This window comes from Priestia sp. ST2 (assembly GCF_055810735.1).
In genome coordinates this window covers 1-57,671 of sequence record NZ_JBVVNT010000001.1, presented here as the reverse complement: position 1 = coordinate 57,671, position 57,671 = coordinate 1, and the positions used below count along the sequence as shown (strand labels likewise).

General features: G+C 38.7%; 58 protein-coding genes, 3 tRNA genes, 2 riboswitches and 1 other annotated feature (1 of these 64 running past the window's edge). Of the genes, 19 read left to right on the top strand and 42 right to left on the bottom strand.

What is annotated here, in order from left to right; translation table 11 throughout:
- Both AC0KUU_RS00305 and AC0KUU_RS00300 read right to left on the bottom strand, forming a co-directional pair.
- Positions 1-475: the 5' portion of a pseudouridine synthase gene (locus tag AC0KUU_RS00305; RefSeq protein ID WP_097824699.1), read on the bottom strand. 242 nt of this gene lie to the left of the window's left edge; 475 of the gene's 717 nt are visible here — the first part of the coding sequence; its start codon is at positions 473-475; the stop codon falls past the left edge of the window.
- A gap of 51 nt (positions 476-526) precedes the next feature.
- A complete protein-coding gene (locus tag AC0KUU_RS00300; protein WP_043975924.1) occupies positions 527-2,170 on the bottom strand; it encodes a putative polysaccharide biosynthesis protein in 1,644 nt (547 codons plus the stop codon).
- Between the two features lie 211 nt (positions 2,171-2,381).
- Between AC0KUU_RS00300 and AC0KUU_RS00295 the strand changes: the two genes are divergently transcribed.
- A complete protein-coding gene (locus AC0KUU_RS00295) occupies positions 2,382-3,653 on the top strand; it encodes a BaiN/RdsA family NAD(P)/FAD-dependent oxidoreductase (protein ID WP_043975922.1) in 1,272 nt (423 codons plus the stop codon).
- A 4-nt stretch (positions 3,654-3,657) separates the two neighbouring features.
- On the opposite strand, the gene AC0KUU_RS00290 is transcribed toward AC0KUU_RS00295, so the two are convergent.
- The 9 genes from AC0KUU_RS00290 to AC0KUU_RS00250 form a co-directional block, all read right to left on the bottom strand.
- Positions 3,658-3,837, bottom strand: a complete 180-nt coding sequence (locus AC0KUU_RS00290) for a sporulation protein Cse60 (protein ID WP_013059521.1) — start codon at positions 3,835-3,837, stop codon at positions 3,658-3,660.
- Positions 3,838-4,047: 210 nt separating this feature from the next.
- Positions 4,048-4,227 carry a hypothetical protein gene (locus tag AC0KUU_RS00285; RefSeq protein WP_080781547.1) on the bottom strand — a complete coding sequence of 60 codons (180 nt, stop codon included), beginning with the start codon at positions 4,225-4,227 and terminating at the stop codon, positions 4,048-4,050.
- A 102-nt stretch (positions 4,228-4,329) separates the two neighbouring features.
- Positions 4,330-4,641, bottom strand: coding sequence for a rhodanese-like domain-containing protein (locus tag AC0KUU_RS00280; RefSeq protein WP_013085250.1), 312 nt, complete (start codon positions 4,639-4,641; stop codon positions 4,330-4,332).
- 238 nt (positions 4,642-4,879) lie between these two features.
- Positions 4,880-7,294, bottom strand: a complete 2,415-nt coding sequence (gene leuS / locus AC0KUU_RS00275; protein WP_322552462.1) for a leucine--tRNA ligase — start codon at positions 7,292-7,294, stop codon at positions 4,880-4,882.
- 64 nt (positions 7,295-7,358) lie between these two features.
- Positions 7,359-7,577: a binding site (T-box leader), on the bottom strand.
- Positions 7,578-7,820: 243 nt separating this feature from the next.
- On the bottom strand, positions 7,821-8,012 hold the full coding sequence (locus AC0KUU_RS00270; protein ID WP_034276835.1) for a hypothetical protein: 192 nt from the start codon (positions 8,010-8,012) through the stop codon (positions 7,821-7,823).
- A 64-nt stretch (positions 8,013-8,076) separates the two neighbouring features.
- Positions 8,077-9,399 (bottom strand): GntP family permease, encoded by a 1,323-nt coding sequence (locus tag AC0KUU_RS00265; RefSeq protein ID WP_050688647.1) that lies wholly within the window; start codon positions 9,397-9,399, stop codon positions 8,077-8,079.
- A gap of 156 nt (positions 9,400-9,555) precedes the next feature.
- The gene (locus AC0KUU_RS00260) at positions 9,556-10,743 is read right to left on the bottom strand and encodes an MDR family MFS transporter (protein WP_029319939.1); all 1,188 of its coding nucleotides are present in this window, start codon (positions 10,741-10,743) and stop codon (positions 9,556-9,558) included.
- A gap of 158 nt (positions 10,744-10,901) precedes the next feature.
- The gene (locus AC0KUU_RS00255; RefSeq protein ID WP_013059527.1) at positions 10,902-11,057 is read right to left on the bottom strand and encodes a hypothetical protein; all 156 of its coding nucleotides are present in this window, start codon (positions 11,055-11,057) and stop codon (positions 10,902-10,904) included.
- Between the two features lie 12 nt (positions 11,058-11,069).
- A complete protein-coding gene (locus tag AC0KUU_RS00250; RefSeq protein WP_013059528.1) occupies positions 11,070-11,333 on the bottom strand; it encodes a YtzC family protein in 264 nt (87 codons plus the stop codon).
- A 169-nt stretch (positions 11,334-11,502) separates the two neighbouring features.
- Here AC0KUU_RS00250 and mnmL point away from each other — a divergent pair, with 169 nt between their 5' ends.
- Both mnmL and mnmM read left to right on the top strand, forming a co-directional pair.
- Positions 11,503-12,465 carry a tRNA modification radical SAM protein MnmL/YtqA gene (mnmL, locus tag AC0KUU_RS00245; RefSeq protein WP_322552463.1) on the top strand — a complete coding sequence of 321 codons (963 nt, stop codon included), beginning with the start codon at positions 11,503-11,505 and terminating at the stop codon, positions 12,463-12,465.
- Complete coding sequence (mnmM, locus tag AC0KUU_RS00240; protein ID WP_043975906.1) at positions 12,462-13,031, top strand: tRNA 5-(aminomethyl)-2-thiouridylate-methyltransferase MnmM; 570 nt, start codon at positions 12,462-12,464, stop codon at positions 13,029-13,031. Before mnmL ends, mnmM begins: the two co-directional genes overlap by 4 nt.
- A gap of 12 nt (positions 13,032-13,043) precedes the next feature.
- Here the strand turns inward: mnmM and AC0KUU_RS00235 are convergent, their stop codons facing one another.
- Both AC0KUU_RS00235 and AC0KUU_RS00230 read right to left on the bottom strand, forming a co-directional pair.
- Positions 13,044-14,102, bottom strand: coding sequence for a tetraprenyl-beta-curcumene synthase family protein (locus AC0KUU_RS00235; RefSeq protein ID WP_013059531.1), 1,059 nt, complete (start codon positions 14,100-14,102; stop codon positions 13,044-13,046).
- Between the two features lie 31 nt (positions 14,103-14,133).
- A complete protein-coding gene (locus tag AC0KUU_RS00230) occupies positions 14,134-14,910 on the bottom strand; it encodes an alpha/beta fold hydrolase (protein WP_013059532.1) in 777 nt (258 codons plus the stop codon).
- A 107-nt stretch (positions 14,911-15,017) separates the two neighbouring features.
- On the opposite strand from AC0KUU_RS00230, the gene AC0KUU_RS00225 reads away from it, so the two are divergent.
- The 3 genes from AC0KUU_RS00225 (at position 15,018) to AC0KUU_RS00215 (ending at position 17,425) form a co-directional block, all read left to right on the top strand.
- The gene (locus AC0KUU_RS00225; RefSeq protein ID WP_014457969.1) at positions 15,018-15,545 is read left to right on the top strand and encodes a gamma carbonic anhydrase; all 528 of its coding nucleotides are present in this window, start codon (positions 15,018-15,020) and stop codon (positions 15,543-15,545) included.
- 191 nt (positions 15,546-15,736) lie between these two features.
- Positions 15,737-16,261, top strand: a complete 525-nt coding sequence (locus AC0KUU_RS00220) for a phosphatase PAP2 family protein (RefSeq protein ID WP_043975902.1) — start codon at positions 15,737-15,739, stop codon at positions 16,259-16,261.
- A gap of 18 nt (positions 16,262-16,279) precedes the next feature.
- Positions 16,280-17,425, top strand: coding sequence for a glycosyltransferase family 4 protein (locus AC0KUU_RS00215; RefSeq protein ID WP_318330901.1), 1,146 nt, complete (start codon positions 16,280-16,282; stop codon positions 17,423-17,425).
- Positions 17,426-17,457: 32 nt separating this feature from the next.
- On the opposite strand, the gene metK is transcribed toward AC0KUU_RS00215, so the two are convergent.
- The gene (metK, locus tag AC0KUU_RS00210) at positions 17,458-18,660 is read right to left on the bottom strand and encodes a methionine adenosyltransferase (protein WP_013059536.1); all 1,203 of its coding nucleotides are present in this window, start codon (positions 18,658-18,660) and stop codon (positions 17,458-17,460) included.
- 132 nt (positions 18,661-18,792) lie between these two features.
- Positions 18,793-18,910, bottom strand: a riboswitch (SAM riboswitch).
- Between the two features lie 374 nt (positions 18,911-19,284).
- Between metK and pckA the strand changes: the two genes are divergently transcribed.
- Entirely contained in the window at positions 19,285-20,874 is a 1,590-nt protein-coding gene (gene pckA / locus AC0KUU_RS00205; protein WP_043975897.1) for a phosphoenolpyruvate carboxykinase (ATP), read from the top strand.
- 33 nt (positions 20,875-20,907) lie between these two features.
- Here the strand turns inward: pckA and AC0KUU_RS00200 are convergent, their stop codons facing one another.
- Together AC0KUU_RS00200 and AC0KUU_RS00195 are read right to left on the bottom strand one after the other, a co-directional pair.
- Positions 20,908-21,150: a DUF2584 domain-containing protein gene (locus AC0KUU_RS00200; RefSeq protein WP_043975895.1), complete on the bottom strand. Its 243-nt coding sequence runs from the start codon at positions 21,148-21,150 to the stop codon at positions 20,908-20,910.
- Positions 21,151-21,204: 54 nt separating this feature from the next.
- A complete protein-coding gene (locus AC0KUU_RS00195; protein ID WP_043975893.1) occupies positions 21,205-21,987 on the bottom strand; it encodes an alpha/beta hydrolase family protein in 783 nt (260 codons plus the stop codon).
- Between the two features lie 172 nt (positions 21,988-22,159).
- Here AC0KUU_RS00195 and AC0KUU_RS00190 point away from each other — a divergent pair, with 172 nt between their 5' ends.
- Genes AC0KUU_RS00190 through AC0KUU_RS00180 form a run of 3 tightly spaced genes read left to right on the top strand, consistent with a single transcriptional unit; the run spans position 22,160 to position 24,723 of the window.
- Complete coding sequence (locus tag AC0KUU_RS00190) at positions 22,160-23,158, top strand: ABC transporter substrate-binding protein (protein WP_043975892.1); 999 nt, start codon at positions 22,160-22,162, stop codon at positions 23,156-23,158.
- 1 nt (position 23,159) lies between these two features.
- Positions 23,160-23,930 (top strand): ABC transporter ATP-binding protein, encoded by a 771-nt coding sequence (locus AC0KUU_RS00185; protein WP_075419758.1) that lies wholly within the window; start codon positions 23,160-23,162, stop codon positions 23,928-23,930.
- Positions 23,917-24,723, top strand: a complete 807-nt coding sequence (locus AC0KUU_RS00180; protein WP_322552464.1) for an ABC transporter permease — start codon at positions 23,917-23,919, stop codon at positions 24,721-24,723. The genes AC0KUU_RS00185 and AC0KUU_RS00180 overlap by 14 nt, the downstream gene beginning before the upstream one ends.
- A 46-nt stretch (positions 24,724-24,769) precedes the next feature.
- Here the strand turns inward: AC0KUU_RS00180 and ytkD are convergent, their stop codons facing one another.
- The 5 genes from ytkD to AC0KUU_RS00155 all read right to left on the bottom strand — a co-directional run bounded on the left by ytkD (position 24,770) and on the right by AC0KUU_RS00155 (position 27,325).
- The gene (gene ytkD / locus AC0KUU_RS00175; protein ID WP_322552480.1) at positions 24,770-25,240 is read right to left on the bottom strand and encodes an RNA deprotection pyrophosphohydrolase; all 471 of its coding nucleotides are present in this window, start codon (positions 25,238-25,240) and stop codon (positions 24,770-24,772) included.
- 104 nt (positions 25,241-25,344) lie between these two features.
- On the bottom strand, positions 25,345-25,665 hold the full coding sequence (locus AC0KUU_RS00170; RefSeq protein ID WP_230183008.1) for a hydrolase: 321 nt from the start codon (positions 25,663-25,665) through the stop codon (positions 25,345-25,347).
- Positions 25,666-25,739: 74 nt separating this feature from the next.
- A complete protein-coding gene (locus tag AC0KUU_RS00165) occupies positions 25,740-26,165 on the bottom strand; it encodes a phage holin family protein (protein ID WP_028410466.1) in 426 nt (141 codons plus the stop codon).
- An 82-nt stretch (positions 26,166-26,247) separates the two neighbouring features.
- Positions 26,248-26,688: a Dps family protein gene (locus AC0KUU_RS00160; RefSeq protein WP_013085268.1), complete on the bottom strand. Its 441-nt coding sequence runs from the start codon at positions 26,686-26,688 to the stop codon at positions 26,248-26,250.
- A 163-nt stretch (positions 26,689-26,851) separates the two neighbouring features.
- Positions 26,852-27,325, bottom strand: a complete 474-nt coding sequence (locus AC0KUU_RS00155; protein WP_013059547.1) for an S-ribosylhomocysteine lyase — start codon at positions 27,323-27,325, stop codon at positions 26,852-26,854.
- Between the two features lie 150 nt (positions 27,326-27,475).
- Between AC0KUU_RS00155 and yidD the strand changes: the two genes are divergently transcribed.
- Positions 27,476-27,703: a membrane protein insertion efficiency factor YidD gene (yidD, locus tag AC0KUU_RS00150; protein ID WP_221812662.1), complete on the top strand. Its 228-nt coding sequence runs from the start codon at positions 27,476-27,478 to the stop codon at positions 27,701-27,703.
- Between the two features lie 3 nt (positions 27,704-27,706).
- Here the strand turns inward: yidD and AC0KUU_RS00145 are convergent, their stop codons facing one another.
- Complete coding sequence (locus AC0KUU_RS00145) at positions 27,707-28,279, bottom strand: beta-class carbonic anhydrase (protein ID WP_013085269.1); 573 nt, start codon at positions 28,277-28,279, stop codon at positions 27,707-27,709.
- Between the two features lie 119 nt (positions 28,280-28,398).
- Between AC0KUU_RS00145 and AC0KUU_RS00140 the strand changes: the two genes are divergently transcribed.
- The gene (locus tag AC0KUU_RS00140) at positions 28,399-29,586 is read left to right on the top strand and encodes a GTP-binding protein (RefSeq protein WP_322552465.1); all 1,188 of its coding nucleotides are present in this window, start codon (positions 28,399-28,401) and stop codon (positions 29,584-29,586) included.
- Between the two features lie 83 nt (positions 29,587-29,669).
- Entirely contained in the window at positions 29,670-30,629 is a 960-nt protein-coding gene (locus AC0KUU_RS00135; protein WP_043975882.1) for a metal ABC transporter substrate-binding protein, read from the top strand.
- A 29-nt stretch (positions 30,630-30,658) separates the two neighbouring features.
- On the opposite strand, the gene AC0KUU_RS00130 is transcribed toward AC0KUU_RS00135, so the two are convergent.
- Positions 30,659-30,904 (bottom strand): type B 50S ribosomal protein L31, encoded by a 246-nt coding sequence (locus tag AC0KUU_RS00130; RefSeq protein WP_013059552.1) that lies wholly within the window; start codon positions 30,902-30,904, stop codon positions 30,659-30,661.
- A gap of 152 nt (positions 30,905-31,056) precedes the next feature.
- Here AC0KUU_RS00130 and AC0KUU_RS00125 point away from each other — a divergent pair, with 152 nt between their 5' ends.
- The gene (locus AC0KUU_RS00125; RefSeq protein WP_013059553.1) at positions 31,057-32,391 is read left to right on the top strand and encodes a cytochrome ubiquinol oxidase subunit I; all 1,335 of its coding nucleotides are present in this window, start codon (positions 31,057-31,059) and stop codon (positions 32,389-32,391) included.
- 15 nt (positions 32,392-32,406) lie between these two features.
- Positions 32,407-33,444: a cytochrome d ubiquinol oxidase subunit II gene (locus AC0KUU_RS00120; RefSeq protein ID WP_016765774.1), complete on the top strand. Its 1,038-nt coding sequence runs from the start codon at positions 32,407-32,409 to the stop codon at positions 33,442-33,444.
- Positions 33,445-33,474: 30 nt separating this feature from the next.
- On the opposite strand, the gene AC0KUU_RS00115 is transcribed toward AC0KUU_RS00120, so the two are convergent.
- From AC0KUU_RS00115 to AC0KUU_RS00105, 3 genes are all read right to left on the bottom strand, one after another.
- Positions 33,475-33,933, bottom strand: a complete 459-nt coding sequence (locus AC0KUU_RS00115; protein WP_162215044.1) for a flavodoxin — start codon at positions 33,931-33,933, stop codon at positions 33,475-33,477.
- 15 nt (positions 33,934-33,948) lie between these two features.
- Complete coding sequence (locus AC0KUU_RS00110) at positions 33,949-34,689, bottom strand: hypothetical protein (protein WP_162215045.1); 741 nt, start codon at positions 34,687-34,689, stop codon at positions 33,949-33,951.
- 69 nt (positions 34,690-34,758) lie between these two features.
- Positions 34,759-35,040: a DUF2325 domain-containing protein gene (locus tag AC0KUU_RS00105; RefSeq protein WP_043975879.1), complete on the bottom strand. Its 282-nt coding sequence runs from the start codon at positions 35,038-35,040 to the stop codon at positions 34,759-34,761.
- 207 nt (positions 35,041-35,247) lie between these two features.
- On the opposite strand from AC0KUU_RS00105, the gene AC0KUU_RS00100 reads away from it, so the two are divergent.
- Both AC0KUU_RS00100 and AC0KUU_RS00095 read left to right on the top strand, forming a co-directional pair.
- Positions 35,248-35,406, top strand: a complete 159-nt coding sequence (locus AC0KUU_RS00100; RefSeq protein WP_013059558.1) for a DUF1540 domain-containing protein — start codon at positions 35,248-35,250, stop codon at positions 35,404-35,406.
- Positions 35,407-35,472: 66 nt separating this feature from the next.
- Positions 35,473-35,676 carry a hypothetical protein gene (locus AC0KUU_RS00095; RefSeq protein ID WP_013059559.1) on the top strand — a complete coding sequence of 68 codons (204 nt, stop codon included), beginning with the start codon at positions 35,473-35,475 and terminating at the stop codon, positions 35,674-35,676.
- 29 nt (positions 35,677-35,705) lie between these two features.
- Here AC0KUU_RS00095 and AC0KUU_RS00090 read toward each other — a convergent pair whose 3' ends face one another.
- The 8 genes from AC0KUU_RS00090 to AC0KUU_RS00055 all read right to left on the bottom strand — a co-directional run bounded on the left by AC0KUU_RS00090 (position 35,706) and on the right by AC0KUU_RS00055 (position 47,071).
- The gene (locus tag AC0KUU_RS00090; RefSeq protein ID WP_013059560.1) at positions 35,706-36,749 is read right to left on the bottom strand and encodes a ribonucleotide-diphosphate reductase subunit beta; all 1,044 of its coding nucleotides are present in this window, start codon (positions 36,747-36,749) and stop codon (positions 35,706-35,708) included.
- Positions 36,750-36,765: 16 nt separating this feature from the next.
- The gene (locus AC0KUU_RS00085; protein ID WP_016765778.1) at positions 36,766-39,009 is read right to left on the bottom strand and encodes a ribonucleoside-diphosphate reductase subunit alpha; all 2,244 of its coding nucleotides are present in this window, start codon (positions 39,007-39,009) and stop codon (positions 36,766-36,768) included.
- A 133-nt stretch (positions 39,010-39,142) separates the two neighbouring features.
- Positions 39,143-39,328, bottom strand: a riboswitch (cobalamin riboswitch).
- A 279-nt stretch (positions 39,329-39,607) separates the two neighbouring features.
- Entirely contained in the window at positions 39,608-40,711 is a 1,104-nt protein-coding gene (gene menC / locus AC0KUU_RS00080) for an o-succinylbenzoate synthase (protein WP_322552466.1), read from the bottom strand.
- A gap of 3 nt (positions 40,712-40,714) precedes the next feature.
- Complete coding sequence (locus AC0KUU_RS00075) at positions 40,715-42,178, bottom strand: o-succinylbenzoate--CoA ligase (RefSeq protein WP_322552467.1); 1,464 nt, start codon at positions 42,176-42,178, stop codon at positions 40,715-40,717.
- Between the two features lie 82 nt (positions 42,179-42,260).
- Positions 42,261-43,079, bottom strand: a complete 819-nt coding sequence (gene menB, locus AC0KUU_RS00070) for a 1,4-dihydroxy-2-naphthoyl-CoA synthase (RefSeq protein ID WP_013059564.1) — start codon at positions 43,077-43,079, stop codon at positions 42,261-42,263.
- 16 nt (positions 43,080-43,095) lie between these two features.
- Entirely contained in the window at positions 43,096-43,905 is an 810-nt protein-coding gene (menH, locus tag AC0KUU_RS00065; RefSeq protein WP_322552468.1) for a 2-succinyl-6-hydroxy-2,4-cyclohexadiene-1-carboxylate synthase, read from the bottom strand.
- Positions 43,906-43,908: 3 nt separating this feature from the next.
- The gene (menD, locus tag AC0KUU_RS00060) at positions 43,909-45,663 is read right to left on the bottom strand and encodes a 2-succinyl-5-enolpyruvyl-6-hydroxy-3-cyclohexene-1-carboxylic-acid synthase (RefSeq protein ID WP_322552469.1); all 1,755 of its coding nucleotides are present in this window, start codon (positions 45,661-45,663) and stop codon (positions 43,909-43,911) included.
- Positions 45,650-47,071, bottom strand: a complete 1,422-nt coding sequence (locus AC0KUU_RS00055) for an isochorismate synthase (RefSeq protein ID WP_230182999.1) — start codon at positions 47,069-47,071, stop codon at positions 45,650-45,652. The genes menD and AC0KUU_RS00055 overlap by 14 nt, the downstream gene beginning before the upstream one ends.
- A 352-nt stretch (positions 47,072-47,423) precedes the next feature.
- Here AC0KUU_RS00055 and AC0KUU_RS00050 point away from each other — a divergent pair, with 352 nt between their 5' ends.
- Both AC0KUU_RS00050 and AC0KUU_RS00045 read left to right on the top strand, forming a co-directional pair.
- Complete coding sequence (locus AC0KUU_RS00050) at positions 47,424-48,176, top strand: TraR/DksA C4-type zinc finger protein (protein WP_322552470.1); 753 nt, start codon at positions 47,424-47,426, stop codon at positions 48,174-48,176.
- 94 nt (positions 48,177-48,270) lie between these two features.
- On the top strand, positions 48,271-49,068 hold the full coding sequence (locus AC0KUU_RS00045) for a TIGR00266 family protein (protein WP_322552481.1): 798 nt from the start codon (positions 48,271-48,273) through the stop codon (positions 49,066-49,068).
- Between the two features lie 38 nt (positions 49,069-49,106).
- Here AC0KUU_RS00045 and AC0KUU_RS00040 read toward each other — a convergent pair whose 3' ends face one another.
- From AC0KUU_RS00040 to AC0KUU_RS00005, 8 genes are all read right to left on the bottom strand, one after another.
- Positions 49,107-51,518, bottom strand: a complete 2,412-nt coding sequence (locus AC0KUU_RS00040; protein WP_016765785.1) for a glycogen/starch/alpha-glucan phosphorylase — start codon at positions 51,516-51,518, stop codon at positions 49,107-49,109.
- Between the two features lie 13 nt (positions 51,519-51,531).
- Positions 51,532-52,962, bottom strand: coding sequence for a glycogen synthase GlgA (gene glgA / locus AC0KUU_RS00035; RefSeq protein ID WP_043975855.1), 1,431 nt, complete (start codon positions 52,960-52,962; stop codon positions 51,532-51,534).
- A complete protein-coding gene (locus tag AC0KUU_RS00030) occupies positions 52,959-53,984 on the bottom strand; it encodes a glucose-1-phosphate adenylyltransferase family protein (RefSeq protein WP_025750736.1) in 1,026 nt (341 codons plus the stop codon). Before AC0KUU_RS00030 ends, glgA begins: the two co-directional genes overlap by 4 nt.
- A gap of 22 nt (positions 53,985-54,006) precedes the next feature.
- Entirely contained in the window at positions 54,007-55,158 is a 1,152-nt protein-coding gene (locus AC0KUU_RS00025) for a glucose-1-phosphate adenylyltransferase (RefSeq protein WP_016765788.1), read from the bottom strand.
- Positions 55,109-57,070: a 1,4-alpha-glucan branching protein GlgB gene (glgB, locus tag AC0KUU_RS00020; RefSeq protein WP_043975848.1), complete on the bottom strand. Its 1,962-nt coding sequence runs from the start codon at positions 57,068-57,070 to the stop codon at positions 55,109-55,111. Before glgB ends, AC0KUU_RS00025 begins: the two co-directional genes overlap by 50 nt.
- Before the next feature lie 293 nt (positions 57,071-57,363).
- Positions 57,364-57,435: transfer RNA gene (locus AC0KUU_RS00015), tRNA-Glu, on the bottom strand.
- Between the two features lie 20 nt (positions 57,436-57,455).
- A tRNA-Ser gene (locus AC0KUU_RS00010) sits at positions 57,456-57,546 on the bottom strand.
- Between the two features lie 3 nt (positions 57,547-57,549).
- Positions 57,550-57,624 (bottom strand) — tRNA-Asn (locus AC0KUU_RS00005).
- Positions 57,625-57,671: the final 47 nt, after the last annotated feature.

Sequence of the window (57,671 nt, the reverse complement as noted above, 5' to 3'; positions counted from 1 at the left end):
ATCCATCATCAAGAGTGACACCTTGCCTAAATGCTTCAGCATCTTCTTCAGTCACCGGTGCATTAATTTTTGCAAAATACGTTTTAGGAACGTGCTTTTTAGGAGATAGCAGCTGATGTGCAAGCTGACCGTCATTCGTCAGCAGCAAGAGCCCTTCTGTATCTTTATCTAAACGCCCTACCGGAAATGGGTTATACACAGCATCATCAAGTTCAAGCAAGTCCAAAACTGTTTCATGAAGAGAATCTTCTGTCGCTGATATGACGCCTTGCGGCTTATGAAGCATAAAGTAAACAAATTCTCGGTAAGAAACGGCTTCGCCATGCACAGTTATTTCTTGTTCATCTGGATTAACGTGGACCTTAGCATCTTTAACTGCTGTACCGTCTACCTTAACAGCCCCAGTCTTTAAAAGACCTTTAACTTCTTTTCGGCTTCCGTACCCAATGGTAGAAAGCAATTTATCCAAACGCATGTAATATCCTCCTCTTTTTTGAAAAGAAGATGACTCTAACGAGTCATCTTCTTAGGCACTGCGCTGTTTATTTCGGCGCAGTATCTTTCGTTCAATTGCACCTGTTACCCTCGCTCCCATTACTTTTTCAAGCAGGCTTGTACGATAGGTAATAATAAAGTAAATAAGGCCGCCTACTGCTGCTCCTATAATCGTAATAACAGTGGCAGAGAATCGTCCTGGCGTTGTAAACAGACCAATCACTGCTGCGACAATTTTTACGCTGATTCCCATAATCGCAACAAAAATGAGAATAAGCACAGAGCGTTTTATAAACTCACTGTAGTTATATTTTGCGTGTTTTTGAATAAGCGCAAACATATAAACAAGAGATACGATATAGCCTAATGCAGTCGCTAAAACTGAACCAATCTCGTGGAACATAAGAATAAATGGAACGTTCACGACAATTTTCACAATCAATCCAAATAATAGACTTAAAACAGCATATTTTTGTTTGTTGATTCCTTGTAAAATAGCTCCATTCACCGTAAAAAATGAGAACAATAAAGCTACCGGTGCATAGTAAAGCAAGACATTCCCACCCGCATCCGATGCATCTGTTCCAAAGAAAAACGTATAGGCTGGGCCAGCTAAAGCCATTAACCCTACAGATGCTGGCAGCACAAGAAACATAATCGTTTGATATGTTTGGTCAATTTGCTTTTGCAGTACGTTATAATCTTTATTCACAAAGGAACGTGTAATCGTTGGTACAAGAGTCAAACCGAACGCAGTAGCTAATGAAACGGGAATCATCACAAGCTTTGGAACATAAGACTGAACAATTCCGTTCATTGACTCTGCTATTTCTTTTTGTCCAGCCGCTACCATTGCACGGTTAAATGTGAATTGGTCCACATACTGATAAAGCGGAATAGCCAAGCTGACAAAGACATATGGCAATGAATACGTAAGCAGCTCTTTAAAAATGGATACGGTAGAAATACGCGTAGGCGTTACCGTCTGCTCGTTCACCATTTTATCAAGATAAGGCTTTCGTTTTTTCCAGTACCAAATCAATACAGCCAGTCCAGCAAGAGCTCCTACAAAAGCCCCCATCGTAGCAAATCCAACGGCTAATGCAAGACTCCCGTGGACAACTTTGATGACGATATAGGTAGATGCCAATAAAAAGACAACCCGCACAAGCTGTTCAACTACTTGTGAAACAGCTGTTGGTCCCATAGACTGGTGACCTTGGAAAAATCCTCGCATTAAACTCATCATCGGTACTACAATTAACGCAACACTAACCATTCGCATAACCATTACTACATCTTCTAAGGAGTTATTTAAATCAGAACCTCCCAGTGTAATTCTAGACATAACAGGAGCTAACGAATATAAAAGTAAAAATGCAAGTATTCCTGTGACAAGCATTAATTTCATGCCGGCCCGGTACATTCTTCTACTCGTATAGTAATCACCGAGTGCATTATATTTTGATACAAATTTCGATACGGCCATTGGCATACCGGCTGTAGCAATACTTAAATAAATAGCATATTGGTTATATCCGTAACCAAACAGTGCTCCCCCTACGGTTCCAACAAGGATCGCAAATGGAAATAAATAAATCATTCCCAAGATTCGGGATACATAGGTGCCAAGCGTCAGCACAAAGGTCCCTCTTAACAATTTTGAATCAGACATACGTTTGCCTCCGATACTTAATGTTACATACTGATAATAATGATAGAATTGAAAAGAAGCAAGTGACAGTATACACTAAGAAAGGTCTTATACTCACTCGCACTCGTCAACAAACTAGAAAAACAAAGACTATAGCCCATTTTATCCAATGTTGAGAGATTTGTCAGTGAACAAACTAAAATTTTTTAAGAATAGACAGGTTGGTGAAAGTATGATATATGATGTAGTCGTAATCGGAGGAGGACCTTCTGGTTTGATGGCATCGATTGCAGCTGGTGAGTCAGGTGCAAACGTATTATTAATTGATAAAGGCAATAAACTTGGACGAAAGCTTGCCATTTCTGGAGGCGGACGCTGTAATGTGACAAACCGTCTTCCCATTGATGAACTTATTAAACACATTCCAGGAAACGGACGCTTTTTATACAGTGCGTTTTCTGTTTTTAATAACGAAGATATCATCTCTTATTTTGAAGGCCTTGGAATTAAATTAAAAGAAGAAGATCACGGCCGTATGTTTCCGGTCAGCAATAAAGCGCAATCTGTTGTTGACGCATTAATTAGCGAACTTCACCGTCTTCGCGTGACAATTCGCACAAACACAGCCGTTAAACGCGTACACTATGAGAACAACACCGTGAAAGAAGTTGTGCTTCAAAACGGGGAAGCAATCCAAACGAAAAGCGTTGTGATTGCAGTAGGTGGAAAATCAGTACCTCATACAGGTTCGACAGGAGACGGTTATCAATGGGCAAAAGATGCAGGGCATAAAATTACTGAGCTTTACCCAACAGAAGTTCCTATTACATCTAGCGAACACTTTATTAAAACCAAAACGCTTCAAGGTCTATCGCTTCGCAATGTAGGACTAAGCGTGCTTAATAAAAAAGGCAAGCCTGTCATTACTCATCAAATGGATATGATTTTCACTCACTTTGGCATCTCTGGCCCTGCCGCTCTTCGCTGCAGCCAATATGTTGTTAAAGAGTTAAAGAAACAAAAAAGCAACACTGTTCAAATGTCTCTTGATTTATTTCCTAGCCAAAACGAAGAAGATATTTTTCAACAATTAGTCAAAACAACAAAAGAAGAACCGAAAAAAGCAATTAAAAATGTCTTAAAAGGTTTTGTATCTGAACGTTATCTATTGTTTTTACTCGAGCAGGCAGGCATTGATAGCCAAGCGCTAGCAGGACAGCTTCAGCATGAGAAACTGAGAGAATTTGCAAGACTGTGCAAACGATTTGAATTTGCTGTAAACGGCACGCTTTCTTTAGAAAAAGCATTCGTCACAGGAGGCGGCGTATCTGTTAAAGAAATTCACCCAAAAGAAATGTCTTCGAAATTTATGCAAGGCCTTTACTTCTGCGGGGAAATTCTTGATATCCATGGATACACTGGAGGATACAATATCACTTCTGCTCTTGTAACAGGCCGTTTGGCTGGAAGTAATGCAGGAGAATTTGCAACAAGCCTAGCATAATATGCTAGGCTTTATACATAACCATGGCTGAAAAACAGTACACCTGCTCATCACGATCAACATCCACTGTCACTTGGTATTTAATATCAACGACGTCTTCATCCTCTAATTTCCGTAAAAATCGGTTCACCGCAAATTCTAAATCTTTTTCATGCTCTTTATCAAACATTTTTACTTGTATCACAGCTTCTACCACCTTGTCCTATCAAATTTGTTTCAATCAGAATGGACTGTTTCTCTTGATGATGGTTTTTGTACAGATTTTCAATCTCTTACTACCTCTATTTTTATGAGGGCTTTTATAGATTTAGTCATCATTTGTTTTCCTGCTATCATTTTAGTCGGTTGGCAGAAGTTTCATTCAAAAAAGAGGTTAAGACATAACGAAATGAATTCAATCTAAAGACGAACAAATGGGATACATGAGCTGAACCGCTTGTAACACGGCAGTTGATTTCCTTGCAAGACTTCGCTTTCCGCGGGCGGCCAGTGATCCTCCTCCTCGCTTGCGCTCCTGGGGGGTCTCACCTGTTCCGCTTTTCTCGCAGGAGTCTTCGCCTTGCCTTCCAATCAACTGCTAGAAGAAACGAAACAAAAAAAATGAACCACTAATCAAACATGTTGATCAATGGTTCATTTTTCACTTCAGCTAAGATACTTTTGTCCCAGCCTCTTTTTATTTATTAACCGTTTTTCCTTCCCACTCTAACATACCGCCAACCATATTTGTTACTTTATATCCTTGTTCTTGAAGGTAGTAACATACGTTTTCACTGCGGCGGCCCGAACGGCAAATGAAAATATATTCTTTGTCTTTATCGAAATAATCCACATTACCTGGAATATCATTCATACGAATGTGTTTAGCAGTGGGAATCATTCCTTCTGCTACTTCTTCATCTTCGCGCACATCAACTAAATGAAGTTCTTCTCCATTTTCAACGCGTTTTTGAAGTTCTTCAGGCGTAATTACTTTTACTTCTTCCATCTTCGTCATTCCTCTCTATTCTTTCATTCAGCTTGCTATCGCTATTGTAGCAAATTCAAATACCTTTATGCCACTAAATAAGAAAAGCTTAAGCAGCAGCCTGCCTAAGCTTTTCCAATCGTAGTTAAAGGTTTGACTAAGCGCCTGATGTCAACCCGAAAGGTGGACATCAGGCGCTTAGGTCTAGAACAGAACCCCTGACTAAAGAACTATCAAGGGTTCTGTTCTACATCAATACTTAATTAGCTACGATGTTTACTAATTTACCAGGCACAGCAATCACTTTGCGCACTGTCTTACCTTCAATGAACTCTTGAACATCTTCATTAGCCATTGCAATATCTTGAAGCTCTTCACGAGATGCCTCAGCAGGTACGTTTACTTTCGCACGTACTTTACCGTTAATTTGAACGACAATTTCCACTTCATCATCTACAAGTTTTGCTTCGTCAAACGCAGGCCAAGCCTCATACGAAATTGTATCTTCGTGACCTAGTTTGCTCCATAATTCCTCAGTCGTATGAGGACAAATTGGTGCTAATAGCTTCACAAATCCTTCTACGTATTGCTTTGGCAGCACGTCAACTTTGTATGCATCATTGATGAATACCATAAGCTGAGAGATACCTGTATTAAAACGGAGGCCTTCGTAATCTTCCGTTACTTTTTTCACCGTTTGGTGATACACGCGTTCAAGCGTAGTGTCATTGCTTTCTTGAACCTTGCTGCTTAATTCACCGTTATCGTCAACAAGTAAGCGCCATACACGATCTAAGAAACGGCGTGCACCATCAAGCCCTTTTGTTGACCAGGCGATTGACGCATCTAAAGGCCCCATGAACATTTCATAAAGGCGAAGCGTATCTGCACCGTGGCTTTCTACGATCTCGTCTGGGTTTACAACGTTACCTTTTGACTTACTCATTTTTTCGTTATTTTCTCCAAGAATCATACCTTGGTTAAACAGTTTTTGGAACGGCTCTTTTGTTGGAACTACGCCGATATCATATAAAAACTTATGCCAGAAACGAGCATATAATAAGTGAAGAACAGCGTGTTCAGCTCCACCGATATAAATATCAACCGGCAACCATTCTTTTAATTTATCTGCATCTGCTAACGCTTCACTGTTTGTTGGATCAATGTAGCGTAAGTAATACCAGCAGCTGCCTGCCCATTGAGGCATTGTATTTGTTTCGCGGCGCCCTTTTTTGCCTGTTTCCGGATCTACAACGTTCACCCAGTCATCAATGTTTGCTAACGGAGATTCACCTGTGCCTGACGGTTTGATTTCAGTCGTTTTTGGTAACACAAGCGGAAGTTGATCTTCAGGAACTGCAGTCGTTGTGCCGTCTTCCCAGTGAATAACAGGAATTGGTTCACCCCAGTAGCGCTGACGGCTGAATAACCAGTCACGCAGACGGTATGTTACTTGTTTTTCACCTTTTTCATTTGTTTGAAGCCACTGAATCATATTTGAAATTGCTTCTTCTTTATCTAAACCATTTAAGAAGTCTGAATTAACGTGCTCGCCGTCGCCTGTATAAGCTTCTTTTGAAACGTCTCCGCCCGCTACTACTTCTTTAATCGGCAGTTCAAATTTAACAGCAAATTCATAATCACGCTCATCATGAGCCGGAACAGCCATAATTGCACCTGTGCCATAGCTCATTAGAACATAGTCAGCAATCCAAATTGGCATTCTCTCGCCGTTTACAGGGTTAATTGCATAAGCACCAGTGAATACGCCAGTTTTGTCTTTAGCTAAGTCTGTACGTTCTAAATCGCTTTTGCTTTTAATTTGATCTAAATACGCTTCTACCGCTTCTTTTTGTTCGGCTGTTGTAATTTTTTCTACAAACGGATGTTCAGGTGCTAAAACGGCATACGTTGCCCCAAATAGCGTGTCAGGACGCGTTGTGAACACAGTAAATGTGTCGTCGTATCCATCGATTGTGAAGTGCACGTGAGCTCCTTCAGAGCGGCCAATCCAGTTGCGCTGCATTTCTTTAATACTTTCTGGCCAATCAAGCTCATCTAAATCTTCTAGTAAACGATCTGCATAAGCGGTGATTTTAAGCATCCACTGCTTCATTGGACGACGCTCAACCGGATGTCCCCCACGCTCACTTTTGCCGTCAATAACTTCTTCGTTCGCAAGTACCGTTCCTAGAGCAGGACACCAGTTAACAGCTACTTCATCCACATAAGCTAAGCCGTTTTTATATAGCTGTAAGAAAATCCACTGCGTCCATTTGTAGTAGTTTGGATCAGTTGTATTAATTTCTCGCTCCCAATCGTAAGAGAAACCTAACGATTTGATTTGACGACGGAAATTATTAATGTTAAGTTCAGTGAATTCAGCCGGGTCGTTTCCTGTATCTAATGCATACTGTTCAGCAGGTAGTCCGAATGCATCCCATCCCATCGGATGAAGTACATTGTATCCTTGCATACGCTTCATACGAGATAAAATATCCGTTGCTGTATAACCTTCTGGATGCCCAACGTGTAAACCAGCGCCAGATGGATAAGGGAACATATCTAATGCGTAAAATTTACGCTTTCCTTCATCTTCTGTTGTTCTAAATGTTTTATTTTCTTCCCAAACTTTTTGCCATTTTTGTTCGATCTTTTCATGATTAAAAGCCATACATAATCCTCCTTGTACGCTCCAGCTGTATTTAATTAAACTAAAAAACCCCTCATCCCTCAAACAAAGGGACGAGAGGTTGAATAAACTTCCCGCGGTACCACCCAAATTAGCACAATTATGTACTCACTCATTTTCCTTAACGCGGATAGACGGCAAATGTTACTTTACTTCACATTTACAACTCCAAGGTGAGTTCATGAACGCTCGTTTGCTGACTCGCACCACCCGTCAGCTCTCTTAGCTCGCTTCGTTCACTACTATTCCTTATCATAGTTTTTACATCATACTACCTTGTATTGTAAATAATATGTTCGTAAACTGCAAGTTGTTCAAGGGATTTTGTAAAAGTTTCTGCAATGCAGCACTGCTTTATTGCTAAATCCTCTCTTTCATTCTTATATATGAACAACTTCTCCCAAAAACATACATCGACGGCCAAACAAAAAAGGGATTGAGACATAATTAAATCAATCCAATTTAAAGACGAACAAATAGAATAAATGCGCTAGTATGAATCTCTTGGTTACACCGCTGTTGATTTCCGTGCAAGACTTCTCTTTCCGCTGGCAGCCGATGAGCCTCCTCGTTGCTTACACTCATGCGGGGTCTCACCTATTTCAGAAGTCTTTGTCTTGCCCTCCACTCCGCAGCTAGAAGCACCTAAACAAATGAAATCTACGTTCACCATAAACATGAAAAGATCCGAACGATTCATCGTTCGGATCTTCCTTCAACTAAAATACTTTTATCCCAGCCCCTGCTTTCTTTAGCTGCTATTATTAAATGCCAAATCCAAAAGAAAACAGGATGATCGCAAGTACAAGACCAACAAGCGGCACAATCACCGTCATTGCTGCAACTGATCCATACGCATCTTTATGAGTTTCTCCGCAAATAGAATTAATGGTTGTTACGACATAACCATTATGAGGCAAGGAATCTAGTACTCCAGAGGAAATAGCTACTACGCGATGGAGAGCTTCTGGATTTACACCAGCATCTAGATAGTGAGGTGCTAAAATTGGCAAAGCAATCGCCTGACCTCCTGAAGCCGAACCTGTCATCCCCGCGATAACACTCACGGCAATAGCTCCTCCGATCAACGGACTTCCTGGAATATGCGTCATGGCATCTACAGCCACTCCAAACGCGGGAACAGCCTTAGCAACTCCTCCAAAACCTACGACAGCGGCTGTATTCCCAATAGCAATTAACGCACCCAGCGTTCCTTCTGAAGCTGCATTCCAAAATCCTTTAAAATGCTTTCGGTTCACAATATAAGTGACAATGATCCCGCTTAAAAGTGCGACAATCAGCGCAGATTGCTGAAGTGGCTTATGAAGTGCAAAAGAAATAATGAGCACGACCACAAGCGGAAGCAAACTTAATAAAGGATTAGGAAGAGACTGATTTTCCGTTACTACTGGATCTTTCTCGCGTGATATAAAACGCTCTCCATTTTTAACTGCTTTTGAAATCAAGCGCTTTAACCACCAGTAGCCGAATACAGCCATCACTACTGCTACAACTAAACTAACTTCCCATCCTGCATACGGACTCGTCTTCAAATATTCAATTGGAATCCAGTTTTGGATTTCAGGCGACCCAGCCGAGGTCATCGTAAACGTAACCGAACCAAATGCTAAAGCAGCAGGAATAAACCGCCTCGGCAAATCGGCTTGTTTGAATAAGCTCAAAGCCATTGGATAGACAGAGAATGCTACTACAAACAAACTGACTCCTCCGTATGTCAAGACCGCACAGGCAAGTACAATCGCCAACACTGCTCTTTTCATTCCTAGTTTACTGACAATCCAGCGGGAAACACTATCAGCAGCCCCGCTGTCTTCCATCACTTTTCCAAAGACGGCGCCCAATAGAAACATTAAATACCAAGAAGCAATAAATCCTGTGAAACCAGACATGTAATTTCCAACAAAATTTGCTTCCCCTTCTTTCACCAGCTGTGGAAATAAAGGCATTCCGCTTGTTAACGCAACAACTAAAGCACTGAGCGGACCTGCTATAAATAAATTCATGCCTCTCATCGTTAATACAATGAGCAGCAATAATCCTCCAATTAATCCAATCATACTAAGCATGTTTAGCCCCCCATGAAGTCATATAATTAGAAAACGCTTACATGTTTACAGGTATATACTCCTTCCTTTGCTTGTCACGACCCTTACTATATTATTAAAGGAATACTGAAGACATTCCTACGTTTATTAAGCAGTCAAAAATAAAACCATCTCTATTTATTTAGAGATGGTTAACGAACGCTGACGTTTTTCTTTTAATTTATAATCGTATATCCATGTTGTACACATGCTGAATAGCAATAGCCCAATTAATAAATAGCACAGCGTAGACATATTAAACGCATCGAAAATAACGCCTCCAAAGAGAGGACCAATCATTTTACCTGCAGTAGCCATGCTGTTAACTACACCTTGATAAAATCCTTCTTTTCCAGATGGTGCCAATTGACTTGCAACAGCTGGAATGGCTGGCCAAACGAACATTTCTCCAATTGTCAACACAACCATGGCTGTTAAGAACTGCGGAAATGTTGTAGCATTCACCACGATAACAAAAGAAGCCACAAAAATAACCGTTCCAATTAGGACTTGTACTTTTAATGTTTTTGCTACTTTTTGAATGATGGGTACAATCAAAGGCTGACCGACTACAATTAAAATCCCGTTAATCGTCCAAAGCAAACTGTAGCTAGAAAGAGGTATATTCAGCTCACGCGTATGCGTAGCAATCGTTGTTTGCCACTGAACATACGCCACCCAGCATAAGACATACCCCGTACATAAAATAAGAAGAGCAGTCAGCTTCGTTTTATGCCCAATGCTCCCAGCTTCATTAAGGACATTCGTTTGCCCAACTGTAACCGAAATATGGCGATATGAAAAAATAGCAATAAGCAGAAAAATAACGTATAAAATTGTATTAGCTAAGAAAATATACGTAAATGAATAAGACGCTACAATGCCTCCTACCGCGGCGCCAATAGCTACTCCTGCATTTTGAGCAACGTACATCGCATTAAATGCTTTTCTTCCGCCCTGTGGCCAAACGGACCCTGCCATTGCATACATAGATGGAAACACAATACCAGATCCAAACCCTACAACAACCAAGAGAACAACGTATGTAGGCCAACCATGGAAAAACACGAGTCCCACTAATGCAATAAGAGTAATAATAATTCCTGATAAAATGGATTTATATCCTCCGATTTTGTCAAAAAGCGTTCCTCCAAGCAAATTTCCTACTACGCTTGCAGCAGAATTCAGCATAAGAACCACTCCTGCGACGGACAACGACTTTCCTAAATGTTCATTTATATAAATTGTATTGAGAGGCCATAAAAATGAAGCTCCCGTTACGTTTACAAGCATACCAATAATCAAAAACCAAAGTGATTTAGGCATTGATCTCCCCCCTATCTATTCGAATGCCAACGTACATTCTAGTCTTTTCTTAAAGGGTTCGCAATGCTTTTACATATAGACAATTTATTTAAAATTCGCTGACTATTTAAAAAGGTGATTTCACATGACAATATCATGCAAAACCACCTTTTTATCGCTTACTTTTGCTTCGAACGAACCGGCTGTGCACGCTTGCTGTTTCGTGCTTTTAATTCTTTTACCGGATCAAAATCTTTTCCTAGCTCAATGTCATTGCTGTTGATCCCGTTTTTTGTTTTTTGTTCCGGATTATTTTGATTTGAACGCGTTGCCATAAAATCCTCTCCTTAATGCTGAGTTGTGATCAATTTATTTTGCAGCTGCTGAACTTGCAGGCGCATGCGATATAGCTGCTCTCTCTGCTGTGCATTTGCACTGTGAGAAAACTCTTCAATTTCTTTATAAGCATTTTCTAATTTTTCCTGTGCTTTTGTATACTCAGTGTCGTTATAATGTTCTTGCTTCATGCCTTCCTGCAACTGGCCTTGACCAAAGCGAATAGCATCTTCACACTGTTGCATAAGTTGATCCACTGCTTGACGAGTTGTCATTCTCTATTCCTCCTATTCGTTCATTTCTGTCTTATTTTGCGCAACTTTACTTCTCTTTACGACAAGAAGAACCTGTTAAATATAAGCATCCTTAAATTTGTTTGGCACTTTTTCACGTTTTTGATACAATTTGTTGATGTATATTGCATGTAAAAAGGAGGTTGCTGATTTGAGTCAGACAAACCCATTTCCGTATAAATCTGAAAACAAACGTTATCACACCTGGAATTACCACTTACGTAACCACTTTGGCCATAAGGTATTTAAAGTAGCCTTAGATGGAGGATTTGATTGTCCAAACAGAGACGGCACGGTAGCTCACGGCGGCTGTACGTTTTGCAGTGCTGCCGGCTCAGGGGATTTTGCCGGAAACAGAGCGGATGACCTCGTGACACAATTTAATGAAATCCGTGAAAAAATGCATCATAAGTGGAAAGACGGAAAATACGTTGCTTACTTTCAAGCATTTACTAATACTCATGCTCCTGTCGAGGAGCTTCGTGAAAAATATGAAGCCGTCTTAAAGCTTCCCGGAGTTGTTGGGCTTTCTATCGCCACGCGCCCTGACTGTCTCCCCGACGATGTGGTGGAATACTTGGCTGAATTAAATGAACGAACTTATCTATGGGTAGAACTTGGACTGCAAACTGTTCATGAACGAACTTCACTGCTTATTAACCGGGCACACGATCATCAATGCTATGTAGATGGAGTAGCAAAGCTTCGAAAACACGGTATTCGCGTTTGTTCTCACATCATTAATGGTTTGCCTTTAGAAACACCTGATATGATCATGGAAACCGTACGTGAAGTAGCAAAATTAGACGTTCAAGGAATCAAGATTCATCTGCTTCATTTACTAAAAGGAACTCCTATGGTCAAACAGTATGAAAAGGGCCTTGTTGAATTTCTTTCATTTGAAGAATACGTAAAGCTTGTATGCGATCAGCTCGAAGTAATCCCTCCTGAGATGATTGTTCATCGTATTACAGGCGATGGACCGATAGACCTCATGGTTGGACCGATGTGGAGCGTAAATAAGTGGAGCGTATTAAATGCCATTGATCAAGAGCTTCAACGTCGTCAAAGCTATCAAGGAAAATATTACGAAAAAGAGTTGATGGAAAGATGAAAATAGAACGTATCCTGCCTTTTGCCCGCACATTGCTCACTAATGCTGTGGCCCAAGGAGATGTCGCGATTGATGCCACAGCAGGAAATGGACATGATACATTGTTCTTAGCTAACTTAGTCGGAGACACAGGTCATGTATATGGATTTGATATTCAACCTCAAGCCATTCAAGCAACTCAACAGCGATTGACAGAATACCATGTAGAAAACAGAGTAACACTTATCCAAGAAAGCCACAGCAATATAAACATGCTTCCTCGTTCTATTAAAGGACGAGTCACGGGCGCTGTCTTTAATTTAGGTTATTTACCAGGTGGAGATAAAGACATTGTCACCACTTCTGAAACAACAATCTCTGCAATTGAGCAGTTACTTGATTTGCTAGCACCTGAAGGAGTGATTGTGCTCGTTATTTATCATGGACACGAACAAGGGAAACAAGAAAGAGACGATTTACTAACGCATGTCCAAAATCTTGATCAAAAAGACGTTCACGTTTTACAATATCGTTTCATGAATCAGCAAAACAACCCTCCCTTCATCATTGCTATTGAAAAAAGATAAGCCGCATATGGCTTATCTTTTTAACATTCGGTACAAGCGTCCGTTGATATAGAAAAAGTAGCTGAGGGCTCCCCCCGCTTTTATTAACCTACGTGCATTCACATGAACATGTTTTTGTGCCCGCACTTTTTGATCCGACAAATAAACGCCCAAGAGTCCTTTATAGATAAAGCAGTGAAAGTGATAATCCGGCAGTTTTTTAGCATATTCGTCCGCTTTTACGACAAAATGCAAAAAGCGATCCATCATTTGCTGATAATGAGGATAATAAAAACAAAAGTTCAAATCTCCTCCTGCTTTATCTTCTTCTTGGTCAATTAAATAATCGAGTAAAATATGTAAGCCTTGAATATAAGGAAAATATCCTGCTTTTATTTTCTGCGTCATTTCTTCGGTCATCTCTTCTTGAAAGCTATAGGCAACTAAACAAAAAATTCCTAACGTTGAACCAGAGCACGCTGAAAATTCATACCACTCCATTTCAGGAACACTGTGCCGGTGAGCATCGAACCAATTCTCTAATCGTGGAACTCTTTCCTTGATTTCAACATGCTTATGTATTTGCAAATCACAATAATAATTAGCTAGTTCTAATAAATGTGAAGAGACTATATGGTAATTACAAGCTTTTCGCAAGGACTGCTGACAAGTCTGGACAAGTCCGGCTAAGTATCCTCCGTCGTCTTTATCCGCTCGAAAACGATAGTAATCCCCAAGAGGTGCATGAGGAGTCAACGCATCTGGCATCGATTCATGTAAGGCGGCAAAATCTTTAGGGTCTAGCGAATTGCTGCGGTCACATAAGTTATCTAAGTAATCGCTGATTGTTTGGTAAGCAACAATAAATTTCACGCATTCAATCATGTTTTCTTTCGCTAAAATCGATAGGATACCGCCTCCTTCACAATGAAAAGTTTTTGTATCGATACTTGCCAATGCTTGAGTACGCAATTCTTTATTAGGAATCTCTTTTGCTCGTTCGCGCCAATGATTAAGCTCATGATGAACGACAGGAAACACTTCTCGATAAATTTTTCTCATTAATGAAATAGGATGAGACGGAATCTTCATTTATTTTCACCTCAATTTCTTACCGCACTTATTAAATGTGAAGATCGACAAAACTTTTCGCATATGTAAAAACGTATTCTCTTTCAGGCTCATTAAAGATTTCGTGATACAGCTGAGACCATTCTTTGTAGATTTTTTCACTTAGCTCTATTTCATCAAACCACTGCCTAACAATCAGCTTTTCAATAATTTTATCTTCTCCTGCCTGCATCACAAGAAGCGGGACATCAGGCAAACGATCGATATCTTTAAAAGCTAAGTTGACAGCTTGGATCAATTCCCGGTACCATCTTACAGAAACTTTTGTAACATACAGTGAATCATTTTCATCTTCATCTCGAACTTCTTGGTTTCTTGTTGCTTTTTCAACAGTGAGACCTAAATCGAAAAGTTTGTTCGGCATGACTTTATTTAACCCTTTAGATAGCATATCTAAATAAGCCGGTACTTGCTCTTTTAATCCTAGACAAGGAGAGGAAAGAATCGCACCCCATATAGGGAGGTTTTTTGTCTGGAGCGTACGAATAACCGCCAGTCCTCCCATACTGTGACCTAACAGGAAAATAGGCAAATCATATTTTTGCGCTTCACGTACCCATTCTTCCACTTCATACACATATTCATCAAAGGATAGGATATGTCCTCTTCTTCTTGTTGTTAAGCCTTGGCCAGGAAGGTCTCCCATAATTACGTGCATTCCAACCGAACGCCACATCTCAATCAGCCAGCGATAGCGTCCGTGATGCTCCGCTGCTCCATGGACCATGACAATAACGCCTTTTGGATTTACTGCTTCCCATTTATGCATTTGAGTTACTCCTTCTTCCTTTTTTTGTTTACCTGCTTAAAAAACCTTTGTACACTTACATTAGAAGATTTACTACTTTTTTTCAACTAATAAAGGGAGATGATTTGATGATTTATCCGTATAAAGAAAAAATGCCTACCATTGCACCCAGCTGCTTCATCGCAGACTATGTCACGATTACTGGAGATGTCACCATTGGTGAAGAAAGCAGCATTTGGTTTAACACTGTTATTAGAGGAGATGTTTCACCTACGATTATTGGTAAACGAGTAAACATACAAGATCAATCAACACTCCATCAAAGCCCAAATGCTCCTTTGCTTATTGAGGATGATGTAACAGTAGGACATCAAGTTATTTTACATAGCTCCATCATCCGCAAACGCGCGCTCATTGGCATGGGTTCTATTATTTTAGACGGTGCGGAAATTGGTGAAGGTGCTTTTATCGGTGCTGGAAGCTTAGTACCTCCCGGTAAAAAAATACCCCCCAATACTCTCGCACTCGGCCGACCTGCTAAAGTAATCCGCACTCTGACAGAAGAGGATTTAAAAGATATGCAGCGCATTCGTACAGAATATGTAGAAAAAGGGCAGTATTATAAATCTATTAAGAAATCTGATTCTTCATTATAAAGGAAACGTTCCCTCAGAAAGTCATACTGAGGGAATTTTTTTAGTATCTCCACAAACTCTCCAATCATGTTCTATTCTCTCCACAATTGTAAAGAAATTTCCATATTAATTTACATCGTTTTAGTACTGCCTACACAATTAAAGATTAAACTGAATAATAAAGACGTATTTATTGAAAAGGGAGCGACTCTATGAAAGCCAAGTTAATTCAGTATGTATATGATGCCGAATGCCGATTATTCAAAAGCGTAAACCAACATTTTGATCGAAAGCACTTAAATAGATTTTTACGTTTACTAACTCACACTGGCGGAGCCACGTTTACCATTGTGATAGCGTGCTTGCTGCTATTTCTGCATCCTTCATCCGTCGCTTACGCTTGTGCGTTTTCTCTAGCCGTTAGTCATATTCCTGTCGCCATTGCTAAAAAACTATATCCGAGAAAACGACCTTATATTCAATTAAAATATACAAAAGTATTAGAAAATCCCTTAAAAGATCATTCATTTCCGTCTGGGCATACAACAGCTATTTTTTCGTTGGTTACCCCTCTTATGATTGTTTATCCAGCCTTCACTGCCGTTCTTTTGCCTCTTGCAGTAACGGTAGGAATTTCAAGAATCTATCTCGGTCTGCACTATCCGACGGATGTCATGGTAGGCCTGATACTGGGCATCTTTTCAGGTGCTGTGTCACTGAACATATTTTTAACTTAATTGATAGGAGGAGTACTAATGAGAATTGCTTTATTTACGGATACATTTGCTCCAGAAGTTAACGGAGCTGCTAAAACACTTTATCAGTTTACCCAGTATGTCAAATCAAAGCAAATTCCCATCCAGGTATTTGCTCCTGAATTTGCTCATGATCAGTCATTTTCAACGTATGTTCACCGTTCGCCCAGCATGCCGTTTTTCCTTTATCCAAACAGCCGCTTTTCATTGCCAAACGTTCTAAAAATTAAAAAGCAGCTGCAGGAATTCAATCCTTCTATTATTCATTTGGCCACTCCTTTTACAATGGGGCTTTGCGGCTCCTATTACGGGAAAAGATTAGGTGTTCCTCTTGTCGGCTCTTATCATACCAATTTTGCTGATTATTTATCTCACTATGAACTTGAAAAAATGCGTGTACCACTGCAAAAATATATGAAATGGTTTTATAAACCTGTACAAAAAATATTCGCTCCCTCTGAAGTGACCAAACAGCAGCTAGAAGAACAAGGGTTTCACAACGTATCTATTTGGTCGCGAGGAGTAAATCATAAATTATTTCACCCCCACTATGACCGCTTTGATATTCGTATTAAATATAATATTAAAAAGCCCTACATTTTAACGTATGTAGGAAGATTAGCTAAAGAAAAGAACGCTGATTTTTTAATGAAAATCGCACGATCTCTACCGGATCATATCCGCCATCAAATTCACTGGGTTATTGTGGGAGACGGCCCTTTAAAAGAACAAATGCAGCAGCAAGCATCTGAGCATATGACATTTACAGGCTTCCTTGAAGGTAAGCAACTTGCTCATATCTATTCATCATCTGATTTGTTTGTTTTTCCTTCAGAAACAGAAACCTTCGGAAATGTTGTACTGGAGTCTCTTGCTTCTGGAACTCCTGTAGTGGCAGCAAATGCAGGAGGAGTTAAACAGATGGTTCAGCACGGGCGAAACGGCTACCTTTGCAAACCTCACTCCTTAGAAGAATTCAGTTCGGCTATTACAGGTTTACTCGATGATTTGCACCAGCGGCTTCACTTTGGCCATGCAGCGAGACACTATGCTCTTACTCAATCATGGGACGCCATTTTTCAGCATTTGCTTTCAGAATATGAAGGTGTCGTAGAAAAATCTGCTGCAGATATTCAATGGGCATAAAAAAAATCTCCGTTTTCACGGAGATTTTTTTATTATTTAGCTAAAGCTTGAGTTTTTAATGCTTCCGCTTTGTCTGTGAACTCCCAAGGAAGCTCCACGTCCGTACGACCAAAGTGGCCGTAAGCTGCTGTTTGCTTATAAATTGGGCGACGTAAATCAAGCATTTTAATGATGCCCGCTGGACGTAGGTCAAAGTTTTTGCGTACTACGTCTACTAGTACTTCTTCAGAAACTTTTCCTGTACCGAATGTATCAATTGAAATAGATACTGGTTGTGCAACACCAATTGCATATGCTAGTTGTACTTCACATTTATCAGCAAGATCAGCTGCTACAATGTTTTTCGCAACATAACGAGCTGCATAAGCTGCTGAACGGTCTACTTTTGTTGCGTCCTTACCAGAGAATGCACCGCCGCCATGACGAGCATATCCGCCGTAAGTATCAACGATAATTTTACGACCAGTTAAACCAGCATCTCCTTGAGGACCGCCGATTACGAAACGTCCTGTTGGGTTAATGAAATACTTTGTATTTTCATCAATTAACTCGTTTGGAACAACTGGATTAATAACATATTCTTTTAAGTTACGTTGAATTTGCTCTAACGTTACTTCTGGATGATGCTGAGTTGAAATAACAATTGTATCGATGCGAACAGGTTTGTTGTTTTCATCATATTCAACTGTTACTTGTGTTTTACCATCCGGGCGAAGGTAAGGAAGAATTTCTTCTTTACGTACTTCTGTTAGACGGCGAGCAAGTTTATGAGCTAATGAAATTGGAAGAGGCATTAATTCTTTTGTTTCGTTACATGCATAACCAAACATTAAGCCTTGGTCTCCAGCTCCGATTGCTTCGATTTCTTCATCTGACATTTGACCTTCACGTGCTTCTAACGCTTGGTCTACACCAGCAGCGATATCAGCTGACTGCTCGTCGATAGATGTTAATACTGCACAAGTTTCAGCATCAAATCCGTATTTTGCACGAGTATAGCCAATTCCTTTAATTGTTTCACGAACTGTTTTAGGAATATCCACGTAAGTAGAAGTTGTAATTTCACCACTTACTAAAACTAAACCAGTTGTTACGCTTGTTTCACAAGCAACACGAGCATTTGGATCCTTTGCTAGGATAGCATCAAGAATTGAGTCAGAAATTTGGTCACAAATTTTATCGGGATGTCCCTCTGTAACAGATTCTGACGTGAACAGACGACGTTGTGTTGACATCAGTTTTCCTCCTTATAAATACGATACATTGTGATACGGTACTCATTCCCTTATTTTCATTACACGTTAAAAAATATAAAAAAACCTTTCCTTGTATCGAGGAAAGGTATCAAATTCTACATAAGCCTTTCACTCTTATCGATCAAGGTTGTGCCCTTGCATCAGGTTAGCACCTTATCGTCTACACAAAAAAATGACGATGGTTGCTGGGTTTCATAGGGCCTGTCCCTCCACCAGCTCGGGATAAGAGAGTATCCGTTCAAGGACATATAATACATGAAAAAGCGCTTCACTGTCAACAACATTCAAATGGAAATCATCTCTTTATTTTTGAATCTGTTTTAATGTAACATACTCAAATTCCGAAATAGTACACCTTATTAAGAATCATCACTAAGTTTAGTTAATAAGACAGATCAAAATGAGGCTTTCACTTAAAATAGCTTCACTTTTTTCGCTCCTAGCACATATACATGTGTCTAAAATAGGTATAACGTACATTTTTTTATAATACACAAACATTTTTAGTTAAATAGTATAGAATAATTAAATAAATGTGTTATACTAATTATAAATTTCAAACATTAATGAATAAATAATAGCTAAAAAAGGAAGGTAGTGCACATGAGTACTGTTGATATGTCTATCGAATTAAATGGTTTGCTTCAATTAAAAACAACAAAACACCAATTATCTGTTCCACAACTTGTTGAAAAAATTCTAGCTCGACGCGAAGGAACGCTGACTTCTACAGGTGCTGTGTCAGTCGAAACCGGAAAATATACAGGTCGCTCTCCTTTAGATAAATTTATTGTAAGCGATGCTGTGTCTTCAAAAACGGTTGAATGGGGACCTGTCAATCAGCCAATTTCTGCTCAGCGATTCGATGCGCTATACAAAAAAGTCTTAACCCACTTAAAGAAGCAGGATGAACTTTTTGTTTTTAATGGATATGCTGGAGCTGATAAAAAGTATCAGTTACCAATTCAAGTAGTTAATGAATTTGCATGGCACAACCTATTCGCTCAGCAGTTATTCATTCGCCCTTCAGCCGAACAAAAAACAAATGATGATGTGAAGCCGTTTACAATTGTAGCAGCTCCAACGTTCAAAGCTGATCCTGAAACAGACGGGACGAATTCTGAAACCTTCATTATTCTTTCGTTAGAGCGACGCATTGTGCTAATTGGAGGAACTGAATACGCTGGTGAAATGAAAAAATCTATTTTCTCAGTGATGAACTTCTTACTTCCTCAAAACAATATTCTATCCATGCACTGTTCTGCTAACGTAGGAGAAGAAGGTGACGTTGCATTATTCTTTGGTTTATCTGGAACGGGTAAAACAACGCTTTCTGCTGATGCAAACCGTCGTTTAATCGGAGATGACGAGCACGGTTGGTCAAGCTCTGGTGTATTTAATATTGAAGGAGGATGCTACGCGAAGTGCATTCAGCTTTCCGAAGAAAAAGAACCGCAAATCTTCAATGCAATTCGCTTCGGCGCCGTACTGGAAAATGTAGTGTTAAATCAAAATACGAAAGTAGCAGATTACAATGATAATAGTTTAACAGAGAATACTCGTGCCGCTTATTCAATTGACTCTATTGATAATACGGTATTGCCAAGCGTTGCCGGGCACCCTACAGCTATTGTCTTTTTAACTGCTGATGCTTTCGGTGTCTTACCTCCAATCAGCAAGCTTACAAAAGAACAAGCAATGTACCATTTTCTGAGCGGATACACTAGTAAGTTAGCTGGAACAGAGCGCGGCGTAACATCGCCACAGGCTACTTTCTCTACATGCTTTGGTGAGCCTTTCTTACCTCTTGCTCCAACAACTTATGCAGAAATGCTAGGAAAGAAAATCGATGAACATAATGTAAATGTCTACCTTGTAAATACTGGATGGACCGGCGGTGAATACGGGGTGGGCGAACGAATGAAGTTAAGTTACACTCGAGCTATGGTTCAAGCAGCCCTTGAAGGAGAACTCGCTAATACCGAAACAGTAACAGATACTATTTTTGGTTTATCGATTCCAACTCATGTTCCGGGCGTTCCTGATGAAGTGCTTCAGCCTTCTAAAGCATGGAACGATGCAACAGCTTATAACCAAAAGGCAACTGAGCTTGCTGCTAAATTCAAAGCTAATTTCAAGCGTTTTAACGATGTAGCATCTGACATTTCAACATTAGGCGGACCTAGAGTCTAACTAAAAAACGATCGTCTTATAGACGATCGTTTTTTAGTTAGTCGAATGTAATTTTGTCAGTTCATATGTGATAATGGTTTTTTCCTGCTCCATTTCTACCTTACGCACAACAGCAGTTCCAATACATTCTCCATTTTTCGTTTTGTGAACGTTTAATGGAATATCTAACGGATACAAGCGATATCCTTTTTTCTCAATTTGAAAAATGTTATCCGTTACACGCTTTTCGTTGCCTTTTGTCACAATCATTGTATTTAATTCTAGCGGCATCCCCATTTTTTCTCACTCCTCACTGTTATTCTACTTGTTTTCTCTATCGTAGCATATCTTTTATTGCGCTTTCATCCACTTCGTTAACTTCTTCACCGTTTCTCGGTTTTCTTTTGGGGGAAAAGCATGTGGAAAGTTTTCGAAGTACCAGCTGGTAACTTTTTTATTGGCCTTCTTTAGTTTAGATTCTAGCTGATAGGCATGATCAATCGACACGTTTTTATCTTCTAAACCATGAATAAGCAAGACCGGCGGCTCGACGAGATGAGCACGATGCAAAGGGGTCCTCCATTCGTATCTTTCAGGATATTTAGAAGGAGTTCCTCCAATCACCCGCTTCATCATTCTTCTTAAATCTTCTCTTTCTTCATATGTCAGCACCATATCCGTGACGCCTCCCCATAACACAAGAGAGCGGCTGTCGTTTTTTTCAATAGCTGTGAGTAAAGCCATCACTCCCCCTCTTGAAAACCCAAAAATATGAATGCGGTCATGGTGGACGTTAGGGAGCTGTTTCAGTAAATCGTAAGCAGCAAAAGCATCGTAACGATCATCTCCTGCAAAATCTTCGTTTCCTTCTCCTCCTTGATTTCCCCTGTAGAACGGAGCCATCACAATAAAACCTTGAGAAGCAAATTGAATGAGTCGAGCAGGACGAACCGTTCCTACGTTCTTGATACCTCCCCTTAAGTATAAAAAGCCGTCATACATTCCTTTTTCTTTTGGCTCTGCGAGCATTCCTTTAATCTTAAGTCCTTGACATGCATATGTAATCACCCACAGCGCCACGCGAGGGTTTGATGATGGGAAACGCTGTTTATGAAGAATTGTTCCATCTTTCATTTTTTTCCTCCATTCTTTATATAACTAGCCTGCTTTCTCCCGCTAAGGTGTACTTTCAATTGTTGACTAATAGTTCTTTGATTTTCCACATAGTTATATAGGCACTCACCTTCTTCCACTTCTTTACATACATTATCATAAAATATTTTATTATTTTAAGGGGGTTTGCTTTATGAAACCAATCAAATGGCTTTTTTCTTTGCTTGCTATTATGATTTTACTCATTCCACTAATTAGCTGCGGCAAAACAACATCTGTACAAACGGTTCGTGTTGGCGAAGTAACTCGTTCTATCTTTTATGCTCCCCAGTACGTCGCTATTTCAAAAGGCTTTTTTGAAGAAGAAGGACTAAAGGTAGATTTAAAAACAACGTGGGGCGGAGATAAGACAATGACGTCACTTTTATCTGACGGCATCGACGTCGCCCTAGTCGGCTCGGAAACTTCAATCTACGTATATGCACAGGGGTCTAGTGATCCCGTCATCAACTTTGCACAACTAACCCAAACCGACGGAACATTTCTAGTAGCACGTAAAAAAGTCGATCACTTCTCATGGGATCAGCTTAAAGGCAAAACGTTTCTTGGTCAACGTAAAGGCGGCATGCCGCAAATGGTAGGGGAATATGTGTTGAAACAGCATAATATTGATCCTAAAAAAGATGTAAAACTCGTTCAAAACATTGATTTTGCTAACGTTGCGAATGCTTTTGCTTCTGGTACTGGAGATTACGTTCAATTATTTGAGCCAACGGCTAGTATTTTAGAGAAACAAGGAAAAGGACATATCGTTGCTTCCTTTGGAAAAGAATCAGGAACAGTTCCTTATACAACATTTATGGCCAAAGAAAGCTATTTAAAAGATAACCCTGAAGCAGCAGCTAAATTTACTCGAGCTATTTACAAAGCACAAAAATGGGTGAATACACATAGCACAGATGAAATTGCTGAAGTGGTTGCACCGTATTTCGAAGATACGCCTAAAGAAACGCTGAAAACTGTTATTGACCGCTATAAATCCCAAAAATCTTTTGCAACTAACCCTTTATTAGATCAAAAAGAGTGGGATCATTTGCAAAAAATAATGGATGAATCTGGAGAACTTCCAAGACACATCGATCACAACAAGCTAGTCAACACAAAATTCGCAAAAGATGCAATGAGTGAGTAATATGACAAAACTTCACATTCAAGATGTTCAGCATATGTATCTTACGACAAAGTCTGCTACCACTGCACTTGAACATATTAATTTGTCTATTGAAGAAGGAGAATTTGTTTCCTTTCTCGGCCCAAGCGGATGTGGAAAAACGACGCTTCTATCGATTATTGCAGGCTTGATTGAACCAACGTCCGGCTCTGTCACAATAGACGGTGAAAATATCGGAACATCAGTCCCAAACATCGGTTATATGCTTCAACAAGATTATTTGTTTCCGTGGAAAACCATTAAAGAAAATATTTTACTTGGGCTTGAAATTCGCGGACAGCTAACAGATAAAACAGAGAGTAACGCACTGTTACTCCTAAAAGAAATTGGTTTACAGGGCGTAGATGACCTATATCCGCATCAGTTATCCGGAGGCATGAGACAACGTGTCGCTTTAGTCCGAACACTTGCCATTGACCCCGCTATTTTACTCTTAGATGAACCTTTTTCAGCACTTGATTTTCAAACAAAACTCAAGCTTGAAGAACTTGTCTCCAAAACGCTGATGACCTATCAAAAAACGGCCGTTTTGGTCACGCACGATATCGGCGAAGCTATTGCCATGAGCAGCCGAATCTTTTTATTCTCAGCAAAGCCGGGAAAAATCGCAAAAACATTTACGGTTCCTTCTATTTTACGAACCCTCTCTCCGTTTGAAGCGCGACAGCACCCTGTCTATAACGACTTATTTATGGATATATGGAAGGAGCTTGATCAACTTGAAACCTACTAGCTCCCTAGATACTCTTCATGAAAGCTACCTTCGCAAGGTTCGGGTCGAAAAACGATTAGTACTGAGCGTGCAGCTGATAATTTTCTTAGCCTTTTTTAGCTTATGGGAACTGGCTTCTCGTTTAAAGTGGATGGACCCTTTAATCTTCAGTTCTCCTACTAAAGTATGGCATTTATTTTTAATTAAACTTGCCGACGGCTCGCTGGCAGAACATATTGGTTTTACGTTATTTGAAACAGTTCTTGGCTTCATTTTAGGCACAGTGCTAGGTATTTTACTTGCAACGGCCCTTTGGTATTCAACTAGGCTTGCACATATATTAGACCCTTACCTCGTTATTTTAAACGCCATGCCAAAAGTAGCGCTGGGCCCTATTTTAATTGTAGCGATCGGTCCAGGGTTTTTCTCAATCTTAACGATGGGGGCGATTATATCCGTTATTATTACATCCATCGTCGTTTACACAGCATTTAAAGAAGTTGACCCAAACTATATTAAATTACTAAAAAGCTTTGGGGCAACGAAAACCCGCTGTTTTAAAGAAGCAATTTTGCCAGCTTCCATGCCTGCTATTATTTCCACATTTAAAGTAAATGTCGGCTTATCTTGGGTAGGAGTCATCGTAGGAGAATTTTTAGTTTCTTCGAAAGGGCTTGGATATATGATTATTTATGGTTTCCAAGTCTTCAACTTTACTCTTGTTCTTCTCAGCTTATTATTAATTGCCATTTTCGCTACGATTATGTATCAAGGTGTTGCTTATTTAGAAAAGAAATTGATCCGACGCTCATAAAAAATCCCCCCGTACAAACGGGGGGATTTTCATTGATAGGATACTTTTACAAAAATGTTCGCTTTACATATTTCATTACATATTGTAAAACATTATCTTTCATGATGAAGCTGTATGCATCATCTTGTTGAATGCCCGAAGGTAGTTCATCAATCATTACGGGACCATCCGTTTCCATGTAGTCTTCTTTTTTAATTACATTTTCAATAGTAGCAAAATAAATGTTTTTAATAATGGTCTTTCCTTTACTTACTACTTTATATTGCCCAATATAAGTTAAAGAAGAGACTTCTCCGCCTGTTTCTTCAAATACTTCTCGAACCGCTGCTTCTTCTGGTACTTCATTGCCTTCTAGTTTTCCTCCGGGAAATTCTAAACCTCGTTTTGAGTGATTCGTTAGCAACCATTGATTTTCATACTTGCATACGACCCAAACATGACGTGGAGTTTTCGAGAATGGATTTTTTTCAAATGATAAAAATACTTGATTATGATATGCATCCTTAAATGTGTACATGGTCGACTCAAACTCCATTTGATTTTTCCCTTATTTTATCATACATTACGGCCATACCTGATAAGAAAAGTATGCTCGTACTTTTTTTCTTTGCTTTTTACCCCTTATTCCATTCTATCTGAAGATAAAATATTCATCTGTTTGATATGTGATTTTGTTTCATTGTCTCCCAGCTGATAAAGCATGGCATATATTTCAACTGTCGTTTTATCGTACATATCATTTTGAGAATCATGATGATATTCCAGATACGGAATATGTGATCGCCAAAAGCTTGACCAATCGCTTGAAGCACGCTGATCTAAATACGTTCTCAGCTTCTCCACTTCTTCATCTGTTGCTTCAATCGCATAATTCCAATCTGAAGCAGTATTTGACTGATTGATTTCTCCTGAACTCAGAGATACATAATATTTTTTTGTCATGAAAGATATTCAGCTCCTTATTTCTAGTGCCAACTTATCTTTCTTATTTGTATCTTATTCTTTTTTTATACACTCTACGATTTAAAGCGGTCTTTTAAAATCGCTATTGCTTTTTTTAACGGCTCTGGAATCGGAACCCCTACAATTCTTGCGTTTTCTGTAATTGAAATCATTTCGTTTAAAATATAGAACAAAATAGCTCCATCTCGAATAATATGACCGTTTTCCCAAAATACAGAATCGATAAAGTTTGCTACAGCAATCATGGCAAAAATAAAAATCTTTTTCGCAATTCCTTTAAAACCTACTTTGCTAGATAAACGTTTATTTATAAAAGCTGCAATCGTGCCTGTCAAATAATCCATTGTCACTAATGCTACTAAAGCCATTAGTAAATAGTCCCACTCTCCAAATAAAAAAAAAGCCAGTGAACCTAAACTTGAGATTATCAAGACAGAAAGCTTCTGCATATCCACTTTTTTCACCCTTTCAGCAGTCATATCCCTACAGTATATGCCGGTGAAAAAAAAAGTGTTCGTCCATCTTATCATAAAAAAACCTGCGATTACTCGCAGGTTTTAATTATTTGCCTAGGAATGATTTTAACATCCACGTATGCTTTTCTAAGCTTTGATGAATGGCTAACAGCATGTCTCCTGTTGTTTCATCGCCCGCTTCACCGGCTGCGTCCATTCCTTCTTTTAATTCAGCAGTTAGCGTATCAAAATCGCTTACTAAAGAAGCAACCATGTCTTTAGCCGTTTCGCTTCCATCCGCTTCTTTAATAGAAGAAAGTTCTAACGATTCTTTCATTGTCGCTACAGGTTTTCCTTCTAATGCTAAAAGGCGCTCTGCAAGGTCATCAATAATTGTAGCTGTTTCCGTATACAGCTCTTCAAACTTTTCATGAAGAGTGAAGAATTGTTCACCTTTTACGTACCAGTGAAAGTTATGAAGTTTTATGTACATTACACTAAAATTCGCTACTTGTTTATTAACGATTTCATTTACATTTACTGCCATGTTTTTCGCTCCTTTGTGAACTCTTTGTATAATATAGTTGTACCCTTTTTTAGTTGATTAAAACATTTTTTTCATAAAAAGAGACATTTCCCTTTCTTTAGACTCAGAGAAACTTCTTCATCTTTTTTTAAATAAAATAAGCAGCCCAGCGGACTGCTTATTTTTAGCCAAATACTTTTTCTAAATCTTCTTTGTCCTGTTCTAGCCAGAACTTCATCAAGCGTTTTGCTCCTTCTAAATCGTGAAGTTTCGCTTGACCGCACTGCTTTTCGTTTGCTGCTGGAATTTCAGTAATGTTAATTGCATCTTTTAACGTATCGTCTAACAAATCAATAATTTCACGTACAGTCGGCTCACCGCTCACTACTAAGTAGTACCCTGTTTGACATCCCATAGGCGAAATATCAATAATATCAAAGTGATCGTATTTTTCTACATGAGTACGAATATTAAAAGCTAATAAATGCTCTAGCGTATGAATAACGTCCGGCTTCATTGCTTGTTTGTTTGGCTGGCAAAAACGAATATCAAATTTATTCACAACGCCGTCGCTTCCCACTTTGTGAACACCGCAGTGTCTTACGTAAGGTGCTTTAACCGCATTATGATCTAGCTCAAAACTTTCTACTGATGGCATAATACCACTCCTTTTTTCTTCTTTCACCTATCATAACATGCAATTCCGATATATTTCATCCATTTAATAACCTTTATTTCTTTTAGTTGCTTTTTATTCCTTCTATCCCTTATAGTATGAGCAAACACGAAAGAAAGAACGTGATAATAAATGGTTGCAAAGCTTTTGCTTTTACTTATAAAAGGATATCAAAAAGGAATTTCACCTTTTCTTCCGGCAAGGTGCCGGTTTTACCCTACTTGCTCCCAGTACGGAGTTGAATCCATTAAACGCTTTGGTGCCGTAAAGGGATCTTATTTGACTGTAAAACGAATTTTAAAATGCCACCCGTTCCATCCGGGTGGCATCGATGAAGTACCTGAGAAAAAATCACACTAAGCTTTAGTTGTTTTCGATTGCTTCATACCCATTTACAACAACATCTAGCTTTCCTGTATTTGGATCAATAACTAGTCCATGTACAGGAGTATCTTTTGAAAATAGAGGATGATTACGGATTGTCTCTACACTATGCTGAACAGTCTCTTCTACTGAATCAAAACCCGTTAACCATTGTTTCAAGTCCATAGAATATTCAATGGTATTAATCACTTCATCTGAGATGCCTTTTGCTCTTACTTTCTCTAAAAAAGGTTCCGCCTGAAGTTTACCTGCTCCACAGTCGTGGTGACCAATTACACATACCTCATCTGCTTGAAGCTCGTACACAGCTACTAAAATGCTTCGCATAATACTTCCAAATGGATGTGAAACAAGCGCTCCTGCGTTTTTAACAATTTTCACGTCTCCGTTGCGCAAATTCAAAGCGTGTGGAAGTAATTCTACCAATCTTGTGTCCATACACGATAAAATAACCATTTTTTTATCAGGGAATTTGCTTGTTTCGTAAAGTTCATACTTCTTTTCTTCTACAAATTTTTGGTTGAATTCTAAAACATCTTGTAATAAGCTCATCTGCTGTCTTCTCCTTCATAAAAAAAATTCTTTCTTGTATTATAATACTTTTTCCTATAAGATGAAAAGTGTTAAATCGTAATCATTATTATTTACAAACAAGAAAGTAGGTTATAACAGTGAAAAAAATTCCCGTTACCGTTTTAAGCGGATACCTTGGTTCAGGTAAAACAACTCTTTTGAACCATATTTTAAAAAATAAAGAAGGTTTAAAAGTCGCGGTCATTGTCAATGACATGAGCGAAGTAAATATTGATGCAGACTTAGTTAAACAAGGCGGATTCTCTCGAACAGAAGAAAAACTTGTTGAAATGCAAAATGGCTGTATTTGCTGTACGCTTCGAGACGATCTAATGAAAGAGGTAGAACGCCTAGCAGACAATGGTGATATTGATTATATTGTCATTGAATCTTCCGGAATCAGCGAACCTATCCCTGTTGCTCAAACATTTACTTATATTGATGAAGAGCTGGGCATTGATTTAACTCAGAAATGTTCGTTAGATACGATGGTCACTGTAGTAGATGCCAATCGCTTTTGGGAAGACTTTTCATCCGGCGAAAGCTTATTAGACCGCAAAGAAGGAACAGATGAAAACGATACAAGAGAAGTGATTGATTTGTTAATCGATCAAATTGAATTTGCAAACGTCATTTTGTTAAACAAAGTTGATTTGTTAACAAAAGATGATGCAGATGAGCTGGAGGCTGTTCTTCACAAATTAAACTCAGAAGCCACTGTTATCCAAACAATTAATAGTGAAGTAAGCCTTGAAGCCATACTTCATACCGACTTATTCGACTTTGAAAAAGCTAGTCAAGGAGCCGGATGGATTAAAGAATTAAATGAGGAGCACCATACGCCTGAAACGGAAGAGTTCGGTATTTCTTCTTTTGTATACAGAAGGAACCGTCCCCTTCATCCTGAACGCTTTATGAAATGGTTAGAGAACTGGCCGGTTGATATTGTACGTGCAAAGGGATTTTTCTGGCTTGCTTCACGTAATAATATGGCAGGACTTCTTTCTCAAGCCGGTACGTCCATTATGATTCAAGCAGCGGGTGAATGGATAGCAACTTACGCCCCGGAAGAAAGAGAACAAACCTTAAAAGAAGAGCCTGAATTACGAGCAAAATGGGATGAACAATTTGGAGATCGTATTAACGAGCTTGTGTTCATTGGTATTGATATGAACAAAGCTGAAATAATTGAAACTTTAGACCGCTGTTTGCTGACAAATGAGGAAATGAATCAAGATTGGGCTACTCTCAAAGATCCCCTTCCTAAATTTACAGTAGGTGCGTAAATTTTTAGTTTTCAAATCGTAATAATTACGATATAATAACATAGGTCATAAATGGTTACGATACGAACGGAAGGAGCAACATAATGAAATTCAAACCACTTTTAATGGTGCTTGCATTAGGAATTGGAACAGCTCTTGCGGGGTGCAGTTCAAGCAGTGCAAATAACGCATCTGATAATAAAAACAAAAAATTAGAAGTTTATACAACAATCTACCCTTTACAGGACTTTACTGAAAAAATCGGTGGAAAATATGTAGAAGCTAAAAGCATTTTACCAACCGGTGTAGATGCGCACTCATTTGAGCCTACAACAAAAACAATGGTCAAAATCGCCAACGCGGACGCATTTGTTTACTCAGGAATTGGGCTTGAAGGTTTTGCAGATAAAGCACAGTCTACACTTAAAAATGAAGATGTAGCTTTAGTAGAAGCTGCAAAAGGAATTAAATTAGCAAAGAGTTCTGAAGATGAGCATGCCCACGAAAACGAACATGCCCATGAAGAAGAGCATAACCACGGAGATACAGACCCTCACGTTTGGCTTGATCCTGTTTTAGCTATTCAATTAGCAGAAAATATTAAAGACGAACTTATTGAATTAAAACCAGATAAAAAAGCAGAGTTTGAAAAGAACTTCCAATCGTTAAAAACTCAGCTTGAAGATGTGGACCAAGAGTTAAAAACAACGATTGGCGACGCACCTCATAAAGAAATTTTAGTATCACATGCAGCCTATGGCTACTGGGAAAAACAATACGGCTTAAAGCAAATTAGCGTAGCGGGTTTATCTCCTACAAATGAGCCGTCTCAGAAACAATTAGAAAACATCGTAAAACAAGCAAAAAAAGACCATATCAAATACTTTATCTTTGACCAAAATTTAAAGCCTAAAGTGTCTACGCTTGTAAAAAATGAAGTAGGAGCTCAAGCTTTAACACTTCATAACTTAGAGTCATTAACAAAAAACGATGTTAAAAATAAAGAAGATTATTTCTCCATTATGCAACACAATATTGATACGTTGAAAAAAGCATTATATTAATAAAAAAACTAGCCTCCCGGCTAGTTTTTTTATTGTAATTTATATTTTTGCTTAAAGCGTTCTACACGGCCGCCTTTATCAGCAAATTTTTGTTTTCCTGTATAAAATGGATGTGTATCCGAACTGATTTCAACTTTTAAAAGCGGATATGTGTTGCCATCTTCCCATTGAACGGTCTCATTTGATTGTTTTGTAGATCCTGATAAAAATGATGTTCCGCTATTTGTATCCATAAATACAACTTTACGATAGTCTGGATGAATATTTGTTTTCATTAAATATCTCTCCTTTAAAACAATATATACTCATTATAATCGTAATGATTACTATTTTCAAGTTATATGTTTTACCAATTCTGATGCATAAAGCGTGGTAAAAAGTGGACAATAAGGTTTATCAATACTTTACTGGAAAGGTTGAAAAATGAATGGATCATTTAGTTACTGCACGTTCAATGTTTGGTCTGAACATGGGAGTACATATCATTTTTGCCACTCTTGGCGTCGGCATTCCTCTCATGATTTTATTGGCTGAAATTCTTTACTACAAAACAAAAGATAAAGATTATGAACTTATGGCACAGCGTTGGACAAAAGGAGCTGCTGTGCTGCTTGGAGTCGCCATTCCTACGGGAACGATTGCTGGTGTACAATTAGCGTTGCTTTGGCCGGGTTTTATGGAAATCGTAGGAAAAGTGATGGCTCTTCCCTTTCAAATTGAAATTTATGCTTTCTTTATTGAGGCTCTGTTTCTCTCTATTTACGTATACGCAGCGGACCGTATTTCTCGAAAAATGAGGATTATCAGTCTAATTTTAGTAGCAATAGGCGCTCTTGCCTCTGCCGTTTTAATTACAAACGTGCACGCATTTGAAGGAACACCTGCTGGCTTTCGAATTTTAAATGGCGAAATTGTAAGCGTAGATCCTTGGGCAGCTTTCTTTAATCCGAGTTTCTTTGTAACGTCCGGTCACGTAGCCGTTTCTGCTTATACAACCGGAGGCTTTGTCATTGCTTCAGTCGCTGCCTTTAAAATGCTTCGTGCGCGAAAACATAATCCAAGAGAATATAAATTTCATCATAAAGCGCTGATGATGGGATTAGTAATCGGCGGGATTTTTTCTTTTGTAACAGCTTTGAATGGACATGAATCTATGCAAAAAGTATACGAATATCAACCCGAAAAACTTGCAGCAGCTGAAGGTCTATTTGAAACGCAAGATCATGCGCCATTAGCTTTAGGTGGATTCACAGATGAAAAAGAACAGCGAGTCAAGTATGGAATTGAGTTTCCATGGATGCTCAGCTTCTTGTCGGGTAATAGCTTTAATACAGTGATTACTGGACTTAATGACTTCCCTAGGGATTATTGGCCGCCGCTTTTTGTGCATACCTTGTTTAACGGTATGGTCATTATCGGATCGATTTTAATTTTAGTGGCGCTAGTGGGCGTTGTTTGGTACAAGTTTTTAAAGAAGAAAAGCTTCCCTAAAATTTTCATGTGGGCATTTGTCGCAACGGGCCCTCTCGCGATCATGGGCATTGAATTCGGATGGATTTTCGCATGTACCGGAAGACAGCCCTGGGTCATTTACCGCATCATGCGTACATCAGAAGCAGTTACCACTTCTGCTAATTTGCATATTTTATTTTTTTTATTTTTGCTTGTTTATATCGTACTCGTGGCCGCAGTCGCCCTTGTACTGGTGTTTTATTTCAGAAGAAATCCGCTTTCTAAAGAGCTTGCTGCGCAAGCAGATTAAAAAGGATGTGAGAATATGGGTGATTCATTACTAGCAATTACTGTAATATGGGGCTTCATTTTTATCTATGCCGTAATGGGAACGATGGACTTTGGAGCTGGCTTTTGGTCGATGGTATATATTAATCGTACGAAAACAAATGCTACAGATGTAGCAAACAGATATCTATCACCTACTTGGGAAGTAACCAATGTATTTATCGTTGCGATTGTTGTTGCGCTGTTTAGTTTTTTTCCTCGAGCTACATTTACACTTGGCACAGTGTTACTAATACCCGGAAGTATCATTTTACTTCTCTTATCTATTCGAAGCGGATTTTTAGTGTTTTCACACTATGCTAGCAGCTTCAAATATCGGAGAGCGTTGGTTTATATATCCGGTATATCCGGCGTGTTAATTCCTGCTTTTTTAATCGCTGTACTGCCAGTAAGTCAAGGTGGGTTTATTGATATAATTGATGGCACGCAGCAATTAAACTTAGCAAAAGTATTTTCAAGTCCGCACGTCTATTCATTTATCGGATTTGCCATAAGCTCTTCGCTGTTTCTATCGTCTCTGTTATTAGCAGATTACTCGAAGTCATCTGACGAAATGGAAGCTTATGCGGTCTATCGGCGTGATGCGCTCATTACAGGACCTCTTTCCCTGCTAATGGCTATCTTTATTATGATTACAATGCAATCAGAAGCAAGCTGGTTATATGATAAAATGATGCAGTTTAAGCCCCTTCTTTACGGATCTGTAGGTCTATTTGTAGTAGCTGGTATTGCTCTGCTGCTACCTTCTCAAAAAGGAAAAGGCATGCCTCGTTTAGCCGTGGTATCCATTATCCTTCAATATTTCTTAGCAAGTTACGTATACGGACGAAGTCATTTACCTTATGTTGTCTATCCAAACGTAACGATTGAGAATGGATTTACACATCCCGATGCATTTCATTCTTTATTTATTGTGTATATTGTTGGTTTTGCTATTTTATTTCCTGGATTCTTTTATTTCTGGCGTCTATTTATGAAAGACAATAAAGAATACAGCAAAAAGAAACCATATTAAAAAACCCGGTCAGCACTTGACCGGGTTTTCTTATGAAGCAGCAGATTTTGCTACTACTTCAGCAAAACCTTTAGCAAATACCTTACATTTTTCTACATCTTCTCCAAAGGGGGAGAGCTCGATTTTCAAACCGGGAACGGCTATATTTCCGTTACGTTTCTTTATTTTTTCTTCAATTAAATCAACTGCTCCGCAAAAAACATCATATGATGAATCACCTGAGCCAAATACAGCCATCTGCTTTTGACTGAGATCTATATCATCCATTTCATCATAAAGATCTAAAAAATCATCTGGTAGCTCTCCATCTCCCCACGTATAAGCTCCAAAGATAATAGATTCTGCAGATACAAGGTCAGAAGCATCAATGTCATATACTTCTGCTCGTTTCACATGCAATCCATGCTTGACTAATTCTTCTTCGATCAAATCGGCTATCGCTTCTGTGTTACCTGACATACTCGCATAAGCTAGTAAGATTTCCTTCATGTAAATGACGCTCCTTTACACCAGCAGTGTCGGCCGCATATCCCCTTCTTCAGCGCATTCTCGTTGAAGAGGACAGTTTTCACACTCACTGGATGCATAATTCTTTTGAAAATGTTTTGGTTCCATTAACACACTTTTGACAATATGTAGTTGAAGTATGGCTTTTTGATAATCGTCTGGTGCAATATGATAAGTTGTTGTTTCTCCAGTTAATAATGAATAAAAACGAATTTGTTCAGGAACCTTTTTAAAAGCTTGTTTCGAAAAAACGATAATAAAGTCTTTCATGGCGTTTTTCACTTCTTCATGGTCATCTAGAATGAATTTTGTTACCGTATAAGACTTCTCTGTCCATGCAGCAAAATCAATGGTTAGAGAAAGGTTGCTTTGAATTTCTTCTACATAAACGCTGTATTTCTCAAACACAAAAAGCGGTAATTCTACATGTGCTTTCTTTCCTAAAAACCTTAGTAAATAATCGCTTACTTTAGCTAACACATCGTAATAGTGAACGGGTGATGAAAACATATTTGGCTTTAGGCGCCAATATTTTTCAATGAGCTGTAAAACATAGAGGTTTGAGCGATACTCAACTGGCTTGCTATAGTATGTTTTAATGATTTGATGGACAGTTACTTGAACGAGCTGTTTCCAATCTATAGATGTTTTTTTCAAAAGAAGCTGCTGCTGATAAAATTTGTATGGACATCGAATAAATTGTTCGATGTGGTCGTTAGAGAGTGTCTTTATATTCACTTTTATCGGTTCCACCTATGTCTCACCACCCTAATTGAAATTCATTCTCAATAATAAATAAAAATTAAATCATGAAATTTGCTCAATCACTTGACGAATAGCACTCCATGAATGTTTGACGAAATAAATCGGTTTTTTTTGTTTTTTTGCTTTCTCTTTAATGACTTTTGCCATATTGTGATTAATAAAATCCGTAATAACTAATACAAACCCAATATGTTCGGGTATTTCTCGCTTCACCATATTGCTTTTACGGCCATCTAAATGAATTACTTCATTAAATCCTTCTCCCGCTAAACGATCTGTAATATGCTTTAACCTGTCTCCTCCTACAACCATAACTGATGACATGTTTGTTCCCTCCCAATTAATTATTCATTTAATGATTTGCCAACAACTTGTATTCTTTACTATATACACAGTTTAATTGAGAATGATTCTCTTTGTCAATGTTTAATTGATAAAAATTCTCAATTAAAATGAAAGTCTACCACCTTTCTTATAAGTTAGGTGAATTTTGACCATACTATAGCTATCACATACAAAGGAGGGTTAACGTTGGAACAAAACATTCTTTGTGAAGTAAATAACTGTCACTTTTGGAAAAATGGAAATCACTGCAGCGCAGAAGAAATTTACGTGGTAAGTCATAGCGGAAAACATGCAGCAAGCAGTTATGAAACAGACTGTAAAACGTTCAAGCCAACTGAAGCGTAACCCGCAAAAGGACAGCCTCTGGGTTGTCTTTTTTCTCTCTTCAAGATCATAAAAAAGGAGACTAATATGAAAACTGAACAACTGATTCATTTTTTTAAAGAAGAAGCAATAAAAGCAAATGAACAAACCTTTCCAATTTATGTACAATCGTTTACTCATTTATGGACATATAAATGGGGAACACTTGAAAACATTCCAGAAGAAATTGATGACTTAATTACCACACGTGCGTTAGAACTTGGACTTATTCACTTAAAAAAAGCTGACTAATCAATAAGGAAATTAGTCAGCTTTTGTATTTATAGATCATCAAATCCATTCGCATCTGATGCTTTTGTATATTGTCTTGATTTCTGTTCAAAGAAATCTGTTTTCCCTAAATCTACCTCTTGATAAGCAATAATCCAACGAAGAGGATTTTCAATCGGTGCTTCTGGGAAAGCAGCTCGGCCGAAGCCTAATTGATTACAGCGTTTATTAGCCATGTATTCAATATACTGCTGCAGTTCTTTCATCGTGATGCCGTCGAATTTTTCTCCAATAACAGATTCCGCCCATTCAATTTCAAGACGAGCTGCCTCTTGGAACGTTTCAACTACAAACGTTTCTAGCTCCTCCGTACGATAAGCTGGATTTTCATTTAGTACTTCCTTGAAAATCTTTTCAAATAACCCAACGTGAAGCTGTTCATCACGATTGATATAGTTAATCATCGTAGATGTCGCCACCATCTTTTGATTTCTCGCAAGATTATAGAAGAAAGCAAATCCGCTATAGAAGAAAAGGCCTTCTAAAATAACATCATATACCATAGACTTCAAAAAGTTTTCAACCGTTGCTTCTTCGCTAAATGCTTTATATCCGTTTGTAATAAAGTCATTTCGAGCGCGAAGCTTTTCGTCTGTGCGCCAGTATTCAAATACTTCATCTTGTTTTCCTTTTGGTACAAGACTTGATAAAACATATGAATAGGAATGATTATGAACCACTTCTTGCTGCGCTAAAATAATCATTAGAGCATTAATCGAAGAATCGGTTACATAGTCAGCTACTTTGCTAGCATAATCTGATTGAATACTGTCCAGTAGCGCCAGCAAGCCAATAATTTTCAAAAAGCTCTCTTGTTCGTCAGCCGTTAACTGAGGGAACTGCTTAATATCTTGACCCATATTAATTTCAAACGGCGTCCAAAAGTTAGCTAGCATACGTTTGTATTTAGGGAACGCCCATGAAAATCGGACGTCATCCCAGTTTAGAATATTTGAGCTCTTGCCGTTAATGATTCCTGTCGAACGGTTCGGAGCTGTTTCGTTCATTAATTCTCGTTTTAACATGCTTGTCATCAATTATTCACTCCTTTTAACTATGACAGCTTTCACATTCTTCAATGACTTCACTTGATGTTGAACGTACGTAGTAGGTCGTTTTTAACTTTTCTTTCCATGCCGTCATATGAAGATCCAGCAGCTCTTTTGCTCGGATATCATTTTGCACATATAAGTTGAATGAAATGGATTGATCAATATGGCGCTGGCGCTTGGCGTTTTGCTTAATGCTCCAGTGCTGATCAATTAAATAAACGGACTTATAATACCAGTTTGTTGCTGGTGATAAATCTGGTGCCGTCACCGGGATTTTATAGTTTTTCTTTTCCTCTGAATAAAACTTACGGAAAATCGGATCAATACTTGCAGTAGAACCCGCGATAATAGATGTTGATGAATTAGGTGCTACAGCCATTAAGTAGCCATTTCTTATCCCATTGCTTTGAACTTCGTTACGCAGTTCACTCCACGCTTCGCTTGTGTATTTACGTGTTTCAAAATAAGCGCCTGACTCAAAATCTGAGCCTTTAAATAATGGATATGCACCTTTTTCTTTAGCTAAGTTCATGCTTGCCTGTACGGTTAAGTAAGCAATTTGCTCGTACAATTCATCGCAATATGCTACCGCTTCATCTGTTTCCCATGCTATTTTCTTTAAGGCAAGCAGATGGTTCCAACCAAATGTGCCAAGTCCTACTGCGCGGTACTTTTGGTTTGTTAGTTTTGCTTGAAGTACTGGCAAATCATTTAACTCAATAACGTTATCAAGCATGCGTACTTGAATTGGAATTAAACGTTCAAGCACATCTTCAGTTACGGCTCTCGCTAAGTTGATAGAAGAAAGATTACATACAACAAAATCGCCCGGATTCTTTGTAATAATAATTTTTCCGTCTTCTGTAATTTCCTCTGTTACGACCGTTGTGCTTTGGTTTTGCGTAATTTCTGTACATAAGTTGCTGCAGTAGATCATGCCCTCGTGGCGGTTTTGATTAGCTCGGTTAACCGTATCACGATAAAACATATAAGGCGTTCCGGTTTCAAGCTGGGAAAGCATAATGCGCTTGAAGATTTCAATAGCAGGTACTGTTTCTCTTGAAAGCTGTTCATTATTTACACACTCAGCGTAACGAGTGCGGAACGAACCGCTGCCTTCTTCTTCATCATAAAAATCTTCTAACGAGTAGCCCATCAGCGTACGAACTTCGTGAGGATCGAATAAGTGCCAGTCTTCACGTGCCTCTACTTTTTCCATAAACAAATCTGGCAAACATACGCCAGTGAATAAATCATGCGTGCGCTGACGTTCGTCACCATTGTTCAAACGCGCGTCTAAGAATGAAAAGATGTCTTTGTGCCATACGTCTAAATATACGGCAATAGCTCCTTGTCGTTGACCTAGCTGATCGACACTTACAGCCGTATTATTTAGCTGTTTCATCCATGGAATTGTTCCTGATGATACGCCTTTAAAACCTTTTATATCACTTCCTCGGCTTCTAATATGACCGAGGTAGACACCAATTCCGCCTCCATTTTTACTAAGCGTGGCCAAATCTGTATTGCTATCATAAATACCGCGTAAGCTGTCATCAATCGTATCAATAAAGCAGCTAGATAGCTGTCCGTAGCTCTTTCCTGCGTTTGAAAGTGTTGGTGTGGCAACCGTCATATATAGACTAGAAAGCGCCCAATACGCTTCTTTTACTAATGCTGTTCGATTTTCTTTCTTTTCTTGAGACATCAGCGTCATAGCAATGATAAGAAAACGTTCTTGCGGTAATTCGTATACGCGCTTATCATGTGATGTCGCTAAATAGCGATCTGCTAATGTCAACAATCCAATGTATGTAAATAAACGGTCGCGTTCAGGAATAATGACTGAAGCAATTTCATTAATTTCTTCTTCTGTATATGTTTTTAATAGCTGCTTATTATAAATGCCGATTTTTGTTAGTTCTTGAATAAGCTGATAAAACGAACCGTACTTCTCTTTTTTATCGTAACCTCGGTTGTCCGCTGCTTTTCGATATAGTTCGTTTAAGTAGACGTCTGCCGCTACGTACGTCCAATCGGGTTCTTCCATTGAAATACGCTCTAAGGCTGCCAAAATTAGGACGTTTGCAACCTTTTCGTCCGTCATATTTTCCTTTACTGTAACAGTTTGAATAACCTTTTCCTCATACAAAGAAAAATCAAGCTGCGTAAATTCTTTTTTTAAACGTTCAATATATGCAGTTAATTCATGTAGAATTGTAGGCTTTAATGTATTCACCATAAATATGGCTCCTCTCTTCACTTCAAAATAAAAAATCGCTCACCGTACCTCGGTGAGCGAATAGAACGAAGATAGAAGAAGACACTAAGTCTTTTCTCAATCCTCGCTCTACCCTCTCACCTCCCGAAGAAGATAAAACGACATAAAAAAGGCAGGTCTCCTGACTTATGCTTCTTTTTACTTTAAGGCCTTCCCATGATGTTTACTCACAGTGGATTTCCTTATTTCATCAGCATTCACAGTTGCGGGGACAGCTTTGGATTTTCACCAAATTCCCTTTTAAGTCTTTTTATCAGACACCTTTTTCACTGGAAAACACAAAATATAGTATTTTATTATGGATTTCAAAACAACATATTGTGTTATGTTATAAACACATTATATAGGACAACTTAGAAAACTATCAACCTATTTTCAAAAATAATTTTGTTTTTTACGATAAAACTCTTCGACTTTTTTCATCAAACTATTCCATCATAACATGTTTTGACACGCTTGATGGAACAATGTGCTCTTTTTAAAAAATTTGTCCTATTTTTCTACTAAACATTGACAACCTCAATAAAAAAACCGTTTTTCATCAAAAAACGGTTGTTAATTATTTGTATTCTTTTTCAAATGCTGTGATTGTTTTGATAAACTTTTTATCAATATCGTATCCTATCCCCGGTTTTCCCTTCACCTTTATTACTCCGGCTTCTACCTCTACTTCGGGCTTAATAATATCTTTTTCCCAATAGCGAGACGACGCAGAAATATCACCTGGTATCGTGAAAGAAGGCAGTGTGGCAAGGGCAATGTTATGAGCTCGTGAAATCCCTCCTTCTAACATTCCTCCAACCCAAAGTTTTACACCATGCTGGGCGCATAAATTATGAATTTGCTTTGCTACGGACATTCCGCCAACTCGCCCGATTTTCACATTGATAATCTTACAGCTTTCTTGTTCGATTGCATGACGTGCATCTTCATAGCTCACAATACTTTCATCTAAGCAAATCGGCGTCTTTATTTGCTTTTGTAACAATCGATGATCAAGGATATCATCAGAACTTAACGGCTGTTCGATCATCATTAAATTCAATTCATCTAGTTTCTTCAATGAATCACTATCGCTTAACGTATAAGCTGAATTGGCATCAGCCATAAGAGGAATGCTTGGAAATTCATCTCGAATTTGTTTCAGTAGCTCATAGTCAGCACCCGGCTTAATTTTCACTTTAAAGCGCTTATAGCCATCTTTCATGTAAGTCTTTATTTGTTCTTTCATTACGGAAATGTCATTTAAGCCAACTACCACTCCAGCTTCTACAGCAGGCCTTACTCCGCCAATTACTTCAGATAACGGCTTATTTTGCCGCTTTGCATACAAATCCCATACAGCACAGTCCAAAGCTGCTTTAGCCATGTTATTTCGCTTTAGAGGTTTGAATAGCTTTTGAACATCCTCTGGTTTTTGAAGCTGCTTATGAAGAAGCGAGGGAATTAAAAAATCGTCTAACATATGAAAACACGTCTGAATCGTTTCTTCCGTATACCAAGGAGATGAAAAAGCAACGACTTCTCCCCACCCTGTAAATCCTTGTTCATCTTCTACTTCAAGCAAAATCAATTCTCGATCCTGCACCGTACCATAGCTTGTTGAAAAAGGAGAAAGAAGCTTCATGTCAATTTTATAAAGATGTACTTTTTTTATAATCATCGATTAGCTCCCTTTCTGTATGAACGATGATAGCTTCCGGCGTATGATTTTATTAGAAGCCGTTCGCGGCAGCTCCTCTACTCGAACGAAATACTTTGGAAGTTTGTACTTTGCTAAAAATTGTTGAATGTGTAAAGATAATTCTTCATCTGAAACGTCTTCGTTTACAACAACACATGCAGCTGGCACTTGTCCCCATTTTTCATCAGCTACTCCCGTTACACCGGCCTCTTTAACAGCGGGATGCTTCAACAAAACATTTTCAATTTCAGCTGGATATACATTTTCTCCACCTGAAATAATAAGGTCTGAACGTCTGTCTAACACATATAGAAAGCCTTCTTCATCCACTTTCCCGATATCTCCTGTATAGAACCAGCCTTGTTGAATTGCTTTTTGAGTAGCCTCAGGTTTATTTAGGTATCCTTTTGTAACATTTGGACCTTTAACAATGATTTCTCCTGCTTCGCTGGTCTCATTTCCTTTTTCATCTACAATTTTCATTGCACATGGAAATAATGGTTTACCTGCTGATCCCAGTTTTCGCAAACTGTCTTCAGGTGAAAGCGTAACGAACTGTGAAGATGTTTCTGTCATTCCATACGTTTGATAAACAGGAATTTCTTTATTCACACAAGCCTCTAAAATAGTAAGCGGTGCAGGTCCTCCTCCTAAAAGCATACAGCGAAACGTATTTGGATACTTGCGTTCAGCTAATTCATCAAGCATATTGGACAGCATAGAAGTAACAACCGAAATAATCGTTACCCCTTTGTTTTCAATGGCTTCATTTACTGCTCTTGCTTCAAACCGTTCTTCTAAAATGATTTTCATTCCGTAAAAGACGCTCCGCATTAAAATAGATAAGCCACTAATATGAAACAAAGGAACCGCTATAAGCCAGCAGTCTTTTTCATTTAATCCTAAATTAAGCGCTGAGCCAACGGAACTCCACCAGTGATTTCCATATGTCTGCAGCACTCCTTTTGGATGACCTGTTGTTCCAGACGTATACATAATGGTGAATGTGTCCTCGAGATTCCACGTTTTTTGAAAACCTGTTTCTGCTTCTGGAGAACTTTTTAAAGCAGGTAAAGTAAGCTGAGTAATGGAACTTTGGAATTCTCTAATTAAAAATGTTTCATCCGCAATAAGCAACGACACGTTTGCATCTGTTAGCTGATAATTAATTTCTTCGTTTGTCAAACGCGTGTTGACGAGCAGCAACCGGGCGCCAATATAAGAAATCGCATGTAAAATCTCGATAAACTCCACTCTATTTTTCATGTGTAAAGCAATGGTATCACCTTGCTTTACACCGTTAAACGAAAGCTGCTGTGCTACTTTTTGAACACGTTTATGAAGCTCTTGAAACGTAAGAGACGTTTGCGGTGTTTCTACCGCCACTCGATTTGGCGTCAAATATGCTCTTTGCATAAGCCCATTAGGAATCGTTTGGCTACTCATGAATTTCTCTCCTTTTTATACTGATTAACTAAATTAAATTGAAAAAACAGCCTGATGATAATCACCAAGCTGTTTCAGCTGTTTAAGGGAAACGTGGGAACTGTTGGAAGTCTGGATTGCGTTTTTCCTTAAATGCATCGCGACCTTCTTTTGCCTCATCGGTTGTGTAATAAAGAAGCGTTGCGTCACCCGCAAATTGCTGGATACCAGCTAAGCCATCCGTATCAGCATTAAATGCTGCTTTTAAGAAACGAAGAGCGGTTGGACTTTTTTCTAACATCTCTTCACACCATTGAATTGTTTCAGCTTCAAGCTGTTCTAATGGAACGACCGTGTTTACTAATCCCATGTCTAGTGCTTCTTGAGCGTTGTACTGACGGCATAAGAACCAGATCTCACGCGCTTTCTTATGACCTACGATGCGAGCTAAGTAACCAGAGCCATATCCTGCATCGAAGCTTCCCACTTTAGGACCTGTTTGCCCAAAGACTGCGTTATCCGCTGCAATTGTTAAGTCACATACAACATGAAGAACGTGGCCTCCGCCAATTGCATAGCCTGATACCATCGCAACAACCGGCTTTGGAATTACGCGAATTAAACGCTGTAAATCCAGAACGTTTAGACGTGGAATTTCATCTTCTCCTACATAGCCGCCGTGGCCGCGAACTTTTTGGTCTCCGCCTGAGCAAAATGCTTTATCTCCAGCACCTGCTAATACAATTACTCCAATACTTGCATCGTCACGAGCATAAGCAAATGCATCGATCAATTCCATTACCGTTTTTGGACGGAATGCATTGTGCACTTCCGGACGGTTAATCGTAATTTTAGCGATTCCGTTATATGTTTCGTATAAAATGTCTTCATACTGACGTGCTGATGTCCATTCAACTGTCATCTTTATTTCCTCCTAATTATGTAGTAGCTAAGAACTCACTTACTATTCTACCAAAAATCTCGGGTTGTTCCACGTGAATTGCATGGCCTGTCCCTAAAATAATTCTAGGAGTAGCATTTGGTATTAATGTTTGCATTTCTTTGGAAATTAAACAAAACTTTTGATCTACTTCTCCTGTAATAAGCAAAACCGGCATCAACAGATCGTCCAGCTTCTCCCAAAGGGACGGCTGGACTCCTGTTCCCATTCCTTTCAAACTGTTGGAAAGGCCGATTTCTGTATGCGAAAGTCTTTCTTTACGCACCGCTTCTTGAACATGGCTAGGCAATTGCTTTTGAGAACTAAAAAGAGGAATTCCCTCCCAAAAGTTCACAAATTCTTCAATTCCATTTTTCATAATGCGGCTCGCCAGCTGTTCATCTTTTTCTTTTCTTAGCTTTTGTTCTTCTCGCGTTTTTAAACCAGGCGATGCGCTTTCTAATACCAACTTTTTCACATGGTGTGGATATCGCTGGGCAAATGAAAGAGCAAGCCTTCCTCCCATCGAATATCCAATTACATTCACCTGTGATAAAGATAGCTGTTGAAGAAGCTCATGCAGTGCTTCAACAACTGCTTCCATTGAATATGGTTTGATTTCTTTGGGAGCTGCTGATTGGCCATGACCAATAATATCAACAGCAATTACCTGATAGTCTTTAGCGAATTTCTTCATAAAGGTACGCCAAGTTTGAGAAGAGCCGGTAAAGCCGTGAAGCAGAAGCAGCGGCTCTCCTTTTCCCTCGGTGTGCACATAGTAAGATACACCACCTAATTGATACATCATTGCCTATTCCTCACCGTTTGACAAATTTATTTCCTCGGAAACAAGTTTCCACAAACTGCGATGAGTCTCTACATTTTCTGTACGAGTTGTACGAATCTCTACAACATGCAAACCGCCTTTTGTGAAAGCATGGTTCATTGCATGTCGAAATTCTTCCCAGCTGCTTGCTGAAGAAAATGTGCCATCATACAGACGAGTGGCATGCTCAAAGTTTAATCCAGTTGGCGTACCGAATAGAAATTCAAAGTGCTTTTCTTGTTTTGACTGCGGTAAAAATGAAAAAATTCCTCCGCCGTCATTGTTAACTAGCACAACGGTTAAATTTAAATTATGCATTTTAGCTGCCAGCAGACCATTTAAATCGTGATAAAACGATAAGTCACCAATAAATAAAACGGTGTGATCGTAAGCCGTGCTTACGCCTAGAGCAGACGAAACTACACCATCAATTCCATTTGCACCCCGATTTACAAAGAGTGGAATATCTTTTTCCGTATTTAAGAAGAAAGAATCAATATCTCGAACAGGCATTGAATTTCCAGCAAATAAAGCCGTGCCTTCAGGTACTACATCAACAATTTCTTGAACTACTTGTCCTTCGAACCATTCCTGGCCGGAAGTTAATGTTCTCAGAGCCTGTGCAGTTTGAGCATTAATCTTTTTCCACAGACTCAGCCATGAAGTAGACTCCTCTTGATTCGCTGAAAGACGCTTGATCAGTTCTTCACAAAATAATGTCTCATCAGCTTCAATCATCACTGTCGAACGTAAAGTAGGGTCTCTCCAGCCTTTACCTTGGTCAACTACAAACATTTCTTTCGGCTCGTGGGCTTTCAAAAATTGCAATAGCGGTTTCGATACCGGCATCGCGCCAAAACGAATGACAACTTCCGGATAAAAACGCTCATCAACCTTATCACTTTTTAAAAATGTATCATATGTCTCTATTACATTTTCTTTTGAATGCTTGCCGCTTCTTAATTGTGATAACGGATCTGCGATCACTGGAAAGCTTAAAGATTCAGCTAAACGGCATACGCTGTCTGCTGCTTTTAAAGACATTTGATCTCCGCATATAATAAGTCCTTTTGTTGTTCCCTCTAAGCGCTTCGCAATTTCTTCGAAACCTTTTTCAGATAGAGATGCTTCTCCATGAATAGCAGACACATATGCTTTACCGCGTTTCCCTTGACTCCATAAATCTTCAATAGATAAATCTGGTACAATCGGTTCACGTAAAGGTACGTTAATGTGTACAGGACCGCTCGGTATAGCTTGAGCTGTATGAACAGCCCTTGAAGCTACTGTTCGAATATAACGATTCATATCTGCACTTTCTTCTGGTAAAGCTGTATCTACAAACCACTTCGCATATTGACCGAAAAGATGATTCTGATTAATGGCCTGCGGGGCACCTATATCCCTTAACTCATGCGGCCGATCCGCTGTGATAACTACTAAAGGAATGCGTGAATAGTGAGCTTCAATTACTGCAGGATAATAATTCGCTGCAGCTGTTCCAGATGTACATACAAGCGCCACTGGTTTTTTCTTTGCTTTTGCTATTCCTAGAGCAAAAAAGCCGGCGGAACGCTCATCAATATTTAAGTGCACATGAATATCAGGGTGCTCAGCCATAAGCATCGCAATAGGCGTTGAACGTGACCCTGGACTGACCACTACTTCTTCAACATTTGCTTCTACTAATTCATCCACGAATGACGCAATATACGTTGTTAATGATTTAATGTGTTCCACGCATAATCCCTCCTAAAGCTGAAAGCATCGGGTTGAATTTAATTCTTGTTTCTTCATATTCACTTTCAGGCGTAGAATCTGCTACAATTCCACAGCCCGCAAATAAAACGGCTTCTTGCTGCTGAATAACAGCGGAGCGGATTCCTACTATAAATTCACCGTTTCCGTTGATATCCATCCATCCTAAAGGAGCTGCATACCACCCTCGGTCAAAGGATTCTAGCTGTCGAATAATAGGCAAGGCCTCCTGTTGAGGATATCCTCCTAGCGCTGGTGTTGGATGGAGCTTTTGAATAAATGAAAATAGCGTTACATCTTCCTTTATACGCCCTTTAACAGGTGTATACAAATGTTGAATATGCTTTGTTTTATATAAACTTGGCGTACTTGGAATTTCTACTTCATAACAATAAGAATTCATTGCTTCTTTAATCATATGAACAACAACATCGTGTTCAATTAAGTTCTTGGGATCTTGAAGCAATTCCTCACCTAGTTCGTGATCTTCCTGCCTTGTCTTTCCTCTTGGAATCGAACCCGCTAAACATGTGGAAAACACATAATCTCCTTGTTTTTGCACTAGCCTTTCTGGGGAAGCGCCGATAAAATGCTGATGCTCTCCCTCTAAAATATATGTGTAGCTAGTTGGCTGTTCCTTTAACAGACGCTGAAGCACGTATTCAGTAGAAATATCTTCATTAAATTTTACTTTTAATTGACGAGCAAGAACTACTTTCTCTATAGCCTGTTGCTTAATTAAAGTAGTAGCTCTTTCAATATTTCCTTTAAATTTCTCTACCCCAATTTCCTCTTTTTCCAACAGCAAAGGTGAAATATGGGATTCCCCGTCGTACTCTTCACAAAGAACAAGTTTTTGGACCTCTTCGAAATAATTGATGTGCTTTTTAACAGAATCTTGTCCTTTAACCATCATATTAACGGTAAGGTATCCTTCTTTGTCTGCCTGAGTATATAACACAGTTGGAATCATAAATTTTGAACTCGGGAAATCACTCCAATAGTTTTCTCGATACTGATTTGGGTCAAATGAAAATCCTCCAAATAAAAGAGGACCTGTCCCATCAGGGGAAATTTGGTTATTTTTATAAAAGTCTTCTTTTATAAAGCGCTTCCATTCATTTTCAATGTGGAAATAACGTTCTTTTGCCGCATTGGTGCAAATAGTATGCGCATATCCTAATCCAACAAATGTATAATAACTGTTGGGATCTTTCCAAAAAAAGCGTTCTTTATAAAACTGGTCATGTCCGTTCGCATAAAAAATAAGGGGGTCAATAGGTCTTACTTTTTTCACTAAACTGACCAATTTTGGCTGATTTTCATTTTTTGCACACTCAATCGCATCTTTAATGTATTCTTGTACTAACTGTTCGGTCGTTGCAATCACACTACGTCCCCCCGTTCATCTTTTTTTCTTAAGTCTGTAACTAACTTATTATAAACTTTCAGTTCAAAAAAATCTAGCATCGCGATTCACGAGAAAAAATTAATTTCGCTTGTCTAAATTATGCCTTTTCATTAAATGAATCAAAAATCTTTATGATCTATTCAGTACTCTTTAGACCTCGAGAACGTTATTTTTATCATACCCTTTTCTATAACCTTTAACTTTCTTTAATTTTCCACTCCTTTTCTCTCTTAGCTTCATGAATATCCCAAATACTCCTAATATGAATCGTGTTTTTTTGAATTTTTAACACATACTACAAAAGCACAATAAATTTTTAAGGGGGAGCTTCATGACACTTTCAAAACAAGAAATCAGTCAGTTAAAACAAAATTTACAGCAGCAGCAGGCTGATATTCAATTGCACTTTGATCAAAATGATCATTTTGGTCTAACTCGAAGCGACGCTCACGATGCTGTAGGAGAACTTTCAAGCTACGATAACCACCCTGGTGACACAGCCACGGAAACATACGAGCGTGAAAAAGACCTTGCACTAAATGAACATGCAAAACAAGAGCTACATGAAATAGAAGAAGCACTTCAGGCAATCGCTCACAGCACGTATGGAACGTGCAAAGTATGTGGAGAAGATATCTCGTTTGAAAGACTTCAGGCTGTACCAACTACTTTATACTGTAGAGAACATAGCCCATCACAGGATATTCCAAAGCACAGACCTGTAGAAGAAAATGTTCTTCATCACCCATTTGGTCAATACGACTATGACGATACCGAAACAACAGGATATGACGCAGAAGATTCTTGGCAAGACGTTGCGCGTTACGGGACGTCTGAATCTCCTTCTGATTTTATAGAAGATACGTCTAACTATAGTGAAACCTATATTGAGGCAGATGAAGCTATTGGGTACGTTGAAGATTATGAAAACTTTGCCGCTACCGATTTATATGGACAGCCTCTTCCTATTTACCCTTCAAAAGAGCATGAGCGATATGAAAATGCACTGGATGAAGAAGGTACGATGACCATATTTGGAGATTTACCAGCCTATGAGAAAGATCCATACACTGAAAAGGAGTAGTTCTTCATACTACTCTTTTTTCTATTTTTAGTAGGAGCTATAGGAGATGACATCGAATGAATAGGAGATTAGAATTAATAATGAGGTGAAAATGATGAATGCACATGAAATTGATTATAAATTGTATGGAGATGACATGCAGTTTGTTGAAATTGAATTAGATCCTTCAGAAAGTGTTATAGCAGAAGCTGGAGGAATGATGATGATGGAAGATGATATTGAGATGGAAACCATTTTTGGTGACGGTTCTTCTTCCAACAGCAGCGGGCTGTTTAATAAACTCAAAGGAGCTGGGAAACGCGTATTAACTGGTGAAAGTTTATTTATGACGGTATATACAAATAACGGATATCACAAACGAAAAGTATCTTTCGCTTCACCTTTTCCAGGCAAGATTATTCCTGTCGATTTAGAGCAGCTCGAGCATAAAATCATTTGTCAAAAGAGCTCCTTTTTATGCGCTGCCAAAGGCGTATCCGTTGGCATTGATTTTCAAAAAAAACTAGGAACGGGCTTCTTTGGCGGTGAAGGTTTTATTATGCAAAAACTAGAAGGTAATGGCTTGGCATTTTTGCATGCAGGCGGAACCATTCATAAAAGACAGCTGCAGCCGGGTGAACGCCTTCGTGTGGATACTGGATGTTTAGTAGCCATGACCCGTGATGTAAACTACAACATCGAATATGTAGGGAAAATTAAAACAGCTCTGTTTGGAGGGGAAGGCATGTTTTTTGCTACTCTGTCAGGACCGGGAACAGTTTGGATTCAATCTCTTCCTTTTAGCAGACTAGCCGATCGCGTTTTATCAAGTGCAGTTTCCCCAACGGGAGGTAAAGGTGAAGGCAGTATCCTTGGTTCTTTAGGTGATTTCTTAAATGGTGACAACAGATAAAATAAAAAAGGTGTAGTCTTTGACTACACCTTTTCTATTTATTGATTTAATAAATTTTTAGTGGAATGAATTCCCCAAATATCAGATGCATATTCCTCAATCGTTCGATCACTAGAAAAAAAGCCGGAGTGTGCAATGTTCGTCGCACTCATTTGAAGCCATTTATTTTCATTTCTATAAGCTTCGTTTACTTTTTGCTGTGCCGTAACGTATGAGTCAAAGTCACGGAGTACATAGTATTCATCATTTTGCATTAATAATGAATCATATATAGGCTCGAATAAGTCATATGTGTCAGGCAGGAAGCCGTTGGTAAGCTGCTCGAGCACTTGTCGAATCCGCTTATCATGATGGTAGTAATCATAGGCACGGTATCCTCCATTTTGCTGATAGCTCAACACTTCTTCGGCTTTTAATCCAAAAATAAAGACATTATCTTTTCCTACTGCCTCGCTAATTTCGACGTTCGCTCCGTCCATCGTGCCAAGAGTTAACGCTCCGTTCATCATGAATTTCATATTTCCCGTTCCCGAAGCTTCTTTGCTGGCGGTTGAAATCTGTTCACTGACATCCGCTGCAGGAAAGATATACTCAGCAAGTGACACACGATAGTTTTCTAAAAAAACGACTTTTAAAAACGGTGATGTTTGTGGATCATTATTGACAACATCAGCTACAGAGTTAATTAGCTTGATGACTTTTTTTGCATAATAATAGCCGGGAGAAGCTTTCGCACCAAAAATAAATGTACGAGGAACGATTTGAAAATTAGGGTCTTCTTTTAATCGATTGTACAAATACATAATGTGCAGCACATTTAAAAGCTGCCTTTTGTAAGCATGAAGCCTTTTAACCTGTACATCAAAAATAGAATTAGAATCTATTTTAATTCCCGTTTGCTCTTGAATAATATCCGCAAGCAGCTTTTTACGCTGTTGTTTTACTGTTTTTAGTCCTTGTAAAAAACTTGGATCTTCCACGTACTCTTGGAGCTTTATAAGAGAATGCGGCTGTTTAATCCATTTATCTCCTATCACCTCGGTAATAAGGGAGGAAAGCTGTGGGTTAGCTTTTAACAACCAGCGCCGGTGGGTAATTCCGTTTGTTTTATTGTTAAATTTAGCAGGATAAAACTGATAAAAATCTTTCATTTCTCGTTCTTTTAAAATATCAGTATGAATCTTTGCCACACCGTTTACTTTATAACTTCCCACAATTGCTAAATGAGCCATCTTTACTAACCCGTGCGCTAAAATAGCCATATTTTCAATCCGCTGCCAGTCCCCTGGATATGATTCCCATAATTCTTTACAAAAGCGCTCATTAATTTCTTCAATAATCATATACACGCGTGGAAGCAAGGGTTGAAATAAATCAATCGGCCATTTCTCAAGGGCTTCAGAAAGAGTCGTATGATTTGTGTATGATATGGTATTGGACGTAATATGCCATGCATCTTCCCATTCCATTTTTTCTTCATCCAGTAAAATTCTCATTAGTTCAGGAATCGCAAGTACAGGATGAGTATCGTTAATATGAATGGCTACTTTTTCGTGAAAGTTTGTAAGTGTTTGATAGGTATTTCGATGTGCTCTGATAATACTTTGTAAGCTAGCTGATACAAGAAAATATTGCTGTTTCAATCTTAATATTTTACCATCTTCATGTGTATCATCTGGATATAAAAATTCTGATACAGCCTCTGTTTGACGCTTATACTCCATCACATCTTTATGTACTGGAAATGATGAAGGCTCCGCATTCCAAAGGCGAAGTGTATTCACTGTATCTGTTTTATACCCGATAACCGGGATGTCATAAGGAACAGCAGAGACGGGTTCTCCTTTTACATGACGAAAAGAGAATTTTTCGTCTTCCTGTACCATTTCAACTTCGCCCCAAAAGTTCACTTCTATGGCTTGATCTAATTTACGTACTTCCCATGAGTTCCCATGCCTTAACCACTGTTCTGGGAGCTCAATTTGAAAGCCGTTTACAATCTTTTGATCAAACAAACCGTGTTTATAGCGAATCCCATAACCGTGGCCAGGAAGATTAAGTGAAGCAAGAGAATCTAAAAAACAAGCAGCAAGCCTGCCTAATCCGCCGTTTCCTAATCCTGCGTCTACTTCTATCTCTTCAATATTTTCAAGTGAAATATTCAGATCACTTAATCCTTCTTTTACAACTTCCCGAATTCCTAAGTTCAACAGATTTTGACCCAATAGTCTGCCTAGTAAAAATTCGATAGAAAGATAATACACTTGCTTTGTATGTGAAGACCTATGAATTTCATTGGTTGAAATCCAATCGCTGCTAATATACTCTCGCACCATATTTCCTAATGTATGATAGTGATCTTGAACAGTAGATTCTTTAAAGCTCTTTCCATATGTCATTTCCAGCTTTTTCAAAAAAGCCTCTTGAAAGCTTTTTTTATCAGAGAACAATCTGCTCACCCTTTCACGATGGAGTAGATGTCAAATTTGAATACAATTGATTATATTTAAATGCCGATTGCCCCCAGCTATAATCCTGACTCATAGCATCCATCATTAATTTTTTCCATACATCTTTCTGGTGATAAAATGAAACAGCTCTTTCTAACGTATGAAGCATGTCATGAGCATTATAATTCTTAAAAGAGAAGCCATTTCCCTCTCCGCTATATTCATTATAAGCTTTGACCGTGTCATTCAGGCCGCCCGTTTCACGCACGACTGGAATGGTTCCATATTTTAAGGCTATTAATTGTCCGAGTCCGCAAGGCTCAAAACGGGAAGGCATTAAAAATAAATCCGTACCGGCATAGACTTTATGAGCAAGTTCCTCATTAAAACCAATAATAGCTTTTACTTGTTGCGGGTACGTATCTTCCATCTCACGGAAAAACTGCTCAAACTCGTATTCTCCAGTTCCTAAAATAACAATTTGGGCTCCTAAGTTAACCGTCTCATGGAAAACGTGCTTAACTAAATCCAATCCCTTCTGCTGAGTTAACCTTGTAACCATCGAAATAATTGGAACATCCTTATTTTCTTCTAATTCAAGATAGCGCTGGAGCTCTTTTTTATTTTTATATTTCCCTTCAATCTTTTCTACCGAATAAGGATAAGATATAAGCTGATCTGCGTTTGGGCTATAAGCTTCTTCATCGATTCCATTTACAATCCCAATTAAATCTTGATTTCGCTGACGCAATAATCCATCTAAACTTTCTCCGTAATATGGCATTTGAATTTCATCTCGATATGTAGGACTTACCGTGGTAATTTTATCAGCTGATACAAGCGCAGCTTTCATAAAATTAATATTCCCATAAAACTCGAGCTGGCTTGTAGTAAAATAATATTCATTTAAATTTAATAACTCATATAAATTGCTCTTAGGGAAGATTCCTTGGAATTGTAAGTTATGAATCGTAAAGACCGTCTGAATATGATCATACATATCATAATTAGCACGAAGTAAAAATGGAATCATAGCCGTATGCCAGTCGTGACAATGAATAATATCAGGCTCATTCTCTAAAAATGGGATAGCTTCAAGCACAGCTCTGCTGAAAAAAGCAAATCGTTCAGCGTCATCGTAGTGTCCATATAAGCTATCTCTTTTAAAATAATATTCATTATCAATGAAAATATATTTAACGCCATCCATCGTTAACGATTCAATTCCGCAGTACTGTCTTCTCCACCCAACCTGCACATGAATAACTTTTTCAAGCACCATTTCATCTTGATAATGTTGAGGAATCGTTCCGTACTTTGGCATGACTACACATACGTTCGTTCCTAACTTTTTTAATTCTTTAGGCAGGGCACCGGCTACGTCTGCTAATCCTCCTGTTTTAATAAAAGGTACACATTCTGATACAGCAAATAATACATTCACGACTTCATCAACGCTCCTTGAGTTGTTCCTTTAGCAATGACTCTAGGTAATCCTGACTCACCTAGCAACGTTTCATTACTTCCTATTTTCACATCTTTGTCTAAAACAACATTTTCTAATACACTATTTTCTAAAATAACGCCTTTTTGCATCACAATGCTATTCTTAACGACCGTACCTTTTCCAATTTTAACGCCTCGGAAGATAATACTATTTTCCACATGCCCTTCAATCACGCACCCGTTTGCGATCATTGAATTTTTCACAACCGCTTTTTTTGCGTAACGAGTAGGCGGTTCATCTTTTACTTTAGTGAAAACAGGACGTTCGTTAATAAATAGCTGCTTCCAAACATCTGGAGATAAAATTTCCATACTTGTTTTATAGTAGGCATCTAAGCTAGAAATCTCAGCCGTATATCCATGGTGCTCATACTTTTCTACACGATGAGATTGTGCCATATATCGAACCATTTCTTTAATCGTATAAAAATCATGGGATTCATTTTGCAAAATATTAACTAGAATAGATTTATTAATAATATACATATTAAGCGATTTATCACCCTGCTTCATTTCAGTAATATCTGCATTTGAAGCAATATGACGTTGCAACACGTGCTCAAAGTCAACTGTACATATCGTATAACTATTCGCAATTAATACGTATTCCTGCTTACTTCTTAAGAAATAATCAATATGATAACGGAACTGCGTGAATAGTGATGGACTTTCTAAGTGTAAATCACTTGTCATAGGAGGGAAGATAAACAATCCATCTCGCTTCCGATCCAAATCCCACTCTTTTCCTGAACCTATATGATCCATCAATGCGCGATAGCGATCACGGGGAAAAATGGCAACGCTCGAAATTCCGGAGTTCACCATATTAGAAAGCGTAAAATCGATTAATCGATAGCGTCCTGCAAAAGGAATGGCAGCAATCGATCTATAAAAGGTTAAAGGCTGCAGCGCTGTTGTGTTTGTACAAGCATCAATAATACCAAGCATTTGATTATTCAATGTCGTTCATCCTCTCTGTTCGTTAAATGCATTTAGCAACTGATTCAATCAATTCTTGAGTAACAAGAATTACTTCTTCGCTTCCTTTGGTCGGTCGAATAATAGTACCGTCTGGAACTTCAATATCCGATGGGACAATAGCGTTTTCAATATATACGTTAGAACCTATCTTTGCAGTAGGCATGACAACCGTTTTCTTGACTTCAGAACCTGAGCCGATTTGTACACCTGGAAATAACACGGACTGCTCTACGTTTCCTTCAACAACGCACCCTTCATTTACTAATGACTCCACCACGCAGGCGTTTGGCGCGATATATTGAGGAGGCTGATTAGGGTTAACAGAGTATACTTTCCATGAAGAGTCAAATAAATTAAGCTCGTCTTTATCACATAACAAATCCATATTCGCTTCCCACAAGCTTTTTACAGTTCCTACATCTTTCCAATAACCTTGGAATGGGTATGCAATTAGCTTTTTCTTTTCGTCTAGTAAAAGCGGAATAACATCTTTACCAAAATCATGGCTTGAATATGGATTGCGTGCATCCATTTCTAAATATTCTTTTAAAATACTCCATTTAAAAATATAAATCCCCATGGAAGCTAGATTGTTTTTAGGACGCTGAGGCTTTTCATCGAACTCCATTACGTCTAGGTCACTATTTGTATTTAAAATACCAAAACGGCTCGCTTCCTCCCAAGGTACTTCAATAACAGAAATCGTTACGTCTGCTTCTTTGTTTATATGATAATCAAGCATATTTTCATAGTTCATTTTATAAATGTGATCACCTGATAGAATCAGTACGTACTCAGGATCATACTGTGTTAAATAGTTTAAATTTTCATAAATAGCACTAGCCGTCCCTTTATACCACTTTACTCCATCTGACTCCGCGTATGGAGGCAATACCGTAACGCCACCATTCCGTCGATCCAAGTCCCAAGCGCTTCCAATTCCAATGTATGAATTGAGAACTAGCGGTTGGTATTGTGTTAACACACCTACTGTTTCAATACCTGAATTTGTACAATTACTTAAAGCAAAATCAATAATTCGATACTTACCACCAAATGGTACAGCTGGCTTTGCTAGATTTTTTGTAAGTGAACTTAGCCGACTACCTTTTCCTCCTGCCAATAACATCGCTACGCATTTCTTTTTTAACATGTTGTTTTCTCTCCCCTCGTTTTCTCTTTGCTCGTAGTATACTAATGCCAAACGGCGGAATATTCATTTCAATGCAAAAAGGTTGGCCGTGAAACGATTCATCCACTGATTTTAATGCCTTTTTATTTACAATACCTGAACCGCCGTACACTTCGTCATCACTGTTAATAACTTCAATGTACTCTGTCTCAACTGGAACTCCAACTTTGTAAGAATGATATGGATGCTCAGAAAAATTGCTAACAACTATAAAAATCTCCTGATTTTCTTTCGACTTACGAATAAAAGAGAAAATTTGTTGATGATGGTTGTTAACATCAATCCATTCAAATCCATCTGGATTATGGTCTAATTCATATAAAGGCTTGCTTCTCTTATAAATCTTGATGAGATCCTTCATATATCCGTTAAGATTGCGATGCATATCAAAATCATAAAGCATCCAATCCAACTCCTCTAAATCTTTCCACTCATCAAATTGGCCAAACTCTCCGCCCATAAATAAAAGCTTTTTCCCAGGGTGTGCAAAGAAATATCCATATAGCAGTCGAAGCTGTGCAAACTTGCGCCAGTAATCACCTGGCATTTTATTAAGTAATGATTTTTTCCCATGTACGACTTCATCATGAGAAAGCGGCAAAATAAAGTTTTCGTTAAACGCATACATTAGTGAAAAGGTCATTTTATCGTGAAGATAGGGACGTCTTTCCACGCCAGCTTCCATGTATGTTAAAACGTCATTCATCCATCCCATGTTCCACTTATAATTAAAGCCTAAACCACCCTCATACGTAGGTGCTGTAACAAGCGGCCAGTCCGTTGAATCTTCTGCCATCATTAATATCGTTTCATCAGATTCAAAAACAGCTTCATTCAACTTTTTCAAAAAGCTGACAGCTCCATCATTCACTGCTTTTCCAGAAGAATTTTGCCAATAAAGCATATTGGCTACAGCATCTACTCTAAATCCATCTATATGGAAGTACTCCAACCAAAACAAAGCGTTCGAAATCAGAAAACTTTGGACTTCAGGCTTTCCTAAATCGAAATTAGCTGTTCCCCAAACGTAATTTTCACGATCGGGCTCTTGTTTGTATTCATAAGTAGGTTCTCCATCGAACATATACAGACCATGTTCATCCTTACAAAAATGCCCGGGTACCCAGTCTAAAAGAACCCCTATATTATTTTGATGACACTCATCTATAAAGTTCATCAACTCTTTAGGTGTACCGTATCGACTGGTAGCAGAATAGTATCCAATTCCTTGATATCCCCAGGATCGGTCGAGCGGATGCTCAATGACTGGTAATAACTCAATATGTGTAAAACCTTGTTCAGCAATATAAGGAATAAGCTCCTGTGCTAATTCACTATATGTATAAAGGCTGCCATCTTCATGAGTCCTCCAAGACCCTGCATGCAGCTCGTAAATACACAGTGGTCTTTCATATATATTTTGCTGTTTTTTCTTTCTACGCCAATATTGATCGTTCCATTTGTACCCATCTAATGAGTAAACAATAGACGCAGTGTTCGGACGCACTTCACTGAAGAAAGCGTATGGATCTGCTTTTAATTTTTTTTGATTGCTTTGTGTGATGATTTCATATTTATAAATAGTCCCTTGTTCTAACTCAGGGATAAATGTCATCCAAATACCTTGTTCATTAACTTTAACCATTGAATGTTGAAAACCGTTCCATTTATTAAAATCACCTACAACGCTTACACTCTTTGCATGAGGTGCCCACACGCAAAATCGTACGCCTTCAATTCCTTCTACCGTTACCTGATGCGCACCGAAAATAGAGTAACTGCGAAATAAGTTTCCTTCGTGATACAAATGAACATCAAATTCAGTAGGCTGAACCGCTAGATTCACTTTTGCCACCCCTTTAACTTCAAACATAATATACGCACATAATATACGCTTCTTACCACTCATTCCCTTTTACAGTAAAAACATAAACCTTTTCTACAAATATAATAGAATAAATGTTCTTTTAAATTGCTCTTTATCCCATACTCTTCATACTTTATTACTTTATGAATAATTCCATATGACATAGGGAAAATCCTGCTTAAAACTTACTTTTTATTCTGAAAATTCATGGTAATTATTCCTAACTATTATTTCTGTTTACTTAATCTTTAAAAAAGCGCAAATAAAAAAGGTTTGCATATATGCAAACCTTTTTGAGATGACCCGTACGGGATTCGAACCCGTGTTACCGCCGTGAAAGGGCGGTGTCTTAACCGCTTGACCAACGGGCCATATTTGAATTTAAAACGACTGGCGGAGAAGGAGGGATTTGAACCCTCGCGCCGCTTACACGACCTACACCCTTAGCAGGGGCGCCTCTTCAGCCACTTGAGTACTTCTCCGTATGGCTCCACAGGTAGGACTCGAACCTACGACCGATCGGTTAACAGCCGATAGCTCTACCACTGAGCTACTGTGGAATATGGTGGGCCTAAGTGGACTCGAACCACCGACCTCACGCTTATCA

Bases quoted from the DNA above. Each gene is read 5' to 3' on its own strand.
- AC0KUU_RS00300 (WP_043975924.1), bottom strand. From the start codon at position 2,170: ATGTCTGATTCAAAATTGTTAAGAGGGACCTTTGTGCTGACGCTTGGC.
- AC0KUU_RS00295 (WP_043975922.1), top strand. From the start codon at position 2,382: ATGATATATGATGTAGTCGTAATCGGAGGAGGACCTTCTGGTTTGATG.
- AC0KUU_RS00280 (WP_013085250.1), bottom strand. From the start codon at position 4,641: ATGGAAGAAGTAAAAGTAATTACGCCTGAAGAACTTCAAAAACGCGTT.
- leuS (WP_322552462.1), bottom strand. From the start codon at position 7,294: ATGGCTTTTAATCATGAAAAGATCGAACAAAAATGGCAAAAAGTTTGG.
- AC0KUU_RS00270 (WP_034276835.1), bottom strand. From the start codon at position 8,012: ATGAATCGTTCGGATCTTTTCATGTTTATGGTGAACGTAGATTTCATT.
- AC0KUU_RS00265 (WP_050688647.1), bottom strand. From the start codon at position 9,399: ATGCTTAGTATGATTGGATTAATTGGAGGATTATTGCTGCTCATTGTA.
- AC0KUU_RS00260 (WP_029319939.1), bottom strand. From the start codon at position 10,743: ATGCCTAAATCACTTTGGTTTTTGATTATTGGTATGCTTGTAAACGTA.
- AC0KUU_RS00255 (WP_013059527.1), bottom strand. From the start codon at position 11,057: ATGGCAACGCGTTCAAATCAAAATAATCCGGAACAAAAAACAAAAAAC.
- AC0KUU_RS00250 (WP_013059528.1), bottom strand. From the start codon at position 11,333: ATGACAACTCGTCAAGCAGTGGATCAACTTATGCAACAGTGTGAAGAT.
- mnmM (WP_043975906.1), top strand. From the start codon at position 12,462: ATGAAAATAGAACGTATCCTGCCTTTTGCCCGCACATTGCTCACTAAT.
- AC0KUU_RS00235 (WP_013059531.1), bottom strand. From the start codon at position 14,102: ATGAAGATTCCGTCTCATCCTATTTCATTAATGAGAAAAATTTATCGA.
- AC0KUU_RS00230 (WP_013059532.1), bottom strand. From the start codon at position 14,910: ATGCATAAATGGGAAGCAGTAAATCCAAAAGGCGTTATTGTCATGGTC.
- AC0KUU_RS00225 (WP_014457969.1), top strand. From the start codon at position 15,018: ATGATTTATCCGTATAAAGAAAAAATGCCTACCATTGCACCCAGCTGC.
- AC0KUU_RS00220 (WP_043975902.1), top strand. From the start codon at position 15,737: ATGAAAGCCAAGTTAATTCAGTATGTATATGATGCCGAATGCCGATTA.
- AC0KUU_RS00215 (WP_318330901.1), top strand. From the start codon at position 16,280: ATGAGAATTGCTTTATTTACGGATACATTTGCTCCAGAAGTTAACGGA.
- metK (WP_013059536.1), bottom strand. From the start codon at position 18,660: ATGTCAACACAACGTCGTCTGTTCACGTCAGAATCTGTTACAGAGGGA.
- pckA (WP_043975897.1), top strand. From the start codon at position 19,285: ATGAGTACTGTTGATATGTCTATCGAATTAAATGGTTTGCTTCAATTA.
- AC0KUU_RS00200 (WP_043975895.1), bottom strand. From the start codon at position 21,150: ATGGGGATGCCGCTAGAATTAAATACAATGATTGTGACAAAAGGCAAC.
- AC0KUU_RS00195 (WP_043975893.1), bottom strand. From the start codon at position 21,987: ATGAAAGATGGAACAATTCTTCATAAACAGCGTTTCCCATCATCAAAC.
- AC0KUU_RS00190 (WP_043975892.1), top strand. From the start codon at position 22,160: ATGAAACCAATCAAATGGCTTTTTTCTTTGCTTGCTATTATGATTTTA.
- AC0KUU_RS00185 (WP_075419758.1), top strand. From the start codon at position 23,160: ATGACAAAACTTCACATTCAAGATGTTCAGCATATGTATCTTACGACA.
- ytkD (WP_322552480.1), bottom strand. From the start codon at position 25,240: ATGTACACATTTAAGGATGCATATCATAATCAAGTATTTTTATCATTT.
- AC0KUU_RS00170 (WP_230183008.1), bottom strand. From the start codon at position 25,665: ATGACAAAAAAATATTATGTATCTCTGAGTTCAGGAGAAATCAATCAG.
- AC0KUU_RS00165 (WP_028410466.1), bottom strand. From the start codon at position 26,165: ATGACTGCTGAAAGGGTGAAAAAAGTGGATATGCAGAAGCTTTCTGTC.
- AC0KUU_RS00160 (WP_013085268.1), bottom strand. From the start codon at position 26,688: ATGGCAGTAAATGTAAATGAAATCGTTAATAAACAAGTAGCGAATTTT.
- AC0KUU_RS00155 (WP_013059547.1), bottom strand. From the start codon at position 27,325: ATGCCATCAGTAGAAAGTTTTGAGCTAGATCATAATGCGGTTAAAGCA.
- yidD (WP_221812662.1), top strand. From the start codon at position 27,476: ATGGTTGCAAAGCTTTTGCTTTTACTTATAAAAGGATATCAAAAAGGA.
- AC0KUU_RS00145 (WP_013085269.1), bottom strand. From the start codon at position 28,279: ATGAGCTTATTACAAGATGTTTTAGAATTCAACCAAAAATTTGTAGAA.
- AC0KUU_RS00135 (WP_043975882.1), top strand. From the start codon at position 29,670: ATGAAATTCAAACCACTTTTAATGGTGCTTGCATTAGGAATTGGAACA.
- AC0KUU_RS00130 (WP_013059552.1), bottom strand. From the start codon at position 30,904: ATGAAAACAAATATTCATCCAGACTATCGTAAAGTTGTATTTATGGAT.
- AC0KUU_RS00125 (WP_013059553.1), top strand. From the start codon at position 31,057: ATGGATCATTTAGTTACTGCACGTTCAATGTTTGGTCTGAACATGGGA.
- AC0KUU_RS00120 (WP_016765774.1), top strand. From the start codon at position 32,407: ATGGGTGATTCATTACTAGCAATTACTGTAATATGGGGCTTCATTTTT.
- AC0KUU_RS00115 (WP_162215044.1), bottom strand. From the start codon at position 33,933: ATGAAGGAAATCTTACTAGCTTATGCGAGTATGTCAGGTAACACAGAA.
- AC0KUU_RS00105 (WP_043975879.1), bottom strand. From the start codon at position 35,040: ATGTCATCAGTTATGGTTGTAGGAGGAGACAGGTTAAAGCATATTACA.
- AC0KUU_RS00095 (WP_013059559.1), top strand. From the start codon at position 35,473: ATGAAAACTGAACAACTGATTCATTTTTTTAAAGAAGAAGCAATAAAA.
- AC0KUU_RS00090 (WP_013059560.1), bottom strand. From the start codon at position 36,749: ATGACAAGCATGTTAAAACGAGAATTAATGAACGAAACAGCTCCGAAC.
- AC0KUU_RS00085 (WP_016765778.1), bottom strand. From the start codon at position 39,009: ATGGTGAATACATTAAAGCCTACAATTCTACATGAATTAACTGCATAT.
- menC (WP_322552466.1), bottom strand. From the start codon at position 40,711: ATGATTATAAAAAAAGTACATCTTTATAAAATTGACATGAAGCTTCTT.
- AC0KUU_RS00075 (WP_322552467.1), bottom strand. From the start codon at position 42,178: ATGAGTAGCCAAACGATTCCTAATGGGCTTATGCAAAGAGCATATTTG.
- menB (WP_013059564.1), bottom strand. From the start codon at position 43,079: ATGACAGTTGAATGGACATCAGCACGTCAGTATGAAGACATTTTATAC.
- menH (WP_322552468.1), bottom strand. From the start codon at position 43,905: ATGATGTATCAATTAGGTGGTGTATCTTACTATGTGCACACCGAGGGA.
- AC0KUU_RS00050 (WP_322552470.1), top strand. From the start codon at position 47,424: ATGACACTTTCAAAACAAGAAATCAGTCAGTTAAAACAAAATTTACAG.
- AC0KUU_RS00045 (WP_322552481.1), top strand. From the start codon at position 48,271: ATGAATGCACATGAAATTGATTATAAATTGTATGGAGATGACATGCAG.
- AC0KUU_RS00025 (WP_016765788.1), bottom strand. From the start codon at position 55,158: ATGTTAAAAAAGAAATGCGTAGCGATGTTATTGGCAGGAGGAAAAGGT.
- glgB (WP_043975848.1), bottom strand. From the start codon at position 57,070: ATGTTTGAAGTTAAAGGGGTGGCAAAAGTGAATCTAGCGGTTCAGCCT.